General features: G+C 55.5%; 53 protein-coding genes (1 of these 53 cut by a window edge). 19 read left to right on the plus strand and 34 right to left on the minus strand.

Annotated features, from left to right (window positions below):
• The 9 genes from pheT to ACR0L3_RS15385 form a co-directional block, all read right to left on the minus strand.
• A protein-coding gene (gene pheT / locus ACR0L3_RS15345) for a phenylalanine--tRNA ligase subunit beta (RefSeq protein WP_480746634.1) crosses the window boundary here: on the minus strand, positions 1-1,077 show its start. 1,320 nt of this gene lie to the left of the window's left edge; the window shows 1,077 of its 2,397 coding nt (coding positions 1-1,077); the start codon lies at positions 1,075-1,077; its stop codon lies beyond the left edge, outside the window.
• A 78-nt stretch (positions 1,078-1,155) separates the two neighbouring features.
• Positions 1,156-1,962: a CE1 family esterase gene (locus ACR0L3_RS15350; RefSeq protein ID WP_480746635.1), complete on the minus strand. Its 807-nt coding sequence runs from the start codon at positions 1,960-1,962 to the stop codon at positions 1,156-1,158.
• Between the two features lie 231 nt (positions 1,963-2,193).
• Positions 2,194-2,511, minus strand: a complete 318-nt coding sequence (locus ACR0L3_RS15355; RefSeq protein ID WP_480746636.1) for a hypothetical protein — start codon at positions 2,509-2,511, stop codon at positions 2,194-2,196.
• Positions 2,512-3,585: a phenylalanine--tRNA ligase subunit alpha gene (pheS, locus tag ACR0L3_RS15360; protein WP_480746637.1), complete on the minus strand. Its 1,074-nt coding sequence runs from the start codon at positions 3,583-3,585 to the stop codon at positions 2,512-2,514.
• A 78-nt stretch (positions 3,586-3,663) separates the two neighbouring features.
• Complete coding sequence (locus ACR0L3_RS15365) at positions 3,664-4,731, minus strand: Hint domain-containing protein (protein ID WP_480746638.1); 1,068 nt, start codon at positions 4,729-4,731, stop codon at positions 3,664-3,666.
• A 105-nt stretch (positions 4,732-4,836) separates the two neighbouring features.
• A complete protein-coding gene (locus ACR0L3_RS15370) occupies positions 4,837-6,207 on the minus strand; it encodes a glutamate--cysteine ligase (protein ID WP_480746639.1) in 1,371 nt (456 codons plus the stop codon).
• Between the two features lie 65 nt (positions 6,208-6,272).
• Positions 6,273-6,800: a hypothetical protein gene (locus ACR0L3_RS15375; protein ID WP_480746640.1), complete on the minus strand. Its 528-nt coding sequence runs from the start codon at positions 6,798-6,800 to the stop codon at positions 6,273-6,275.
• Positions 6,797-7,606, minus strand: coding sequence for a hypothetical protein (locus ACR0L3_RS15380; RefSeq protein WP_480746641.1), 810 nt, complete (start codon positions 7,604-7,606; stop codon positions 6,797-6,799). Before ACR0L3_RS15380 ends, ACR0L3_RS15375 begins: the two co-directional genes overlap by 4 nt.
• Positions 7,603-8,328, minus strand: a complete 726-nt coding sequence (locus ACR0L3_RS15385; RefSeq protein ID WP_480746642.1) for a 16S rRNA (uracil(1498)-N(3))-methyltransferase — start codon at positions 8,326-8,328, stop codon at positions 7,603-7,605. Before ACR0L3_RS15385 ends, ACR0L3_RS15380 begins: the two co-directional genes overlap by 4 nt.
• Before the next feature lie 12 nt (positions 8,329-8,340).
• Here ACR0L3_RS15385 and ubiA point away from each other — a divergent pair, with 12 nt between their 5' ends.
• From ubiA to ACR0L3_RS15405, 4 genes are all read left to right on the plus strand, one after another.
• A complete protein-coding gene (gene ubiA / locus ACR0L3_RS15390; protein ID WP_480746643.1) occupies positions 8,341-9,303 on the plus strand; it encodes a 4-hydroxybenzoate octaprenyltransferase in 963 nt (320 codons plus the stop codon).
• Between the two features lie 64 nt (positions 9,304-9,367).
• Positions 9,368-11,284, plus strand: coding sequence for an OmpA family protein (locus tag ACR0L3_RS15395; RefSeq protein WP_480746644.1), 1,917 nt, complete (start codon positions 9,368-9,370; stop codon positions 11,282-11,284).
• A 1-nt stretch (position 11,285) separates the two neighbouring features.
• Complete coding sequence (locus ACR0L3_RS15400) at positions 11,286-11,606, plus strand: hypothetical protein (protein ID WP_475207887.1); 321 nt, start codon at positions 11,286-11,288, stop codon at positions 11,604-11,606.
• Between the two features lie 175 nt (positions 11,607-11,781).
• On the plus strand, positions 11,782-12,312 hold the full coding sequence (locus tag ACR0L3_RS15405; RefSeq protein ID WP_480746645.1) for a hypothetical protein: 531 nt from the start codon (positions 11,782-11,784) through the stop codon (positions 12,310-12,312).
• A 50-nt stretch (positions 12,313-12,362) separates the two neighbouring features.
• Here the strand turns inward: ACR0L3_RS15405 and ACR0L3_RS15410 are convergent, their stop codons facing one another.
• The 3 genes from ACR0L3_RS15410 to pgsA are packed head-to-tail and all read right to left on the minus strand — an operon-like array spanning position 12,363 to position 13,724.
• Complete coding sequence (locus ACR0L3_RS15410) at positions 12,363-12,806, minus strand: molybdenum cofactor biosynthesis protein MoaE (protein WP_480746647.1); 444 nt, start codon at positions 12,804-12,806, stop codon at positions 12,363-12,365.
• A complete protein-coding gene (gene moaD / locus ACR0L3_RS15415; protein WP_480746648.1) occupies positions 12,807-13,052 on the minus strand; it encodes a molybdopterin converting factor subunit 1 in 246 nt (81 codons plus the stop codon).
• A 3-nt stretch (positions 13,053-13,055) separates the two neighbouring features.
• Positions 13,056-13,724 carry a CDP-diacylglycerol--glycerol-3-phosphate 3-phosphatidyltransferase gene (pgsA, locus tag ACR0L3_RS15420; RefSeq protein WP_480746694.1) on the minus strand — a complete coding sequence of 223 codons (669 nt, stop codon included), beginning with the start codon at positions 13,722-13,724 and terminating at the stop codon, positions 13,056-13,058.
• Between the two features lie 183 nt (positions 13,725-13,907).
• Here pgsA and ACR0L3_RS15425 point away from each other — a divergent pair, with 183 nt between their 5' ends.
• Positions 13,908-14,792: a DMT family transporter gene (locus tag ACR0L3_RS15425; protein WP_480746649.1), complete on the plus strand. Its 885-nt coding sequence runs from the start codon at positions 13,908-13,910 to the stop codon at positions 14,790-14,792.
• On the opposite strand, the gene uvrC is transcribed toward ACR0L3_RS15425, so the two are convergent.
• The 7 genes from uvrC to ACR0L3_RS15460 form a co-directional block, all read right to left on the minus strand.
• A complete protein-coding gene (gene uvrC / locus ACR0L3_RS15430; protein WP_480746651.1) occupies positions 14,789-16,663 on the minus strand; it encodes an excinuclease ABC subunit UvrC in 1,875 nt (624 codons plus the stop codon). The two genes, ACR0L3_RS15425 and uvrC, sit on opposite strands and share 4 nt — an antisense overlap.
• A 290-nt stretch (positions 16,664-16,953) precedes the next feature.
• On the minus strand, positions 16,954-17,733 hold the full coding sequence (locus ACR0L3_RS15435; protein WP_480746652.1) for an SDR family oxidoreductase: 780 nt from the start codon (positions 17,731-17,733) through the stop codon (positions 16,954-16,956).
• A 21-nt stretch (positions 17,734-17,754) separates the two neighbouring features.
• The gene (locus ACR0L3_RS15440) at positions 17,755-18,717 is read right to left on the minus strand and encodes a calcium/sodium antiporter (protein ID WP_480746653.1); all 963 of its coding nucleotides are present in this window, start codon (positions 18,715-18,717) and stop codon (positions 17,755-17,757) included.
• On the minus strand, positions 18,714-18,884 hold the full coding sequence (locus tag ACR0L3_RS15445; protein ID WP_480746654.1) for a hypothetical protein: 171 nt from the start codon (positions 18,882-18,884) through the stop codon (positions 18,714-18,716). The genes ACR0L3_RS15440 and ACR0L3_RS15445 overlap by 4 nt, the downstream gene beginning before the upstream one ends.
• Before the next feature lies 1 nt (position 18,885).
• Positions 18,886-19,683 carry a S49 family peptidase gene (locus ACR0L3_RS15450; protein ID WP_480746655.1) on the minus strand — a complete coding sequence of 266 codons (798 nt, stop codon included), beginning with the start codon at positions 19,681-19,683 and terminating at the stop codon, positions 18,886-18,888.
• Positions 19,684-19,797: 114 nt separating this feature from the next.
• A complete protein-coding gene (locus ACR0L3_RS15455) occupies positions 19,798-20,559 on the minus strand; it encodes an ABC transporter permease (protein WP_480746656.1) in 762 nt (253 codons plus the stop codon).
• Positions 20,556-21,485, minus strand: a complete 930-nt coding sequence (locus tag ACR0L3_RS15460; protein WP_480746657.1) for an ABC transporter ATP-binding protein — start codon at positions 21,483-21,485, stop codon at positions 20,556-20,558. The genes ACR0L3_RS15455 and ACR0L3_RS15460 overlap by 4 nt, the downstream gene beginning before the upstream one ends.
• 153 nt (positions 21,486-21,638) lie before the next feature.
• Between ACR0L3_RS15460 and ACR0L3_RS15465 the strand changes: the two genes are divergently transcribed.
• Entirely contained in the window at positions 21,639-22,748 is a 1,110-nt protein-coding gene (locus ACR0L3_RS15465; protein WP_480746658.1) for a CaiB/BaiF CoA transferase family protein, read from the plus strand.
• Between the two features lie 58 nt (positions 22,749-22,806).
• Here the strand turns inward: ACR0L3_RS15465 and hemE are convergent, their stop codons facing one another.
• Positions 22,807-23,841, minus strand: a complete 1,035-nt coding sequence (hemE, locus tag ACR0L3_RS15470) for a uroporphyrinogen decarboxylase (protein WP_480746659.1) — start codon at positions 23,839-23,841, stop codon at positions 22,807-22,809.
• A gap of 106 nt (positions 23,842-23,947) precedes the next feature.
• On the opposite strand from hemE, the gene hemC reads away from it, so the two are divergent.
• On the plus strand, positions 23,948-24,907 hold the full coding sequence (gene hemC / locus ACR0L3_RS15475) for a hydroxymethylbilane synthase (RefSeq protein ID WP_480746660.1): 960 nt from the start codon (positions 23,948-23,950) through the stop codon (positions 24,905-24,907).
• Between the two features lie 224 nt (positions 24,908-25,131).
• Here the strand turns inward: hemC and ACR0L3_RS15480 are convergent, their stop codons facing one another.
• The 8 genes from ACR0L3_RS15480 to ACR0L3_RS15515 form a co-directional block, all read right to left on the minus strand.
• The gene (locus ACR0L3_RS15480) at positions 25,132-26,409 is read right to left on the minus strand and encodes an aspartate aminotransferase family protein (RefSeq protein WP_480746661.1); all 1,278 of its coding nucleotides are present in this window, start codon (positions 26,407-26,409) and stop codon (positions 25,132-25,134) included.
• A gap of 1 nt (position 26,410) precedes the next feature.
• A complete protein-coding gene (locus ACR0L3_RS15485; RefSeq protein WP_480746662.1) occupies positions 26,411-27,514 on the minus strand; it encodes a mandelate racemase/muconate lactonizing enzyme family protein in 1,104 nt (367 codons plus the stop codon).
• Between the two features lie 109 nt (positions 27,515-27,623).
• Complete coding sequence (locus tag ACR0L3_RS15490) at positions 27,624-28,739, minus strand: mandelate racemase/muconate lactonizing enzyme family protein (RefSeq protein ID WP_480746663.1); 1,116 nt, start codon at positions 28,737-28,739, stop codon at positions 27,624-27,626.
• Positions 28,736-29,020 (minus strand): cupin domain-containing protein, encoded by a 285-nt coding sequence (locus ACR0L3_RS15495; protein WP_480746664.1) that lies wholly within the window; start codon positions 29,018-29,020, stop codon positions 28,736-28,738. The genes ACR0L3_RS15490 and ACR0L3_RS15495 overlap by 4 nt, the downstream gene beginning before the upstream one ends.
• Positions 29,017-30,123, minus strand: coding sequence for a mandelate racemase/muconate lactonizing enzyme family protein (locus tag ACR0L3_RS15500; RefSeq protein WP_480746665.1), 1,107 nt, complete (start codon positions 30,121-30,123; stop codon positions 29,017-29,019). Before ACR0L3_RS15500 ends, ACR0L3_RS15495 begins: the two co-directional genes overlap by 4 nt.
• Positions 30,120-30,698 carry a dimethylsulfonioproprionate lyase family protein gene (locus ACR0L3_RS15505; protein WP_480746666.1) on the minus strand — a complete coding sequence of 193 codons (579 nt, stop codon included), beginning with the start codon at positions 30,696-30,698 and terminating at the stop codon, positions 30,120-30,122. Before ACR0L3_RS15505 ends, ACR0L3_RS15500 begins: the two co-directional genes overlap by 4 nt.
• Complete coding sequence (locus ACR0L3_RS15510) at positions 30,695-31,777, minus strand: alcohol dehydrogenase family protein (protein WP_480746667.1); 1,083 nt, start codon at positions 31,775-31,777, stop codon at positions 30,695-30,697. Before ACR0L3_RS15510 ends, ACR0L3_RS15505 begins: the two co-directional genes overlap by 4 nt.
• The gene (locus ACR0L3_RS15515; RefSeq protein ID WP_480746668.1) at positions 31,777-34,230 is read right to left on the minus strand and encodes an FAD-dependent oxidoreductase; all 2,454 of its coding nucleotides are present in this window, start codon (positions 34,228-34,230) and stop codon (positions 31,777-31,779) included. The genes ACR0L3_RS15510 and ACR0L3_RS15515 overlap by 1 nt, the downstream gene beginning before the upstream one ends.
• A gap of 68 nt (positions 34,231-34,298) precedes the next feature.
• On the opposite strand from ACR0L3_RS15515, the gene ACR0L3_RS15520 reads away from it, so the two are divergent.
• The 4 genes from ACR0L3_RS15520 to ACR0L3_RS15535 are packed head-to-tail and all read left to right on the plus strand — an operon-like array spanning position 34,299 to position 37,473.
• The gene (locus ACR0L3_RS15520) at positions 34,299-35,186 is read left to right on the plus strand and encodes a MurR/RpiR family transcriptional regulator (protein WP_480746670.1); all 888 of its coding nucleotides are present in this window, start codon (positions 34,299-34,301) and stop codon (positions 35,184-35,186) included.
• The gene (locus tag ACR0L3_RS15525) at positions 35,183-36,271 is read left to right on the plus strand and encodes an aromatic ring-hydroxylating oxygenase subunit alpha (RefSeq protein ID WP_480746671.1); all 1,089 of its coding nucleotides are present in this window, start codon (positions 35,183-35,185) and stop codon (positions 36,269-36,271) included. The genes ACR0L3_RS15520 and ACR0L3_RS15525 overlap by 4 nt, the downstream gene beginning before the upstream one ends.
• A gap of 60 nt (positions 36,272-36,331) precedes the next feature.
• Positions 36,332-37,072, plus strand: coding sequence for a sulfotransferase-like domain-containing protein (locus ACR0L3_RS15530; RefSeq protein WP_480746672.1), 741 nt, complete (start codon positions 36,332-36,334; stop codon positions 37,070-37,072).
• A gap of 17 nt (positions 37,073-37,089) precedes the next feature.
• The gene (locus tag ACR0L3_RS15535; RefSeq protein WP_480746673.1) at positions 37,090-37,473 is read left to right on the plus strand and encodes a carboxymuconolactone decarboxylase family protein; all 384 of its coding nucleotides are present in this window, start codon (positions 37,090-37,092) and stop codon (positions 37,471-37,473) included.
• Positions 37,474-37,482: 9 nt separating this feature from the next.
• Here the strand turns inward: ACR0L3_RS15535 and ACR0L3_RS15540 are convergent, their stop codons facing one another.
• The 4 genes from ACR0L3_RS15540 to ACR0L3_RS15555 all read right to left on the minus strand — a co-directional run bounded on the left by ACR0L3_RS15540 (position 37,483) and on the right by ACR0L3_RS15555 (position 41,119).
• On the minus strand, positions 37,483-38,493 hold the full coding sequence (locus ACR0L3_RS15540) for a DUF2955 domain-containing protein (protein ID WP_480746674.1): 1,011 nt from the start codon (positions 38,491-38,493) through the stop codon (positions 37,483-37,485).
• On the minus strand, positions 38,483-39,547 hold the full coding sequence (locus ACR0L3_RS15545) for an HlyD family secretion protein (RefSeq protein ID WP_480746675.1): 1,065 nt from the start codon (positions 39,545-39,547) through the stop codon (positions 38,483-38,485). Before ACR0L3_RS15545 ends, ACR0L3_RS15540 begins: the two co-directional genes overlap by 11 nt.
• Positions 39,544-40,623 (minus strand): AI-2E family transporter, encoded by a 1,080-nt coding sequence (locus ACR0L3_RS15550; protein WP_480746676.1) that lies wholly within the window; start codon positions 40,621-40,623, stop codon positions 39,544-39,546. The genes ACR0L3_RS15545 and ACR0L3_RS15550 overlap by 4 nt, the downstream gene beginning before the upstream one ends.
• A 169-nt stretch (positions 40,624-40,792) precedes the next feature.
• The gene (locus tag ACR0L3_RS15555; RefSeq protein WP_480746677.1) at positions 40,793-41,119 is read right to left on the minus strand and encodes a potassium channel family protein; all 327 of its coding nucleotides are present in this window, start codon (positions 41,117-41,119) and stop codon (positions 40,793-40,795) included.
• A 408-nt stretch (positions 41,120-41,527) separates the two neighbouring features.
• Here ACR0L3_RS15555 and ACR0L3_RS15560 point away from each other — a divergent pair, with 408 nt between their 5' ends.
• Positions 41,528-42,298, plus strand: coding sequence for a hypothetical protein (locus tag ACR0L3_RS15560; RefSeq protein WP_480746679.1), 771 nt, complete (start codon positions 41,528-41,530; stop codon positions 42,296-42,298).
• On the plus strand, positions 42,279-43,214 hold the full coding sequence (locus tag ACR0L3_RS15565; RefSeq protein ID WP_480746695.1) for a lysylphosphatidylglycerol synthase domain-containing protein: 936 nt from the start codon (positions 42,279-42,281) through the stop codon (positions 43,212-43,214). Before ACR0L3_RS15560 ends, ACR0L3_RS15565 begins: the two co-directional genes overlap by 20 nt.
• Here ACR0L3_RS15565 and ACR0L3_RS15570 read toward each other — a convergent pair.
• Together ACR0L3_RS15570 and ACR0L3_RS15575 are read right to left on the minus strand one after the other, a co-directional pair.
• Positions 43,129-44,223 carry a glycosyltransferase family 2 protein gene (locus ACR0L3_RS15570; RefSeq protein WP_480746680.1) on the minus strand — a complete coding sequence of 365 codons (1,095 nt, stop codon included), beginning with the start codon at positions 44,221-44,223 and terminating at the stop codon, positions 43,129-43,131. The two genes, ACR0L3_RS15565 and ACR0L3_RS15570, sit on opposite strands and share 86 nt — an antisense overlap.
• 5 nt (positions 44,224-44,228) lie before the next feature.
• Positions 44,229-45,746: a hypothetical protein gene (locus ACR0L3_RS15575; protein ID WP_480746681.1), complete on the minus strand. Its 1,518-nt coding sequence runs from the start codon at positions 45,744-45,746 to the stop codon at positions 44,229-44,231.
• A gap of 162 nt (positions 45,747-45,908) precedes the next feature.
• Between ACR0L3_RS15575 and ACR0L3_RS15580 the strand changes: the two genes are divergently transcribed.
• The 6 genes from ACR0L3_RS15580 to ACR0L3_RS15605 all read left to right on the plus strand — a co-directional run bounded on the left by ACR0L3_RS15580 (position 45,909) and on the right by ACR0L3_RS15605 (position 53,078).
• Positions 45,909-46,595: a class I SAM-dependent methyltransferase gene (locus ACR0L3_RS15580; protein WP_480746682.1), complete on the plus strand. Its 687-nt coding sequence runs from the start codon at positions 45,909-45,911 to the stop codon at positions 46,593-46,595.
• Positions 46,596-47,305: 710 nt separating this feature from the next.
• A complete protein-coding gene (locus ACR0L3_RS15585; RefSeq protein WP_480746683.1) occupies positions 47,306-48,646 on the plus strand; it encodes a mechanosensitive ion channel family protein in 1,341 nt (446 codons plus the stop codon).
• A gap of 341 nt (positions 48,647-48,987) precedes the next feature.
• The gene (locus ACR0L3_RS15590) at positions 48,988-49,470 is read left to right on the plus strand and encodes a hypothetical protein (protein ID WP_480746684.1); all 483 of its coding nucleotides are present in this window, start codon (positions 48,988-48,990) and stop codon (positions 49,468-49,470) included.
• A 366-nt stretch (positions 49,471-49,836) separates the two neighbouring features.
• Positions 49,837-51,561, plus strand: a complete 1,725-nt coding sequence (locus ACR0L3_RS15595; RefSeq protein ID WP_480746685.1) for an amidohydrolase — start codon at positions 49,837-49,839, stop codon at positions 51,559-51,561.
• A gap of 43 nt (positions 51,562-51,604) precedes the next feature.
• Positions 51,605-52,162, plus strand: coding sequence for a hypothetical protein (locus tag ACR0L3_RS15600; protein ID WP_480746686.1), 558 nt, complete (start codon positions 51,605-51,607; stop codon positions 52,160-52,162).
• Positions 52,163-52,379: 217 nt separating this feature from the next.
• A complete protein-coding gene (locus ACR0L3_RS15605) occupies positions 52,380-53,078 on the plus strand; it encodes a GAP family protein (RefSeq protein WP_480746687.1) in 699 nt (232 codons plus the stop codon).
• The last annotated feature ends 227 nt before the right edge of the window (positions 53,079-53,305 follow it).

Below are 53,305 nucleotides of genomic sequence, written 5' to 3' on the forward strand. Positions count from 1 at the left end.
CGAATTGATCTTCAGCGCACGCCCCGTCAGCGCGATCTGCACATGATCCCAGAACGCGCTTTCCAGGAAGACATTCACCGTTTCCTCGGTACAGCCGGTTTCCTCACCCCCCATGACACCGGCGATGGATTCCGGACCCTTGTCGTCCGAAATCACCATCATACCGGGTTGCAGGGTGTATTCTTTCTCATCCAGCGCCACCAGCTTTTCACCACCCTTCGCGCGGTGCACCCGCAGATTACCCTGCACCTTATCCGCATCGAACACGTGCAGCGGGCGGTTGTGGTCGAAGGTCATGTAGTTGGTGATATCTACCAGAGCCGAGATTGGACGCAGACCAATTGCCTTTAGCTGATCCTGAAGCCATTGCGGGCTAGAGCCGTTCCTGACACCCTTGATCAGACGCCCGGTGAAATGCGGGCAGCCGTCCAGCGTGTCCTCGTCAATGGTCACCTTGATCGGACTATCGAAGTCACCCGGCACAGGCACGTAGTCGCGCTGTTTCAGTGTCCCGAGTCCACGTGCCGCTAGATCGCGCGCGATGCCCTCAACGCCAAGCGCATCGGGACGGTTCGGAGTGATTGCGATTTCGATCATGGGATCGACCTTCGAAGGCTCATTCTCGGCCAGCCAGTCTACAAACTTGTCGCCGACCTCACCCGAAGGCAGCTCGATGATGCCGTCGTGTTCGTCCGACAGCTCCAGTTCGCGCTCGGATGCCATCATGCCAAAGCTTTCGACGCCACGAATCTTGCCGACGCTGATCGTAAGATCCAAACCGGGGATGTACATGCCCGGTTTGCAGACCACGACGGTAATACCTTCGCGCGCGTTGGGCGCACCACAGATGATCTGCAATTCACCCTCATCCGTGTCCACCTTGCAGACGCGCAGCTTGTCGGCGTCGGGGTGTTTCTCGGCATGTTTTACATGGCCCAGTGTAAAGTCCTTCAACCGGTCCGCCGGGTTCACGATCTCTTCGACCTCGAGCCCAAGGTCGGTCAGCGCTTCGGCGATTTCCTCAACCGAGGCATCGGTGTCGAGGTGGTCTTTCAGCCAGGACAGAGTGAATTTCATTGCACGGGGCCTTTTTTGGCAAACATCCAGTCGGCACAGGCAATGGCAAAGATTGCGCCGGGGTGCAAGCGCTGCGCGTCACGGATAGGTGGGGGTGCGGCCTAAAAGCTCGTCCAACTGCCGCCCGATCCAACCGTGGGGGATGAAATGCCCGCCCGGATGGGTGTCCAGAACCACTTGCCCCTGCGTGCAGTCGGTCCATTCCACGCGGGTAAGGGTCAGGAACGGTTCAACGCTCCAATCCCCGCGCTGGGTCGCACCGTTGCAATCGAATTTCTCACGCCACAGCGCCACCGGATAGGTCGTATCCCCGCCGGGCCCAAAGGGAAAATCCATCACCGTATCGTCCAGCCCGTGCACATGGCGCGCCTCACGAGGAGACTGCGGACAATCCTCGGTCTGCCGGATCGAACCCGCAACGGCCAGCAGCGCAGCTGTGCTGTTACCCGACTGGCAGACATAACGCCACGCCATCGCGCCGCCGTAGGAATAGCCCGAGACATAGATGCGTTCATCATCAATGGGATAGCGCTTGGCGACGTCTTCGAGAACCCGGTTGGCAAATGGCACGTCGCCCGTGTCCGAGCTCCAGAAATCCCATGTCTTCCTTAGCCCGTTTGGGGCCACTAGCAGAACGCCGCGCAGCTTGGTCGCACCTGCGATGCGCTGATGGTTCACCACCACAGTCCCTTGCCGCGCCCAGCCGTGGAAATGCAGCAACACCGGCAGAGGCGTTTCACCGTCCCACCCGTCCGGTTCCAACACATGGTATGAGCGGTCACCGACATGACAGGCAGTATCGCCGTGGCAGTCGGTATTCCACGGACCCATTGCAAAAGCGGGGGAGGCGGTTAGCAGGAAGAGGTAGAGCAGTCGGTAAATCATCCGTTGAACCCTAACGAGCCTGCGCCCGCTGTCACGTCACAACCCCGTGGGAGTTTGTGACAAGCCGCGCTATCGCCAGACCGCGGGATGGCGATCCTCGGGGAATGGTGGGCAATTTATGCTGGCAAAATTCACGTGTCGTTCAAACGGAGTGCCTGCAGAGACAAATCGCCAACCCGTGCGGGCGGTCTGGCGATGGCGCGGCGGCCTATCGGCCTTTGCTCCGCGCCACTATTTCGACTGCTTTTTCGCGAATTCATCAATGACCTTCTTGGCCATCGCTTCTTGGTCTTCCACCTCTTTCCGCGGATTCACTTTCTTTAGAAACCCGTTACGTGTCGCCAATAACGCCGCCCACACTCCCGGAGTGACAGCGATAACCGCGATCAGCAAAACCCAAGCAAATGACGATCCAAACAAACGCTCTACCAGAATCTGAAGAACGCCTATCGAAACAACTAGCCCGACCAGCCACAGAAATGGAACCTTGGCTACTCTACAATTCCACCAATTAAAAGAGCGCGCCAGAAATACACCCAGCGGGTACATCTACCTACTCAAACCACCGTGCAGGTTCGGCATATCCAGCGCTGCAAACCCGTAATGGCGCAGCCAGCGCAGGTCGGAATCGAAGAACGCCCGCAGGTCAGGAATGCCGTATTTCAGCATCGCCAGACGGTCGATGCCGATCCCAAAGGCAAAGCCCTGATAGACCTCGGGGTCAATCCCACCGGCGGCGATCACCTTGGGGTGAACCATGCCCGAGCCCAGAATCTCCAGCCAGTCGTCGCCCTCGCCGATCTTCAGCTGGCCGTTATCCCAGGAACAGCGGATATCGACCTCGGCCGAAGGTTCGGTGAAGGGGAAGTGCGAGGCGCGGAAGCGCAGTTCGACGTCGTCGACCTCGAAAAACGCCTTCACGAACTCTTCCAGAACCCATTTCAGGTTCGCCATCGAGATGCCCTTGTCGATGGCCAGACCTTCGACCTGATGGAACATCGGCGTGTGGGTCTGGTCATAGTCGGCGCGATACACACCGCCCGGACAGATCACGCGGATCGGTGCGCCCTGTTTCTCCATAGAACGGATCTGCACCGGAGACGTGTGCGTGCGCAGTACGTGCGGCGGGCGATTGTCGCCTTCGGCGCGGTGCATGTAGAACGTGTCCATCTCGGCCCGCGCCGGGTGGTGGCCGGGGATGTTCAGGGCGTCAAAGTTGTACCAATCGTCCTCGATCCGCGGCCCTTCGGCCACAGAAAATCCCAGTTCGGCAAAGATCGCGGTCAGTTCCTCGGTAGCTTGACTGATCGGGTGGATCGAGCCCTGACGGCGCGCGCGAGTCGGCAGGGTGACGTCCAACCATTCGGTGCGCAGACGCTCATCCAGTGCGGCATCGGCCAAAGCCGCCTTTTTCGCCGAAAGCGCCGAGTTGATCTCATCCTTCAGAGCGTTCAGCGCGGGGCCGGCAACCTGACGTTCCTCGGGCGTCATTTTGCCCAACTCACGCATCTTCAGCGCGACCTCGCCCTTTTTTCCCACGGCAGCGACGCGGATCGCCTCAAGCACGTTTTCGTCGCCCGCTTCGGCGATCTGACCGAGATATTTTGCCTTAAGATCGTCCATGACGCTTCCTGACCGTGGTCCCTGAATTCTATTCAGGCTCTGCTATCACAGCAGTCCGCGAAAGCAAGAGGGCCCGCGTCAGGCGGAGCGCAACAGTGTCGCGGTTTTACCCTGACGAACGGGGCGGACAGCAGAGCCGTAGGTGTCGGGGGCACTGCGTAATTCGGGGAAAAGCGCGAACAGTTCCTCAGCCGTGTCGGACGAAAGCCCGGCTAGGCCTTCCAGACCCGGAAAAAAGCTTTCCGAGATCAATCCAGCGGTGGTGACCAATTGGTGCTGATCAAACATCAGATGGACATAAGTGACTATCTCGCATGGCGCTTCGGTCACGGTCGTTCCGTTGACCAGTGATTTGGCGGGCACCAGAACCTCATCTTCACCGAACATCAATTCCGCCTGCCAACCAGAAATCAGCACGCGATGCTGAGGAGAAACCACAACATCGGCCTTGGCCCCCAGAGCACCGGCGCAGATCCGGATTGGGGCAAAGCGCCCCTGTCCGGGTACCGAACACCGCCCGATCCAGCGCACTGGCTGCGCACCATGGTCGAGTGTGATTACCATATCACCCGGTTGCAGCGTTTCGATCAGCCGAGGCCCATCTTGGGTGTCCACCAGCGTTCCGGCCGTAAAACAGGCCGCCCCAGAGTCGCCTGGATCAACCGAGTCGTAGACCAGCGTATCAGGGTCGGGCTGGTTGAACTGTAAGGATGTTGTGGTCTGGTTGGGTACCACAAGAACCGGCAGGTTGACCGAAGTTGCCCCCGCTGCCAGACCATTTTGCGCCTCGATATTCTGAGTGCCGCCACCGATATCGTAGAAATCAATGACCTCACCCGTGTCGGTATTGGTCAGCGCATAGGCTTCGTAATTGGTCGAGCCCGCACCATCTGGATCAGTCAGTTGGATCGGAAAGTTGTCCGCGGAAATCACATAGACTTTTTCGTTATTATCCGGGTCAATTGTGACTTGAACGCCCGGGTCATCCAACGAAATCTCAATCCCGACCTGACCGTTGGATTGATAGAACGATACCGTAAAATTCTCGGGCAGTTCATCTGAGCGCAAAGCGACTTCCAGAAACTCGGCTTCACCCGAGCTTGCCGCGTAGGCATTGGAATAGTGCAATTCGCTGATACGTGCCATAGATCAGTCCACCAGGAATGTGCCCACTGGTATCCTGTTGCCAGAGAAGCTTTCAACCCAAGACGCAGGGTTTGGCAAATTCTATCTTAATGTGTTGAAGGAATGTCAGTAACTGTATTCCGGGAACACGCGCGTCAGATCACCATTCCAGTCGCCATTGTAGTGATCCAGCAACTCATCCGCCGGGACCTTGCCGGTCTCGATGCTGTCTTTGAGGGCGTTCAAGAAATGCGTCTCATCGGGCACCAGACCACCGGCACCGGGGAAGGCGCGGGATTTCAGACCAGCCTCAGAGATCGCGACCACTTCGCGCGCAAGCTCATGCATGTTTATCTTGCCGACTTGTGCTTGCAGCCCATCCTTTGCGGCCTCGACCCGAAGCGCTTCGCGCGTTTCGGCGTCCCAGCCCTTGACCAGATCCCAAGCCGCATCCAACGCGCCTTGATCGTAGGTCAGCCCAACCCAAAAGGCGGGCAGCGCGCACAGGCGCCGCCACGGGCCGCCGTCGGCACCACGCATCTCCATGAATTTCTTGATCCGCGCTTCGGGGAAGGCGGTAGTCAGGTGATCGGCCCAATCGGACAAAGTGGGCGTTTCGCCCGGAAGCGCAGGCAGCTTGCCTTGCAAGAAGTCGCGGAACGACATGCCCAGCGCGTTGATGTATTCACCGTCGCGATAGACGAAATACATGGGCACATCGAGCGCGTATTGCACGTAGCGCTCGAACCCAAAGCCCTCTTCGAACACGAACGGCAGCATCCCGGTGCGCGCGTCGTCCAGATGCCGCCAGATATAGCTGCGCCAGCTTTTCTGGCCGTTCACCTTGCCCTCGAAGAACGGAGAATTGGCGAACAGTGCCGTCGCCACAGGCTGCAGCGCCAGTGCCACACGCAGTTTCTGCACCATGTCGGCCTCAGACCCGAAGTCGATATTGACCTGAACCGTACAGGTGCGCCGCATCATGGCGCGACCCATGGTGCCGACCTCTTCCATATAGTCGTTCATCAGCCGATAACGGCCCTTGGGCATCAGCGGCATCTCATCATGTGTCCAGATCGGGGCCGCGCCCAGACCGATGAAGCCCACACCGATCTCATCAGCGATGTCCTTCACCTCGCGCAGGTGAGTATTCACCTCATCGCAGGTTTCGTGAATCGTCTCGAGCGGGGCACCCGACAGTTCCAGCGCGCCACCGGGCTCAAGGCTGACATTGGCGCCGTCCTTTTCCAAACCTATGAGTTTGTCGCCTTCACGCACTTCGGCCCAGCCGTGCCGGTCGCGCAATCCTTCGAGGACGGCCACAATCGAGCGTTCGCCTTCAAACGGCAACGGCTTCAGGGTGTCTTTGCAATAACCGAATTTCTCGTGCTCGGTCCCAATGCGCCAATCCTGCTTGGGCTTACAGCCCGATTCCAAATATTCGGCCAGCTGCTCATGGCGTTCGATCGGTCCGCCGCCGGACTGAGGGATGGACATGAATCGCGCTCCGATCCTGATGTGTCTGTCTAGTTGGCCAGTCGTGAGGGCAAACCGCGCCAGTGTCAATGCAGCCTGAGATGCGCAGGGCGCGAGGACGTGCGTTCCCAGATCACCACCGGATGGGTCGCGCTGCCGTTTAATTCTGCGAGCATTTGTTCAGTTTTCAACCCTGGCAAAGCTGAAAAAACATCAAATAAAGCCTCGGCCCCTTCTGCATTCACAGGAATGTGAAGCACCGGCTGGCCCGGTTGCTCAAGCACCCAATGCGCAGGCGATGACGTCGGGTCCAGCGCCAGTCGCTCAATCTCACGGGTTGCAACCATGCCACCATCCAGCGGGCCCAGATAAGTGATTTGTCCTTCATCGATTGAAACAACGCCGGGGCCACCTGCACCTGTGCGGAACCGGGCACGTTGAACGCCGATGACGGCGAGGGCCGCTGAGACAAGTACCAACACCCACCCCAGCCAGCCCAGCAATCCGCCTGGACCGCCGACCCAACTGAGGCCCACCAGCAGGACAAGGCCGGCCGCCAGCACCTCGCGCCAGCGCCACAGGATCAGTTTGGCTTCTGGTCGAATGAAACTCATAACGGCTCTCCTGTGGAAACACCTGGGTATGGTGCTTTGATGGTCTCGAACTGCATGGACGAGAAGTCGTGTATCAACCGACGGTTTTCAAGCCCGCCAGTATCACCGAAACCTGCCTGCCAAAGCGCGCCGCTTTCGGCCCATTGCAACTCATCCCCCCAACGATCAGCCCACTCCCATGCCTCGCATTCCATCACCTTTTGACCGCCCGAAGAAAGGATCGCATAGCGGCTAGAGATCAGAGCGCGGTTCTTCCGCGCCAACACGAAGGTCTGACTCAGACTGAATTCAGGCGACAGATCGAGCCTCAGGTCCACCTGATGACTTTCACCGCCGACCAGGTACCAACCGCGCGCCTTGAGACTCGAGACAACCAGATCGCCCATGTGAAAACCGTCAGTAGAATGCGGGAAAGCCCCCACATCGGCGGCTTTTAATCCGTCCGGCAGGTTTTCAGGCGCAGACGCCCCATTCAGCCAGAGCTTTCCGTCGGCTGTAAAAGCGCCTCCGCCCATCCAGCTGTCGGATTGTGGCCAGTATGCGATCGCCGTAAACCACGGCGCCTTGGACAAAGCAGTCCAGCAGCGTCCACCCCGACAGGCGAAATACACCAGATGATCCCCTGATGGTGACAAGTCGCAACGATATTCATGGATACGCGCGTTAAGCCACTGACCCATCTTGATCGTTTCGCGCCCGCGGTCCCACAATAACGCCGCAACCTGATGCGTAGGCCCCCTGCGCAACACAACCGCGCGATCCGAGACAGGGCTTGTCAACACATGCAAGCGGGGAGGCGGTGTCACGCCCAATCCCCCAGCGCCTGCTGCCACATGGTTAGCGCAGCCACAGCGGCCGTGTCGGCGCGCAGGATACGCGGGCCTAAACTGACCACATGGGCATAAGGCAACGCGGTCAGACGCGCGCGCTCACGATCCGAAAAGCCTCCCTCTGGGCCAATAAGAACAGCCCAGGGCTGGCCTTTTTCATTGGCCGCCAGACGTAAGGCCGAGCCGACTTCGGCCTCATTGCAAAACATCAATTGACGATCCTTAGGCCAACCGTCCAACACCCGGTCGAGCCGCTGAAGGTCGGCAACTTCGGGCACGAATGTTCCACCACATTGTTCAGCAGCCTCAACGGCATGAGCCTGTAACCGGTCCTGACGGATGCGTTCGGAGTTGGTGAATTCGGTCTGCACCGGCACGATCCGTGCCGCTCCCATTTCCGCCGCCTTTTCAACGATAAAATCCGTGCGTGCCTTTTTGATCGGTGCGAACAAAAACCACAGATCGGGCGGCAATTGCAGTGGTTTGGTCTGCTCGACACAGGTCAGAACGCCGCCGCGTTTGCCCGCTTCGGCCACCTCGGCCAGCCATTCTCCGTCCCGCCCATTAAACAGGGCGACGCGGCCACCAACAGCCAGACGCATAACGCCGAACAGGTAATGCGCCTGCTCGCGCGTCAAATCTATCGATTGCCCCGGACCCAGAGGGTGCTCTACATACAGTCTGATCTTTGCACTCATGAGACGTTACATATGCAAGGCAACGCCCCAACACCAGACGGTCAGGTCGCCGATGCGGTCAGTGGCAACTGGGTCGACACACATGCACCTGCTTTCGCCCGGCCCTATCTAAGGCTCAGTCGTGCGGATCGGCCGATCGGCACTTGGCTTTTGCTGATTCCCTGCTGGTGGGGTCTGGTGCTGGCGATTCTCAGTGACGGCAATCCAAGATGGGAGGATTTGTGGATCGCCATCGGCTGCGCCATTGGCGCCTTCTTGATGCGCGGCGCGGGCTGCACGTGGAACGACATCACGGATCGAGAGTTCGACGGACAAGTAGAGCGTACACGTTCACGCCCGATTCCGTCTGGTCAAGTCAGTGTAAAGCAGGCCGTTGTCTGGATGGGGATTCAGTGTCTGCTGGCGCTGGGAATTCTACTGACCTTCAACCAGGCCGCCATCGCGATGGGTGTGTTGTCTTTGTTGCCGGTGACAATCTACCCTTACGCCAAACGCTTTACGTGGTGGCCGCAGGTGTTTCTGGGGTTGGCTTTCAACTGGGGTATACTGCTGACATGGGCAGCACATACCGGAACGGTCGGTGTTCCCGCGATCATACTGTATTTGGCTGGCATCGCGTGGACCCTGTTCTATGACACGATCTATGCCCATCAAGATGCTGAAGACGATGAGTTGATCGGAATCAAGTCCACAGCACGGCTGTTTGGCACCGATACCGCACGTTGGTTGAAGTATTTTCTCGTGGCCACGGTCTTCCTGATGGGACTTGCCATAATCGACGCAATGACAACGCAGGCATCAATATTGGCATTGGTTGTCGCGCTGTCCGGACCATGGGCAATGGGCTGGCACATGACATGGCAACTGCGTGGACTGGACACCGAAGACAACGCAAAGCTACTGCAATTGTTCCGAGCAAACCGGGACACTGGCCTGATTCCGCTGATCTTCCTCTGCGTCGCTCTGCTGCTCTGATTGCACCTTGGCGCGGGGCTCTGTAAGAGTCCGAACCATCGCTTGAGGAGTCGATAAACCGCACATGCGTTTGCCCTATTTCTTTGCCGTTGCCCTTGTCTTTCTCGTGTCTGCGGGCTTGTGCCTGTTGACCGCCAGTTTTGCGGTAAAAAAGGTTGAAGAGACATCCGAATTTGCCGTGCGTCGCGCGCTGGACCTGAAAGGGCATGACTGGGCCGAGGTACATTCGGACGGTTTGCGCGTCGTCCTCACCGGCACCGCAACAGACGAGGCAACCCGTTTCAACGCTCTGACCGCCGCCGGCACTGAAGTAGATACCTCACGGGTGATCGACGAGATGCAGGTGGCGCCGACAACCGAACTGGCCGCGCCCCGTTTTTCTGCTGAGATTCTGAGGAACGACAGCGGCATCTCGGTGATAGGGCTGATTCCGGCTGGCGAAGACCGCGAAGAGCTGATTGATCGCTTGAGTAATCTGGGCAGCGGCGGCCGCGTCTCGGATTTGCTGGAAACCGCTGACTACCCCAAACCCAAGGGTTGGGATGACGCGGTTAGTTACGCCCTAGAAGCCCTTAACCGTCTGCCACGCGCCAAAATTTCCGCAAGTCCCGGGTTGGTCAAGATTACGGCTATCGCCGATAGTCAGCAGGAAAAGGAGCGGCTGGAACAGGACCTCGCCCGCGCCGCGCCGCCCAGCTTGCGGATTGGCCTGTCGATTTCCGCCCCGCGTCCGGTGATCACCCCGTTTACCCTACGTTTTCTGATTGACGAAAACGGCGGTCAATTCGACGCCTGTTCGGCGCAGGATGAACAGGCCCGCGCAGCAATTGTTGCCGCCGCGCAGGAGGCCGGCCTGACGGGCCCCTACAGTTGCACTATTGGATTGGGCGTACCTTCCCCCCGCTGGACCGAGGCTGCGACGCAAAGCATTCGTGCATTGGCGGAACTTGGTGGCGGGTCAGTTACAATGTCGGACGCGGATATCACAATAGTCGCGGCACAAGGTATCGACGCCGGATCATTTGACCGGGTCGTGGGCGAGCTTGAAAACGCATTGCCCTCGGTCTTTGCGCTGCACGCCATCCTTCCGCCTCCGGAATCCGAAGCCGAGGCCGGCCCGCCCGAATTCACCGCAACACGCAGCCCCGAAGGGTTGGTGCAGGTTCGCGGGCGATTGGGGGACGACACGCAGCGTGACATGGTCGACAGCTACGCCCGCGCGGCATTCGGGTCAGAACAGGTTTACACAGCAACACGCATCGCACCCGACGGGCTGCCGATGGACTGGCCTGTGCGTGTTCTAACAGGGCTTGAGGCACTGGCGCAGCTGCATAACGGAGCCCTGACTGTCACACCCGGTGATTTGATCCTGAACGGTGTCAGCCACGACCCCAACACCAAAGCTGAAATCGCGGGGCTACTGTCCGAAAAGTTGGGTGACGCCCAGGAATTCACCCTGTCCATCACTTACCAGGAACCACCAGAACCCGCCGATCAACTTCCCGATCCTGAAATCTGCGAAGAACGCATTGCCGAGGTTCAGGCTGGTACAAAGATTGCCTTTGAACCGGGCTCGGCCACGGTCGCCAGCGACTCGCGTGATACGGTGAACCAGATCGCCGACATCTTGCGTGAGTGCGGCCCAATCCGACTTGAGATTCAGGGCCACACAGACAGCCAAGGCCGCGAAGAGATGAACCAGCAGCTCAGCCAAGCACGAGCGCAGTCAATCCTGAACGAGCTGCGTGGACGCCGCGTGCCAACTGCCAGTTATACCGCCGTGGGTTATGGTGAGACACAGCCCATCGCCGACAATGACACCGAAGAAGGCCGCGAAGAGAATCGCCGCATCGAATTCCGCCTGATCCGGCCCGAGACAATCGAGAACCCGGAGACCGGGTTGGACGCGATCGAAGCCGAGACGATCAAGGCCGATTCGACGGACAATACCGCCTCAGACGCGGATGCAGAGGACCAGTAAGTTGAACCGAATCGAATTCATCATCGCCACCGCCGTCATCTTATTTGCGGCTTTCTGCATGGGCTGGTTCGCCAATTGGCTGGCTCACCGCTTGTCCCGTGTTCGCCAAAGCGACGTGGCCGATCTGGACCGCATGAGCCAAGAACTTCACGAAGCCGAAGAGACCCGCGATCAGGCAATCACCTACTTGCAACAGCGCGAGGCGGAACTGACCAATCAGCTGACCCAGGCCGAAGCCGAACTGGCCGCTGCCATGGACGGCCTACGCGCAGCCCGGCAAGAGGCCGAAGAACTGCGCGGACGCATCAACAACGCGGATTGATTCCGTAAAACCAATTTCCGTACCCAACTTGTTTGGCTAGGAGTCAGGTTGGATCGGCAAGATTTAGCCGGTAGGAATCTAAATTCTTCAATTCTCAAACAAATTCAATATTCTGAATTGGTGTATTTTTGCCTGTACACAGCAATGTCCACTATCCAGAAAATTGGAGTGTACTATGAATTTCCTAACAACTTTGAAGACCGCTGCAATCCTTGGCCTGTTTAGTATGACCGCCGCAGTCGCCTCAAGCGATGTGATCCCGTCAGAGAATGACACCTTTACAAAATGGGGTGAAGAATCCGGCTGGACCATCTATGTGGATGATACACGTGGTTCCTGCCTGATCGAACGTGTCGACGCAAACAACAACGTCGTTCAAATGGGCCTGACCAAAGATCACGAAATGGGCTATCTCGGTGTCTTCACCCAAAACGACATCGGCCTAAAAGGCAAAAAGGAAGAGATCATCTTGTCACTGGATGGCAACGTTTACTCAGCCGAGGCGCGGAAGAAAACTAAGCACCTCGCGGACGGGTACACTGGTGGCTATATTTTGGCGAATAACCCACAATTCGTCGAAGACGTCATGAAGAAGTATGAGATGACCGTATTCCCGGAAAAAGAAACCGGCTTTACGGTAAATCTTGATGGCACCCTTAAAGCTATCGAAGCCGCGCGAACCTGCAACTCAGAACAGAGCAGCTGAAGCGACTTGCCCAAGCCCGGTACCCGACAAACGGGTGCCGGAGCCTGTTATTACCAACGGTTCAGCGCGTCTTCATCTTCGTCTTTGGCAGCGACCCATTCGGAACCGCCCGAGGTTATCTCTTTCTTCCAGAATGGCGCGCGGGATTTCAGGTAGTCCATCAGATACTCTGCCGCCTCGAAGGCATCCTTGCGGTGTCGCGCAGCGGTAGCGACCATCATAATCCGATCCCCCGGAGCCAGACGCCCGTGGCGGTGTATGACCAACACGTCGCCCAAAGACCAACGCTGCAGCGCTTCTTCCGCAATCTTGGTCAAGGCGCGTTCGGTCATGCCGGGATAGTGCTCGATCTCCATCACGTCCAGATCGCCCGAGGCCAGATCGCGTACGACGCCGGTAAAGGTCACAATGGCGCCATTAGCGTCGTTTCCAGCAGCAAATGCATTGGCTTCGGCGCCCAGATCGAACTCTTCTTCCTGAACCGAGATACGCATTTAGCCACCGGTCATCGGTGGAAAGAACGCCACCTCCCGAACTCCGGCCAATGAGGCGTCGAAGTCCGATAACTCCTGATCCAACGCGACCCTCAGCGCAGAAATATCCTCAAAAGCCGCAGCGTAACGGGCCTCGCGAGCACAGAGTTCAGCGACAAGATCGGACACCGTAGCAGCGTCGGTTTCGATCTTCTCTTTCGGTAGGCCGATCCGTTCACGCACCCAGGCAAAATACAGGACATCCATCCCTTAGCTCTCCTTCAGATGGGGCATGGCTTTACGTAGGTAGTCATAGCCGGTGATCAATGTCAGCGTCGCGGCGATCCACAACAGCCACAACCCGAGACGACCGGACCAGAACATCCCTTCCAGATGCCAGCGCAGATGGGCCAGATCCTCGATCTGACCACTCAACACTTGATCAATCGTTTCAGGGTCCATCCCGTAGGAGCCCATGACGAAATAATGCTCGAAGATACCCTGCGAAAACAACACAGCGATGGCCACCATTTGCGCAGTGGTTTTCCACTTGGCCAGTTTCGTTACTTTCAGCGTCCCGGCCACATCGCCCAAATACTCTCGCAGACCCGAAACGAACACCTCGCGGAACAGGATCACTGTCGCGGGCAACACCAGCCACGGGGTCCAGTTTTCGTTTGAGTACCCCACAAGGATCATCAGCGCAATCACTACCATTGCTTTGTCCGCAATCGGGTCCATCATCGCGCCGATCTTGGTTTCCTGTTGCCAAGCCCGCGCAAGATAGCCGTCAAACCAGTCAGTGATGGCAGCCGTCAAGAACAAGATTAAAGCGAACCAATCCGCATAGGGTCGGGTGAAATACAAAAACATTACGGCCAAACCGGGGGCTGCAAGAAGTCGTAGCACGGTCAGGATATTGGGCAGGTTCCACTTCATGGTTTGGACATTACATCGGCAGTTGCTGACATAAAAGGCGGCCATCGAAAAAACTGTCCCGATCACAGGCAGTTGCACTGCCGTTGGCCAAAGGGCCGCCAGCCAGAATTCCAAGCCAGATTACCCCTTGGCGTAGGGGCGCTTTGCGTTCAGATTGGCGCCCGACTCCATAGCAGCAGAACAATGACACAGCACATTCAAACTGACCCCCGATCGAACTTGATCGGTAGCGCGTGGATGATCGCCGCAATGGCCCTTTTCGCGCTAGAGGATGCACTGCTGAAAGGCGCGTCCGCGACCCTGCCGATCTGGCAGACCCTACTGCTGTTAGGCTTGGGAGGATCGCTGATTTTAGCGGTTGTCGCTTTGGTTCGAGGAACGCGGTTGTTTCAGCCTGACGTGCTGTCGCGCCCCATGAAGGTGCGTGCGCTGTTCGAAATCCTCGGGCGACTTTTCTATGTGTTGGCAATCACGCTAACACCCTTATCCGCTGCCACGGTGATCCTGCAAGCAACCCCACTGGTCGTGGTCGCGGGTGCAGCTTTGTTCTTTGGCGAAACCGTCGGTTGGCGCCGTTGGAGCGCCATTCTGGTTGGTCTGATCGGTGTGATGGTCATTATTCAACCCACCGGCAGCAGCTTCTCGGCCTTATCGATCTTGGCCGTGCTGGGCATGCTGGGGTTCGCCGGGCGCGATCTGGCCAGCCGAGCCGCGCCAGCAACACTGGGGACTGAAGTGTTGGGGTTTTACGGTTTTCTCAGCATCGTGGTCGCTGGTCTTGCCTATCGGTTTTGGGAAGGCGTGCCGATGGCCCCGCTGGACCTGAACACCAGCTTGTATGTGGGCGGGGCCGTCCTGATGGGCACCGCCGCTTACGCATCTTTGATGAAAGCGATGCGGACAGGGGAGGTTTCAGCCGTAACACCCTTCCGTTACTCACGCCTGCTCTTCGGTGTTGGCCTGGGCGTGGTAATGTTTGGCGAGCGGCTTGACCAAACAATGTGGATAGGCAGCGCGTTGATTGTGGCCTCGGGGCTGTATATTTTATGGCGCGGGCGCCACGCTTAACCCTTGTCGTGGAAGAAGTCGTAGACCTTCTGCGCCAACCCAGCTGACACGCCATCGACCGCCTTAAGGTCGGCCAGATTGGCACGGCTCACAGCCTTGGCACTACCGAAATGTGCCAATAACGCTCGTTTGCGTGCAGCCCCAACGCCGGGGATTTCGTCCAGCGGCGTCGCACCCACTGCTTTCGCTCGTTTTGCACGATGAGTGCCGATGGCGAACCGGTGCGCCTCATCCCGCAGGCGCTGAATGAAATACAAAACCGGGTCGTTGCGTTTTAGGGCAAACGGGCGTTGGCCGATGCGGTGGAACTCTTCCTTGCCGTGGTCTCGGTCAACACCCTTGGCGACGCCCACCATCGGGATGTCCTCGACACCATGCTCGACCATGATCTCTTGCACAGCGCTAACCTGGCCGGCCCCACCGTCGATTAGCAGAAGGTCGGGCCACATCCCTTTTTCGCGATCTGGGTCTTCCTTTTGCAGACGTGTGAAACGACGGGTCAGAACCTCTTTCATCATTCCAAAGTCATCACCCGGAGTCAGGTCATCGCCCCGAATGTTGAACTTGCGATAGGCGTTTTTCATAAAACCTTCGGGACCGGCCACGATCATGCCGCCCACGGCGTTGGTCCCTTGAATGTGCGAGTTGTCGTAAACTTCGATCCGACCTGGCGGCGCATCGAGGTCAAATGCCTCAGCGACGCCCCGCAACAGCTTGGCCTGCGTTGCGCTTTCCGACATGCGTCGGGCCAGTGACTCGCGCGCATTACGCAGAGCGCCCGCCACCAGTTCCTGTTTCTCACCGCGCTGTGGCACAAGGATTTCGACCTTGCGACCCGCCTTTTCGGTCAATGCGTCTTGCATCAGGTCAGCGTTTTCAATCCCGTCTGACAGGATCAATTGCCGGGGCGGTTCTTTATTGTCGTAAAACTGGCCCAGGAAGGCCTCCATCACCTCGGCGGGTGACACGTCGGCCCCGACCCGAGGGTAGAAATCCTTGTTCCCCCAATTCTGGTTGGCACGGATAAAGAACACCTGAACACAGGCCTGCCCGCTGTCCATATAGAGGCCAATCACATCCGCCTCGGTCACGCCGCGCGGGTTGATGCCCTGTGATGTCTGCACCTGCGTCAGCGCCCGGATACGATCACGCAACCCGGCGGCACGTTCGAACTCCATCGCCTCGGAAGCGGCCATCATCTGCTCGGCCAACTCCTCTTGCACCTTGGTTGAACGACCAGACAGAAAGCGTTCAGCATCCTTGACGCTCTCGCGGTAATCCTCTTCCGAGATCAATCCGACACAAGGACCCGAACAGCGTTTGATCTGATACAGCAGACAAGGCCGCGTCCGGCTGTCGAACATGGAATCCGAGCAGTTGCGCAACAGGAATGCTTTTTGCAGTTGGTTCAGAGTTCGGTTCACCGCACCCGCGCTGGCGAACGGGCCGAAATACGCACCTTTTTCCTTTTTGGCCCCGCGGTGTTTCTTGATCTGCGGGAACGCATGATCCTTGGCGACCAGAATGTTCGGAAAGCTCTTATCGTCTCGCAGCAGTACATTGTATTTGGGTTTGAGCTGCTTGATCAGGTTCTGCTCGAGCAGTAGCGCCTCGGTTTCGGTCCGCGTGGTCAGGAACATCATCGAGGCAGTTGAGGCGATCATCCTTTCGATCCGCCCCGAATGGCCGGGACGCGTATAGTTCGACACACGCGCCTTTAGGTTCCGCGCCTTACCGACGTAGAGAACACGACTATCCGCATCCAGCATTCGATACACGCCGGGCGAACTATCCAGCGTCTTCACATAGCTCTGTATGCAGGCATAGCCAGTAGTCGGAGTATCCGGAATTTGGTCGTCTTGGAAGGTCATGGGCCTGAGATATGATTCTCTGACTATGGCTGCAATCTTGAAGCCCATAGATCAAGAGAAAACAAATCCACGGAATCTGTGGATAAGTATGCAGATAAGTTTCCGCGTATGGCTAAATTCCCTTGTTTCATTAAGGATTCCTTGATTTGCATAAAAAATAGGCACTTACTTAAGATATTGATTTAAAACAAAATAAAATCGTACACATGGCAAGTGTATGAAAAAAAAGACATTTTTGTAACGCGCAGGTAACGGAAATGGGACCGGTGCAAAACTTGCACCAAATTTACCTATTCTACGCCCAGAACGTCCGGCGTTTGCCAGCCAAGATGCTGTCCTCCGTCCACGCACAGAAGCTGTCCCGTTACCGCATGGGCATCCAAAAAGTATCCAAGTGCTGCGGTGATATCCGAGGGGTTCGCCCCACGTTCCAGAACCGTGTTGGCACGCTGCTTTTTGAAGTGCTCTTCGCTTTGGCGGTGGCCCTGCATCGTTGGTCCCGGTCCGATAGCATTGACGCGGATCGCTGGTGTAAGCGCCTGAGCCGCAGTGCGCGTCAATGCCCACAGACCCATTTTTGCAATAGTGTAGGACATAAACTCGGGCGTCAGTTTGCGTACGCGCATGTCTACCATGTTGACGATCAGTCCGGTGGCGATAGGTTCACCGGCTTCGTCCGTGTCTGGCGCAAGCCCTTGTTCAGCCATTGACTGCGTCAACACGAAGGGAGCGCGCAAGTTGCTGTCCATATGCCGATCCCAGCTTTGCCGCGTGGCCGTGTGGACATTATCGTATTCAAATATTGAAGCGTTATTTACCAAACAGGTGACAGGCCCACCCAGCGCCTCAACCGCGCGGGGCAACAGCGCACTCACCTGAGCCTCGTCTAGCAGGTCAGCCTGCAAGGCAACGGCCTTGCGTCCCAGGGCCTGAATCTCGGCCACGGTCTCTAAAGCGGGTTGTTCCGAGCTGGCGTAATGCACCGCTACATCATACCCGCGCCGAGCCAGATACAACGCCATAGCCTGACCGAGGCGAATTCCAGCACCGGTCACTAAGGCTCGGGTCATGGTTAAGTCCTCTCAGTCAATTTACGCCAGCAATACGACGACATAGACCGCATACAGAACTGTCAACACAATACCCCAGACGCGGGTGATATCTTGCTTGAAAAACACGAAGGGGATCAGCAGCAGTGATGCGCCCAGCATGACCCAAAGATCGAACTGCAAGAACTCGGGGTCTACGGGAATGGGGCCAACCAACGTTGCGATTCCCACGATGGCGAGCAGGTTAAACATGTTCGAGCCAATTACGTTGCCCAACGCCACATCGGCTTGCCTGCGCAGGGCTGCCATCACTGTCGTCGCCAGCTCCGGTAAAGACGTTCCGACAGCGACCAATGTCAGGCCGATAACCGTTTCGCTTACTCCATAAGTCAGGGCAATCACGGTCGCATATTCAACGAGCAGATGCGCACCCATCGGTAGGCCGATCAAACCCAGCACCAGATAGATCGAAATCTTCCAGTAGGGCATATTCGGGTCAGCTTCTTCCAAGCCGTCAAGTTCGTCATCATCTGCGCAAGCCGCACCGCAAGCCTTACGGTGGGCATGTGCTTCGCGGAAGGCATTCCACAGCACCAGCGCCAGCGCCGTCAGCAGGATTGCACCGCTAAGCAAGTTGAACACGCCGCAAAAGGCCAACCCGATGAACAGAACCGAAGCCAACAGCATGAAAACATAGTTTCTGCGGCTGTCACATTCGCTGGTGTGCAATGTCGCCAGCAAAGCCGGAAGACCCAGTACAAGCAGAATATTTGCGGTATTCGAGCCGACAACGTTACCCAACGCGATACCCGGCGCATTTTCCTTAATCGCACTGATCGCGATCAAAAGCTCAGGGGCTGACGTGCCAAATGCCACAATTGTCAGGCTGACAATCAAGGCCGGGACACCCATGCGCAAGCTCAGGTTCACCGCGCCTCGTACTAGCGCATCACCCGCCAGCAGTAGGATCAGCAATCCAAGGCCGGATAACAGCCATGCCGTCATGAACGGCCTCCTTTTTCGCAGGCGCAGGGGCCTTTACCGATCTTGAACCGTCCGCATCGCTTACAGCGAGCGGATTGCAACCGCTTCTGCCCCGGAAAGCGCAGCTTGCCGAACATCGCCAATACGCCCATGGCAATCAGGAACAGGGTGACAATCTTGATGATCACGTCACAAACCGAAACGCGCGTAGGCTGCGCGCTCCTCAAGCCCAGTGATGGCGTCCTGCGCCAGCGACGCGCCGAACCGCGACCACAAAGGCTTGCGCAGCCCATAGCGGCGGAACTTGACCTTGTCGCCGAACCGTTCCTGCATTTTGGGTTTTAGATGTGCGATGCCGTCGATCAGACCCAACTCTTGCGCGCGCCGAGCCAGCCAGATTTCTCCGGTGAACAGGTCCTGACTTTCGTCCAATTTCCCGGAACGGCGAGATTTGACGTGCTCGATAAAATTCTGGTGGATATCGGCCAGCAAGCCTTCCAGCCGTGCGACATCCTCTTTCTTTTCTGGCGAAAACGGATCGAGCATGGACTTCGATTCACCGGCAGTATGTATACGCCGTTCGATGCCCTGCCGCTTCAGTAAAACATGCGCACCAAAGCCCGCAGAAATCACCCCGATCGACCCTAGAACGGAACTGTCGTCAGCATATATTTCATCAGCTGCCGCTGCCAGCCAGTAGCCACCCGAGGCGGCTACATCCTCGACAAAGGCAATAACGGGGACCTCAAGCTCTTCGGACAATCGCCGTATACGCGCCCCGATCAGCGAGCTTTGTACGGGCGATCCGCCGGGCGAGTTGAGCTCAAGCGCGACGGCGGCGGGTTTACCCTTGCGAAAGGCTTTCTCCAGAACGGGGGCCAGTGCAGTGTCTGACATCGACCCACGACCGGCCATTCCGATGGCTCCGGACAGGCGCACAACGGCCACGCAAGGTTGTTTTTTGAGAAACGGCAGGCTGAGTTTCATGGGTGCCGATGTAGAGTGCACCCAAGCGGTAAACAAGGGACCGCTTTGTCGATAGATGCAATAGGAACACATTTCCTAAGGGCAGTGGGCAAAAATGCAACGCCCACCTGCGGCTTAGCTACGAATACGCCAGCCTGTTTTGAAGATCCACCAGATGATGCCCAGACATAGGCCCGTAAAGGCCAAAATGGCCAGCAAGCTGAACCCGATTGGCACATCTGCAAGCCCATAAAATGACCAGCGGAAACCCGAAATCAAATAGACTACTGGGTTAAAGAGTGTGATCGTCTGCCAAAGTGGCGGCAGCATCGAAATGGAATAGAATGTTCCACCCAAAAAGATCAGCGGCGTTACAACAAGCTGTGGCACCAGCGACATCTGTTCAAAATTGCTGGCCCAGATGCCAATTATGAAGCCCAGCAAGGAAAAGCTGAGACAGGTCAGGATCAAAAACGCCGCCATGGCAAGGGGATGCTCAATGCGCAACTCTACAAAGAAGGTCGCCGTTACAAGGATAACCAACCCCACAAACAACGACTTTGTCGCAGCAGCGCCCACGTAACCGATAACGATTTCGATGAAATTCACTGGCGCCGAGAGTAGTTCGTAGATCGTGCCAAGGAATTTGGGGAAGTATATGCCAAACGAGGCGTTTGAAATCGCCAGCGTGACCACCGACAACATAATCAAACCCGGCACGATGAATGCGCCATAGGAGACGCCCTCAACCTCTTGAATTCGGCTGCCGATGGCGGTGCCAAAAACCACGAAATACAATGAGGTCGACAGGACAGGCGATAGAAAACTCTGCGCCAGAGTGCGGAAGAACCGTGCCATTTCAAAGCGATAGATTGCGGCAATGGCGGACCAGTTCATGCAGGCTCTCCGGACACAAGGTTGACAAAAATTTCCTCAAGGCTGGATTGCCGCGTCTGCACATCGCGCAACACCAAACCGGCTTGCGCCACATCGTTCAGCAAAGTGGTGATCCCGGTGCGGTCGGCATGCGTGTCATAGGTATAAACCAACGCATCGCCATTTCCGTTCAATGCCAGGTTATGCACGGCCAGGCTTGCCGGAATAGCTTGAATTGGTTCGGTCAGCATCACCTCAAGCTGCTTCTTTCCCATCTGCGCCATCAAAGTTTCTTTGTCCTGCACCAGCAGCAACTCGCCCTTGTCGATGACACCAACACGGTCGGCAATGGCCTCGGCCTCTTCGATATAGTGGGTGGTAAGGATGATGGTGACGTCTGCCTGTTTCAGCTCGGCCACTATCTCCCACATATCCTTGCGCAGTTCGACATCCACACCGGCCGTGGGTTCATCCAGAAACAGCACCTGCGGCTCATGCGCCAAGGCTTTGGCGATCAGCACCCGGCGTTTCATGCCGCCGGACAATTCCCTGATCGCGTTCTTGCGTTTATCCCACAATGACAGTTTGCGCAGGATTTCTTCAATTCGCGCATCGTTACGGCCCAAACCAAACAACCCACGCGACAAACGTACTGTGTTCCAGACCTTTTCAAACGGCTCCAGCGCAATCTCTTGCGGCACCAGCCCTATCATTCTGCGAGCAGCGCGAAAGTCGCTCTGAATGTCGTGGCCGCCCACAGACACTGAACCCGAGGTCGGCGTGGTGATACCACAAATAGTCGAGATCAGCGTCGTCTTGCCCGCGCCGTTCGGACCAAGCAGCGCCAAAATCTCGCCTTGCTCGATATCCAGAGATACGCCCTTGAGCGCCTCAAACCCATCAGCATAAGATTTGCGCAGTTCCTTGATCGAAAGAATGGTCGTCATGCAAGTTCCTCGTTCTGGCGGCGACCCTACCCCGCTCAACCGACGCAGAACAGGCCAATTTCGCACAGGGTTCTGCGCTTTTTTGCGGGCTACGTGTTCAGCCTTGCAATTTATCGTCTGTCCTTGAACCTTGCGCGCAAAAAGGGGGACGAAATGCTGAACGGTATCCGAGTCATCGAATTCGAAGGGTTAGGCCCTGCCCCCTTTTCTGCGATGATGCTGGCGGATATGGGCGCCGATGTGATTACCATCCACCGCAAGGATCAAAGTGCGACGCCCGGCATGCCGGAACGCTCTATTCTTGACCGTGGGAAACGGTCCATTGATCTAGACCTGAAGGACTGCGCGGATTTGGAGATCGCGAAACGCTTGATTGCCTCGGCCGATGTGCTGATCGAAGGGTTTCGACCGGGCGTAATGGAGAAAATCGACCTTGGTCCCAGTTCTTGCCATGACCTGAACCCAAAGCTGGTCTATGGGCGAATGACAGGATGGGGTCAAGACAGCCCCCTTTCCCACACGGCCGGGCACGATCTGAACTACATCGCTCTATCCGGTGCGCTCTGGTACGGCTCAGCACCGGGGCAACCGCCGCTGACCCCGGCGACGCTGGTGGGTGACATTGGCGGAGGGGCCATGTACCTCGTCGCGGGCCTTTTGGCCGGCCTTTTAAATGCGCAGAGAACGGGTCAGGGAACTGTTGTAGACGCCGCTATCTATGATGGCTCGGCACATATGATGAATCTGTTGATGAGCCTCGGTCAAACCGGAAATTTGTCCGAGACACGCGGCCAAAGCCTGCTGGACGGCCCCCATTGGAGCCGCACCTACGCCTGCGCCGATGGCGGGTTTGTGTCGGTGCAATGCCTGGAACCTAAATTCTATGCGCAGTTTCTGGAAATAATGGGCCTGGCAGACGACCCTGACTTCCAAAAGCAATACGATCAGGCGCAGTGGCCCGAGCTGACCCAACGCCTGACTGAAATCTTCTCGGACAAACCTAGGGACTTTTGGGCGGACCTCTTCACCGGCACAGACGCTTGCGTCGCACCGGTGTTAAACCCAACCGAAGCGGAAGCTCATCCCATGAATATTGCGCGTCAAACATGGCTTAGGACAGGTGATACACTGCAAGCCGCTGCCGCACCCAGATTCTCAACGGCCGAATGGTGGCCCAAACCCAGCCCTGGCCGCGGAGAAAACCGTGAGGATATCCTAAACGAGCTCGATGCTGTAAACCCGCCTGCCTCTTCACTTGGCTAAAAATATCCCGGGGGATGAATTGGCCGAAGGCCAAGAAGGGGGCTGGCCCCCTTTTCCTTTATCGCCCACGCACAGTGTCAATCATCAACTGCACGTTCTCTGGATCCGCATCCGGCGTGATCCCGTGGCCAAGGTTGAAGATGTGCGGCCCATTCGACAACGCATCGACAATCCGGCGGGTATCATCCACCAAAGCCTGCCCACCCGTCACCATATGGGATGAGGCAAGGTTCCCCTGAACACACCCGTTCACCTGCACGTGTTCAGCCGCCCACTCAGGCGATACTGAATTGTCCAGTGCGACACAGTCCACGCCGGTCGCCTCGGCAAAACCGATATAGCCATCCCCAGCCTCGCGTGGGAAACCGATCACTGGAATACCGGGATGACGTTCCTTGAGGGTATGCGTGATAACCCGGCAGGGCTCAACCGCGTATTTTCGGAAGGCGTCACCCTTCAACGACCCGGCCCAACTGTCAAAGATTTTGACCACTTCCGCACCGGCTTCGATTTGGGCCGAGAGGTACTCGATTGTCGCCAGCGTGATACGCTCCAATAGCGCCTCAAACAGCGCGGTGTTTTCCTCGCGCAGCGCGTGGGCAGGTCCCTGATCCGGTGTCCCGCGCCCTGCAATCATGTAGGTCGCTACGGTCCATGGCGCACCAGCGAATCCGATCAGGGCCGTTTCGGACGGCAATTCACCAGACAGGATGCGAACTGTTTCGTAGACCGGCGACAGGGTTTCATGAATCTCTTCGACCGGTTTCAACGCGTCGAAGTCTGAGGCTTGCATGATGGTCGACAGGCGCGGTCCCTCACCAGTGACAAACCACAAATCCGCGCCCAGCGCCTGCGGCACCAGAAGAATATCGGCAAACAGGATCGCCGCGTCAAAACCATAGCGGCGGATCGGCTGCAGCGTGACCTCAGCCGCCAGTTCGGGATTGTAGCAAAGCGACAGGAAATCCCCGGCTTTCGCCCGGGTTGCGCGGTATTCAGGCAGATACCGCCCGGCCTGGCGCATCATCCAGATCGGCGGCACATCCTGTACTTCACCCGCCAGCGCCCGCAGCAGTTTCTTTGTCTCGGCCATCTTCGTCCCCAATCAACAGGTTTGCGCCACGGGTCGGCCCTCAGTGGCAATTTGTCAAGCGCTGCACCCATTGTCAGGGCAATGTGACGCGACTAAAGCTGGGCGCATGACACTGACCTTGCCCTCTCCCGCCTCACCACTGAAAATCGGCACCCGTGGCTCGCCTTTGGCGCTGGTGCAAGCCTACGAAACTCGGCAACGGCTGGGCGCGGCGTTTGACCTGCCCGACGAGGCGTTTGAGATCGTTGTGATCAAGACCACCGGCGACAACCGCGCCATGATCGATGCAGATCGACCGCTGAAAGAGATCGGCAACAAAGGTCTGTTCACCAAGGAAATCGAAGAAGCGATGCTGCGCGGCGATATCGACATCGCTGTGCATTCCACCAAGGATATGCCAGTGGAACAGCCCGAGGGCCTAGTATTGGACACGTTCCTGCCGCGCGAGGACGTGCGCGACGCGTTTATCTCGCCGACCTTGTCCTCGATCGACGACCTGCCGCAGGGCGCTGTGGTTGGCACCTCATCCCTACGCCGCCGGGCACAATTGTTGAACCGTCGGCCTGATCTGAAAGTGGTTGAGTTTCGCGGCAACGTGCAAACTCGCCTGAAGAAACTCAGCGATGGGGTGGCGGATTGTACTTTTCTGGCCATGGCGGGCATCCACCGGCTGAACATGAACGATGTGCCTGCAACTGCAATAGCCCCCGAGAACATGCTGCCAGCCATTGCGCAAGGCGCGATAGGCATCGAACGCCGCAACGATGATTCCCGCGCAGCGGGTATGCTTGAAGCGATCCATCATACTGAAACCGCACAGCGTTTGGCGGCTGAACGTGCGCTGCTGAAGGCGCTGGACGGCTCGTGTGAAACACCCATCGCCGGATTGGCCGAAGTACAAGGCGACCAACTACGCCTGCGTGGAGAAGTGCTACGCCCCGACGGCTCCGAGGCGATCACCGAAGACGTCACCGGTGCGATTGCCGACGGTGCCAAAATGGGCCATGCAATGGCGCATTCGCTGTTGAAGAAGGCGGGCCAGGGTTTCTTCGACTGGCGAATTTAGTAGAATTTTATTTAATGTGAACTGCTTCACTGTAGGAAATGCCGCGATCTGGCATCAAGTTTGCATACCGATCGAGACGATAGGTTGATCTCGATAAAGTCGAAATTTTTTTCAGTAAGTTCTCTTAAGTGGTATTCGAGGGGGCGAGAAAATACCTAAATAGCTGGTCGGTTAGGGCCGCTGTCATATTTCGACAGCGGCCCAGTTCTTTTCAGATCAATGTGTCAGACAGCGCTAATCGCCTGAACCGCCTTCTCAACAGCAGCCCGCGTAAGTTCCAGATCAGCGTCAGTCACTGCCAGCGACGGATACAGCTTGCCGGGAGATTTGAATATCCCATGCGCGCGCAACGTATCGTTGTAGACAACATTCCGGTGCGGGTCGTCATGTTTGGCGCTGCGGTAGTCGCGACATGCCGCATCTGTAAAGTAGATATCGAACAGCGTTTCATCACCAACGACCTGATGCGGAATGCCCGCCTTTGTTAATGCATCCACCTGCATCTGTTGTAATGCAGATCCAGTCGCGCGCAGTTGATCATAAGTGCACTCGCGCCGCAAAATCTCCATCGTTTTCAAACCCGCGACCGACGCAACGGGATTGCCGGACAAAGTGCCCAGCTGCATCAGCCAGCCCTCATCACCTACCTCGGTCTTGTCAAAATGCCTCATGATTTCGGCGCTCGCGCCCAGCGCAGCCAAAGGGAATCCACCGCCGGTGATCTTACCCAAGGTACAGATATCAGGTGTGACACCGTACTTCTCTTGTGCACCGCCATAAGCCAGACGGAACCCTGTTACGATTTCATCAAAGATCAGCAGGACATTGTGTTTGTCGCACAAATCACGCAGCCCCTGAAGGTAACCGGGCGTGGGCGGGATGATGCGCTGAAGCGGTTCGACCATGATCGCGGCAACGTCGTCATGTTCGCCCAGCAGGGCAGCGACCGCCTCAAGATCGTTGAATGGCGCAATCAACATCTGTTCGGCCACGCCTGCAGGGATACCGGCACTGTCCGGTACAGCTTGCGGAAAATTGACCCGCTTCGACGGTGCCAGGCTCATCTGAGCCTCGGCGCTCATACCGTGATAGCCACCTTCGAATTTCAGAATTTTATCGCGCCCGGTATAGGCCCGAGCCAGACGAATTGCGTACATATCCGCCTCACCGCCCGAAGCGACAAAGCGTATCTGTTCGCAGCAGGGCACCGCATCAATGATCGCTTCTGCCAGCTCAATGCCTTTGGCGTTGTTGGCAAAGAAGGTCATACCTTTGGGCAGTTGCTCTAGAACGGCTTCCATCACCTCCGGGTGGCCATGGCCCAACAGCATCGGGCCAGACCCGATGAGATAGTCGATATATTCGTTGCCATCCTCGTCCCAGACGTGGCTGCCCTCGCCTCGGGAAATAATGATGCCAGGGTCGAAATTGCCAAAACCTCCTGCGGGTAGAACCGCATTGGCGCGAGCGATCCATTCGGATTGAGTGTTGATTTTCAGCATCTCACACGATCTCCATAATCGGGGAACCAAGGATATCCGGATCAGGCGCAACACCTAACCCCGGCCCCTCGGGCGGGGCAATCCTGCCGTTTTCACGATTCGGTGCATCCGGGCATAGACGCGGTGCCACATAAGATGACAGATCACAGGTGTTCAGAAGCGATCCGTGCGGCGTCGAAGCCGCAAAATGCAGCGAGGCTGCTGTCACGATGTCCGAGCCCCAAGTGCATTCAGCGCAAATCTCTGCGCCGAATTGCACAGTCAGATCGCGCGCCCGACGCATTGCAGACAACCCGCCGAACTTGGACAGTTTCAGGGCCACAGCATCCATGCAACCCAGTTCATGCGCCCGCATCAGCGAAACAAGGTCATAGGCGTTTTCGTCGATCTTCATCGGCAAACCCGTCGCTTGCCGAACGGCGGCACAGTCTTCCAGCGTTTTGCACGGCTGTTCTAGCATCACGTCCAGATGCGCCACCGCACGGCCCGTCCGCGTGGCCTGCAACCGGGATGCGCCGCAGTTCCAATCGCCGTAGACTAAGGGTCCCGATCCCACCGCCTCACGCACTTTGATCAGACGTTCGGCATCGGCCTGCCAGTCGCCTTCAACCCCCAGCTTGACCTGAAACTGGCGAATACCTGTCTGATAGGCGGTCTGGGCAATCCGTGCCATTTCGTCCGGGGCGATGCAGGTGATCGAATGATACAGCGGCATGTCCTTGCGTGTTCGCCCACCCAACAGGGCATAGAGCGGGTGCCCCGTGGCCTGCCCGAACAAGTCCCATAGTGCTATGTCCACAAGAGATTTCGCATAAAGATGCCCTTGCAAAAGAGCATCCAGTTTACGCATCGGGGCATCAACACCGATTGGCGAAGTACCCAAGATTTCCGGCCCCATTTCCGCCACTGCACCGGGCACGCCATCGGCATATGCAGGCAGGTAATGCGGGATCGGACAGACCTCTCCCCAGCCCTGCAAGCCGGTATCAGTCTCAAGGCACAGGATGTGCGTTTTAACGGTGGCGCAGGTCTTACCCTCGGCCATGTGATAGGTTTCATGGCTGGTCAGATCGACAGACCAGAGCGTTATTTTCTTGATCTTCATGCAACCCATCCATGGCGTACGTGGGTAATACGTTCAGAGGGGCCAGCCCCTCTCTTGGCCTGCGGCCAATTCACTCCCCGGGATATTTCTGGCCAGATGAAGAGGCGGATCATTGCGAAACCTCATAGGTAGCGATCGGTTTGCCCAGCGCGTCCTCGTCCGGGTGCACACCAAGACCCGGGGTTTCCGGCAGATGTAGATGACCGTCGATGTTGCGCGGCCCGCGACCGCCAGCAATATCCACAGTAATCATGTCCTGACAGGCCCAGACAGCGTGACAATTGTCATCCGGTATGGTGGCGGCCAGATGCAGCGCCTCGGTGTCGGCCAGAACCGAGCCGCCCGTGGCCATTACGAACATATCGATCCCATGGGCCAGCGCGATATCACGCATCCGCGCGGCTTTGGTCAGTCCGCCGACACGATTCAGCTTGATCCCAAATACCTCGGCGATGCCATCACGGGCGATGCGGGCCGCGTCCTGCAAAGTCACAAGACTTTCATCCACAGACACGGGCGATGCGTGACGCCGTGAAATTGCTGCAATATCGTCCAGCGACTCGCCGGGTTGTTCGAACATGACGTTGAGGTCTTCGCAGGCGCTCATCACGCGTAAAGCCTGTTGCCGAGTCCAACCCCGGTTGACGTCGTATAGGACAACCTCCCCTGACCGACGGATGCTTTCGACATCGCGGACGCGGGCAATGTCGCGCTCCACATTGCCGCCGATCTTTACCGAATGCGCTATGTAGCCCCGGCTGCGATAACGCTCCATAACCTCGCGGGTTTCCTCGATGGTTTTGGCCCCAACCGACGAGGCAATCGGACGCGGCGTGCGTGACCCGCCCCCCATCAGATCGGCAATCGGCAAACCCGCAGCCTGACCCGCGATATCCCAACACGCCATGTCTATCGGGCTTTTGGCATAGAGATGTCCGGGCAAGGCAAGATCCATCGCCCGCTCGACATCCAGAACCTTGCGCGGATCAAGGCCCAGAATGAACGGAGCCATCGTCTGTATACCAGCACGAATGCCCGGTCCATGCGCGGGTACATAGGTATGGCCCCACGGAGTTCCTTCGCCCCAACCGATCAGCCCCGCATCGGTTTCGACCTTCACAATCGTCGCGTCGAGCGTTTCGAACTTCAGCCGTCCACCGGACAACCAATACGGATGCTCCAGCGGTAAATCCACATGGTAGACGGAGATACGGGTGATTTTCATTTCAGTTCCACTTCAACAAAGGACATGGGTTCGTCCCCTGCATTGATCACGTTGTGTTCGACCCCCTCATCGCGGCGGTATGAGGTTCCGGCGGTGACCGTCACCTCGTTTTCCGTCCCGTCCGGTAACTCCAGACGCATCAAGCAATCTGTTACAGCGGTGATGACGTAGTCCATCTGGTGACGGTGCCATCCCGTTTCCGCACCGGGAACAAAATCAAATCGGGTTACCCGCACGCGGGCATCGTCAATCAATTGAGTTGCAACAGCTTGTGGTCTCATAATGCGTACTCCGCCATCGGTGCGCCGAGGCTTTCGAAATCAGGGGTAACTCCCAGTCCTGGAGAGTCAGTGGTATAAAGCTTGCCCCCCCGCGACATCGGCCCGCCGATTCCAGTCGATCGGGTGTTGTAGTTCATCAAATCGGTGGTGTTCTGCAGATATTCGGGCGGGGTCGACGCCGCGAAATGGGCGACGACCGAGGTTGTGATCTCACCGCCCCAGGTATCCTCGCTGACCACCGGAATTCGGTTGTCGACCAGAAAATCCCGCACCCGACGCGCTTTGCTAAGCCCGCCGAGATTCGAGATTTTCAGGCAACAGATCTCGGCCCCTCGATCTGCAACGATGCGTTGGGCCATGTGTATTCCAGTAACACATTCGTCCAGCTTCATCGGCTGCTCGGCCACACGGCGTACCTGTTGGCATTCCTCGTAGGTGCGGCAAGGCTGTTCCAGAATGAAGTCCAGATCGCGTGTCGCACGGGCCACCCGGATCGCGTTATCGACACGCCAGCCCTGATTTGCATCCGCCATTGCCTTTTCACCCGGCTGCAACAAAGGCACCGTGGTTCGAATGCGGTCAATATCGGTGACCCAATCGCCCCCCACCTTGACCTGAAACTGCCGATATCCCTGTTTCCGATAAGCATTCATTTCGGCCACGGTCTCTTCCACCGCCTTCTGCGGCGCGACCCGGTACATCGGCGCACCGTCGGTGAGTTTACCACCCAGCAGCATCCAAACAGGCTGATCACAGGCCTGCCCCAGAATATCCCAACACGCTGCGTCAAACGGCGCTTTGGCGTATCCGTGCCCCTGCACCAGATGATCCATCAACTGCTCAATTCGCCCAACCTGCCGCGGGTCCTCCCCCAACAGTTTAGGAGCGACCAGACGCGCCAGTGCCGCAACGCCTTCAGAATGGGCGACCATGTAATTCTCACCGCAGGGTGTGAACTCACCACAGCCCTGTAAGCCGGCGTCAGTGTCGATCACCACGACGGAAGCTGTTGCGGTTTCGATCGCGTTGCCCGCGCCCCAAACATAGGCCCCACCGACATAAGGCAAGCCGGTTTGATAGACGCGGATACGGTTGATTTTCATGCAGCATCCATTCTGGGCAAATCGCCCATGCCTTCGCCGCGCCACAACACAAAGGTCAGGATTGGCTGATCCGTCGTGATCATGGCGTGGCTTTGCCAACTGGAATGCAGCCGCGTCTCATTGGGTCCGACAAACGCCTCGTCGCCGTCGACCCTGAACAACGCGCCACCTGCAAGTGTCAGATAAATCTCTTCGGCTTGATGGCTATGCCAGTCATAACTCAAACCAGCCCCCCAATAACCGACATAGCCGCGCAGTTGGGACGAATGGAAATGGCCTGTAGGCCCGAACAACTCATAATACCCATACCGGTTTAGGAAATCCGTGCCGACCTCTTCCTCGGTATACGTGTGTTTCCAATTGGCCAAATGTGCTGTTGCCTTGATTGCCGTGGTCAAGTCGTCTGTCGCGGCAACACCATCGGCGCTAAGTTCACGGACCAGATCAGTGGCTGGAATGGCGCATGGTTGCAGGCCAACCGGTTCCAAATCATTCGGCCATGGTGCAAAATCCGTCATATCAGGATGTGCCTGATACAGTCGTCGCGCGACCTCAAGTACGTCATCCAGTGTCATGGGATCACCACTATATTTCCAGTATGTTTTTTGGCGATGAAGGCAGCCTGTGCCTCGCGCAACTCCTCCAGCGGGTAGGTCGCAGCGAGCGCGGGTTTGATCTCACCGGCCTCGATATACTTCACAAGATTCTGCATCACCTGAGGGTCGATCACTGTGGACCCCGTGAACGTCAGGTCGCGCAGGTAGAAAGTGCGCAAGTCGAACTCGACCATCGGCCCAGCGATGGCGCCCGAACATGTGTAGCGCCCTCCGCGTTCCAGTATGTCGATCAGTTTTGGCCAATACGGGCCACCCACCACATCGGCCACGACGGTGATCTTTTCCGTGCCAAGCGACGCGCGCAGGTTTTCGGGGGCGCGAGGCAAGATCATATCAGGGCCCAGCTCGGCCACGTTTGCATGTTTTGCTTCGGACGCCAACGCGATCACCCGCGCGCCGCGACGTATGGCCAACTGCACCAAAGCACCACCGACGCCGCCAGAGGCTCCGGGGACCAGAACCGTGTCTTTGGCAGTCACGTTTGCACGCGTTAGCATTCCTTCTGCGGTAGAGTAGGAACAGGAAAACGTCGCCAATTCAGCATCTGAAAGGTCCGATTTGATCGGCACAGCGTTCACAGCCAGCGTCGTAGCATATTCCGCAAAGCCACCATCGCGTTCCGAACCATAGTAGCCCGTCTTATCCATGTTGCCCGGGTCCGCCGGGTCGCGCAGCCATCCATCGGTGATGACGCGTTCGCCGATCATCCTGGGATCGACACCTTCACCTACTGCCACGATGTGGCCGCAGATGTCAGCGCCCTGAATACGAGGGAAGGTGATCGGGTTGCCGCCCCAAGTGGGATCTTCTTCGCCGACCTCTTCGAATGCTCCGCCAGTGGTCGCGTCAGTGACCGTTTTTGAGTACCAACCCGATCTTGTGTTCACATCTGTGTTGTTCAGACCGCAGGCCGCAACTTTGATCAGAACCTCTCCGGCGGAGGGTATTGGGCATGGCCAGTCTTCGTGCAGTACCATCTGCTCCAGACCGCCATGGCCCATCGTGACCATTGCTTTCATTGTGTCGGGCAAGCTCATCAAGCAGTCTCCAATACGGCGTCTGTACGCGGCAGCAGGCTTTCGGGGTCATAGGCTGGCTCACCCAGAACACGGGCCGCGCGGGGTTTACCGTGGATCACGACCTGCAGCTCGGTCCCGGCAGTTGCCGTCTCGGGTTTGATGTAGGCAAAGGCGAGGATCTTGCCGACGGTATGGCCATAGGCCACCGAGGCGGTCGAGCCCACAACCTTGCCGTTCAACATGACAGCTTCGCCGCCGTGCCCGTCAATCTCGCCATCCGGCTCAATCTCGAGGTATGCGCAGACCCAAGGCAGGTCCGAGTTCAGCGTCTTGTCCTTGCCCAGATATTCCTTGTCAGTGCGGGCAAAGCGCAGCACGTCGGCTTCGGCCAATGTAACCTCGTTGGTCAACTCGCCTGCGCCTTTGAAGCCCTTCTCCATCCGCATCACGTTCATGGCAAAGCTGCCATAGTCGGCTATGCCATGCGCCTCGCCCGCCGCCCAAAGCGCGTTGTAGACATCAAGGCAGGCAGCGTTGGGCATATGCAGTTCCCAACCCAATTCACCGGCATAAGACATGCGGAAAGCCCAAACCTTGTGACCAGCAATGGTGATCTCTTGCGCGGACAGCCAGCGGAACCCGGCATTGGTCAGATCTGCATCGGTGCAGCGCGCCAACACCTCGCGCGACCGTGGACCGTTCAGCGACAGGGCTGACCAGTCGGCGGACAGAGCCGTTATCTGCACATCCTCATCCGTGCGCTGCTGCGCCAGATGATCCAGCAATCGCTGTTCGAAGAAGGCAGCGCAGACCAGATAAAAGCGATCTTCGGCCATTCGGACAATCGTGGTCTCCAACTCGATCCGGCCACGGCGGTTCAGCATGTGCGTCAGCGTGATCGAGCCGACCTTTTGCGGCATCCGGTTGGCGGTCAGCCGGTCCAGAAGGGCATAGGCGTCCGGACCCGAAACCTCGACCTTAGTGAAGGCGGTAACATCCATGATGCCGACGCGTTCGCGCACCGCCTTAACCTCAGCCGCGACCATGTCGTCAGCAGGGGTGCGGCGGAAAGAATAATGATCGCGCTGTTCAATGCCATCGCGGGCGAACCAGCGGGGGCGTTCAAAGCCGTAGACTTCCTCATGCACCGCGCCCTTTGATTTCAGCAACTCATAGAGTGGCGACGGCTTGATCGGGCGTCCTTCCAGACGGTTGAAATGCGGGAAGGGAATTTCGTGGCGCAGGCAGTAGTCTTCCTCGGCCTTGATCACCTGCCAGTCCTTGGTGGCATAGCTGCCGAAGCGACGCGGATCATACTCGCGCATCGAAATATCGGCGGCCCCATACACCATCCAGCGTGCCAATTCGCGGGTCAGACCCGGCCCCCAACCGATACCGATCTGTGTGCCACAACAGCACCAGTAGTTCTGCACACCCGGTGCAGGTCCGATCAGCGGGTTGCCGTCCGGCGGGTGAGAGATCGCCCCGTGAACGTCGCGCTGAATGCCCAACTCGGCAAAGATCGGCATGCGGTTCAGGCTTTCCTCAAGCCATGGCATCACCCGGTCGTAATCTGCATCGAACAGCCAGTTCTCATATTCCCATGGGCAATGGTCATGCCAGACCGAATTCGGATTTTCCTTCTCGTAAATCCCGATCAGCCCGCGCTGTTGCTCCATCCGGATATAGCCCGAAACCTTACGGTCATCGCGGATCACCGGCAGTTCCTTGTCCAGATTCTGGAACTCGGGCACCGGTTCGGTCACGAAATAATGGTGCGTCATCGAGGTCATGGGCAGTTGCAGCCCCGACCATTCGCCCATCTGGCGGGCATAGGTGCCGCCTGCGTTCACCACATGCTCGCAGGTGATCGTGCCCATTTCGGTCTCAACCACCCACTCGCCGTTGTCAGCCTGCGTGATGTTGGTGGCGCGGCAATTGCGGAAGATTTGCACGCCCTTCTGACGCGCGCCCGTCGCCATCGCCATGGTCACGTTCGTCGGATCGACATGGCCGTCATCCGGGGTATAAAGCGCGCCCAGTACACCTTCGAGGTTGTAGAATGGGTGCAGCTCGGCCACTTTCTCGGGTCCAACCAGTTCAATGTTGAAGCCCAGCGACCGACCCACTGAAAGGGTGTGGCGCAGCCAGTCCATCTCATCCTCGGTATAGGCCAGACGGAACGAGCCACAGCCATGCCACGTCACAGGTTGGCCGGTCTCGGCCTCCAACTGACCGGAATACAGACCGATGTTGTAATCGACGCATTTGCCCAGCCCAAAGCTTGAGGTCGAATGCGTGATCTGGCCCGCCGCGTGCCAGGTACTACCACTGGTCAGTTCAGCCTTTTCCAGCAGGACGGTATCGTCGCCCCACCCTTCATGCGCCAGATGATAGGCCAGACCGACCCCCATAACACCTCCGCCCACGATCACTACGCGGGCATGTGACGGCAGATTCTTCTCGGACATGATTTTTCCTCTTCCCGAGTCGCATTTCTGCTCGACAGGCTAATTCCACAAATGTACCATCGTCAATCATGAATGACACAAATGTATCATCAATCGTTCTCGACCGCCTCACCGAGGAATGGGATGCCCTGACGCCTGAGGCGCAGAAAGCCGCGCGTTACGTGCTGGAAAACCCAACAGATGTTGGCGTTTCTACAGTGCGTGAGATCGCCGAGGCGGCCAAGGTCAAACCCAACACCTTCGTGCGCATGGCGCGGCAGGTTGGGTTCGAAGGCTACGAGGATTTCCGCGCCCCGTTCCGCGACGCGATTCGGCAGGGCACCGTGTCGTTTCCCGACCGCGCCCGCTGGTTGCAGACCATCGGTAAGTCGGGTGAGCTGGGCGGGCTCTATGCCGACATGATCGGTGCCGCGATCCGCAATATCGAAGACACCTTTGCCGGAATTGACGCCGAGCAACTGAAAGCCGCCGCCGTGGATATCTGGAATTGCCGCCAAATTTTTACTCTGGGCGTCGGCGTAAACAACTCGAACGCGCGCAATTTCACCTATCTAGCGTCCACGGGGATGAAGCAGTTCCATGCAATTCCTCGCCCCGGTTCGACCCCAGTGGATGATCTGGCCTGGGCAGACGAACAGGACGTGCTGATCGCCATCACCTGCCACCCCTACCGAACCGAGGTGATCGACGCGATCAAGCTTGCCCGGCAACAGGGCCTAACCGTCATCGGCATCTCGGACAGCCCGGCCAGCCCGGTTATCCTGAATGCGCAGCACGGCTTTGTCGTCGCCGCCGACACACCACAATTCTTTCCGTCATCCGTCTCGACCATCGCCCTGCTGGAAACGCTGCTGTCCTTTGTGATCGCGGTTTCCAGCGATGAGATCGTCGAGCGGGTGGAACGGTTTCACCAACGCAGACACCAACTTGGCCTCTACGCGGAGGAGCCCGAATGAACGCACCCCTGACCCACTCATTGGACGCGCGCTATTACACCGACCCTGCGATTTTCGAGCAGGAGATGCAGGGCCTGCTGGCCCGAACGTGGCAATTTGCGGGCCACGTGGCACAGGTGAGGGAACCGGGAGACTATTTCGCCTTTGAAATCGCAGGGCAGAACCTGTTCTGTATCCGGGGTCGTGATGGTGAAATCCGCACTTTCTACAACGTTTGCCAGCACCGCGCACATGAAATGGTGACCGGTGCGGGCAACACGCGCGTCGTGGTCTGCCCCTATCACGCCTGGACCTATGAGCTGTCGGGCCAGCTACGTGCAGGGCCGAACATCAAGTCGGTTCCCGGCTTTGACCGCAGCGCGATCTGCCTGACTTCGGTCCGCACAGAAGTTTTCAATGGGTTCATCTTCGTCAATCTCGACGACGACGCCGCGCCGATGGACGAGTGGTATCCCGGCGTGCGTGATGAAATCCGCGCTTTTGTTCCGCATATCGACGATCTGGAACCGCTGGAATGGGTCGAGATTCCAGAAAACTGCAACTGGAAGGTCAGTATCGAGAACTACTCGGAATGCTATCACTGCCCAACCAACCACCCGACCTTCGCCGAGGGCGTAGTCAAGCCCGAGACCTATGACATTCAGCCGGACGCAGGTGGCGGCTATGTGCTGCGTCATACGACGGAATGCCAAAGCCTCGACAAGATGACCTATCCTATTGACCTGACGGTGCCGCATGCAGGCGATTACCAGTCATGGTTCCTGTGGCCGATGTTCTCCTTCCAATGCTATCCGGGCAACGTTCTGAATACCTATCACTGGCGCGCGAAGGATGCCGACCACTGCACCGTCTGGCGTGGGTGGTACACTGAAGGCGGGTCCGAGAGCGCCGTGATCCGGCAACTGGCCGTTCAGGATCGCGAAACCACAGTCGAGGAAGACATTCAGCTGGTCGAATCCGTCCACCGAGGGCTAAAGTCCCGCGGCTATCGCCCCGGCCCGCTAGTGCTGGACCCCGGATGTGGGGTGATGTCAGAGCATTCGATCGCACGGCTTCAACAATGGATGCGCGAGGCCGTCGAATAAGGAACTGACCCCGAGCCAACGGACACATCTACTGACCACATTTCACAGGACTCAGTAACAATGCACAAAATCCTTGCGCTGTGGGCAGTACCCCGATCCACATCGACCGCGTTTGAATGGATGATGCGACAGCGCGGGGACCTGGATTGCTTGCACGAACCTTTCGGTGAAGCCTGGTACCAAGGCGAAAACCCTTTGTGGCATCGGTTTAAACCGGGCGACGTAACCACCCCCGGCCTGACACTGGACACCGTTTGGGCTGACATTCAGGCCCGAGCACAAAACGGGCGGGTCTTCATCAAGGACTTCCCGCACTACATCAACCATATGTGGGACGCTGAATTCCTGTCGTGTTTCAGTCATGCATTTCTGATCCGCGACCCCGCGAAAACCATCACTTCAATGTACAAGCGGTGGCCTGATTTCGCGGAGGGAGAGGTTGGCTTTCCCGAACAGCGCGCTCTGTTTGATTTGCTGACAGCCCTGAATGGAACCCCGCCACCAGTAATAGACAGTGACGATTTGTTGGAAGACCCGCATGGTATGACACAGAAATTCTGCGACGCTGTGGGTATCCCCTTCATCGAGGACGCTCTGACATGGGAGGCCGGTGGCGACCCCTCTGCTCATAGCTGGTGGGATGGCGGATCCTTTCACGCCAACCTTGCAAACTCGACCGGGTTGGCGCCGCAACCGCGCAAGTACATTGACATCGACGATGCCCCAGAGCGGGTTAAACAGGTGCATCGCCGCATGAAACCGCACTATGATCACCTTTACAAGCATCGCCTCACGCGCTGAAGAACCGGAGACCTCACATGGCAGACATTTTCGACGAAGACCTTTTCTTAAGGGGTTTGGAGCAACGCAAAGGCACGCTCGGCGCGGATTATGTGGAAAAAAATCTGGCCGCAGCAGACGATTTCACCCGGCCCTTTCAAGAAGCTATGACCGCATGGTGCTGGGGCTTTGGTTGGGGAGACAACGTAATTGACGCAAAGACCCGTTCGATGATGAACCTAGCGATGATCGGCGCGCTTGGGAAAATGCACGAATGGGAAATCCACTGCAAAGGTGCAATCAACAACGGTGTCTCCAAAGAGGAAATCCGCGCCATCATTCACGTCGTCGGGATTTATTGCGGTGTACCTCAGGCGTTGGAGTGCTTCCGCGTAGCCCGCAAAGTGCTGGAAGCCTCTTAAAACTTGTTTTTAAACTGAGTTCTGGCGCTCTCTCTCGGGCCAGAACTCATCCACCACGATGTACGCGACGATCACAAAGGTTGCCGCACTGGCGACTTGCAAAACGCGCGTGATGCTCTTGACGTCGGCCTCATCTGAGAAGGGTGCAATCGAACCTCCGTAAACAATCAGAGCAGTGGTGATCGCCGACCCCGCTGCAGCAGCCAGAGGTATTTCGGATTTTCCAAGCGCTCCAAGTGTTATGCAGAAGAAAAAACACAACAGAACCGGAGTCAGAAACAGCGGTGCAATGACATTGACCTCATAACTCAGCATCGACACTGCTGCACCAAGCAGGTTGGCTGTCAGCATGGCTTTGGCAACGGTTTTCCCCGCAGACGGCATTGCCGCAAGTTGTTGGCTTAACAGCGCAACGAAAAACAAGACCAGCAACGCCGATGCACCAGATACAAAGAACGCCAACGCGAACGGGACGGTGACCAGAGACATTCTGAAAATCCGGCGACTCGGATCGAAGTCTTGCGCTGACGCAGCTTTTTTCTGTGCATCGGTAGGGGGTTCCGCAGGAATGATTACGAACATTAGCGTGGACACAAAGCCCGCGAAGAAAAGGTTCAGAGGAATCCAGAACACCAGTACCAGCGCCAGGTCCTGCGATTGAAGCACAAGGTTCGGTATCATGAGTGCCCCCATAAGGGCGATAACTCCGGGCAAGACCCCAGCCCCCGACACAGACCACATAAATGACAGGATGATCCCTATGGCCACAAGGATCAGAAAAACGACAGGGTATGGAGAAAAGACCGAAGACAGCAGGAAGGAAATAAACATCAGCCCGATCGAAAACACGAACAGCTTGCCAAAGGCGGCCAGAGGCAATGCGGCTGGTGCTTGCAGAAACAATGCCGTGAAAACCGCTCCCACTACTGCCAACGGCCAGCCCAGAAACAGCCCCAGGGAAAATACGCCGGTCACACCCACTGCCAGCCGCAGGACAGAGTTTCGGTCCTCAGTACGCATAGGACAGGATTGAAACCACGCGGATATACGTGCGACCCACCATGTTCAGCAGCGAATTGTCACTGAGATACATGATCACATCAGCTTGTCCGTTCAGTTGAAACCGCAGATCATCCTCGGCGCTGCCGGCCTCATAACCCGGTAAAACGATCCGCACCGGAAACCGCTCAGGTTCGCGCAGGAACCCCTTCGTGCTGGGCGCACTAGCCAGTTGGCCGGGTTCATCCCCGCCGCTCAGAGATACGGCAGCGCTGAAGCTTTCGACTACACCCGGTACGATTTGACCAGGGTGCATATCCAAAACCACATCGACAGGTGAGCCCACTGCGGCGCGACCAATGTTGTTTTCAGTGAAATACGCCTCGATCCAGACATCCGTTGCATCTAGAAACGTCAACAAGTCCTGCCCGGATCGCGCGTAAGTTCCGGGCGCAATCAGCAAATTGGAAATCACTCCGGTTGCCGGAGCCCGTAATTCGGTCCACTCAAGGTTTAACTCTGCATCCGCAAGGGCAGCTAAAGCGCGTTGAATTTTGGGGTTCTCGATACCCTCGTCGCCCAGCCTCTGCTTCGCCTTCTCCAGATCAGCCATTGCATTTTCGAGGTTGGCCTCGGACTCGGCCAGTTGCCCCCGAGCATCGTCGGCCTTTGAAACTGCAATCAAGCCTTTCTTTTCCAGCGCAAACACGCGTTCGGTTTGCAGGCGCATGGTGTCCAAGTCGCTTTGAGCGCGCGCCAGCTTGGCCTGCGCCGCACTCACTTCGGCTGAGGACGCACCCACCTCTTGGGTTGCTGCCTCCAAGTCCGCTTGAGCTTTGTCCCGTTCAATTTCGTAAGGGCGGCGGTCAATACGTACCAGAACATCACCCGCCGAGACGACTTGACCGTTCTCCACCAAAACTTCGGTGACAGTTCCGGTTACCTGCGGAACGATCTGAGTGGCCACAGCCTTGACCCGCGCATTTCCAGTAAACGGCGTTTTCCGATCCGCGACCAGATACCAGACAAGGAAAATCAATATAATTGCCAGCGTCGTCCAGATCGTTTTCCTCATTCCGGCGCTCCTTCGGCAGGTTCTGCGACATCGGGGGAGGCGTCAATCCAAACCTTGAACAGCTCATAGAATACGGCAAACAGAACAGGACCCATGAAAATCCCGATCAGGCCGTAGGCCATCATCCCGCCAAGCACTCCGATCAGGATCACCAGCATCGGAGTCTCAAGACCCTTTGAGATGAAAACAGGCCGCAGGAAACTGTCCATGATGGCGACCGGGACCGCTAGAATGGTAAACACAAGAGCCGCGCCACCGGACATGGAACTCCACGCGTAGATTGCCACCGGCAACAGAACGAGGCCGGGGCCAATCTGGATGATCGAAAGGATCAGGCATATAAAAGCCAGCGTAGCTGCGGATCCTATGCCGAACACCGCCAGCAATATCCATACGACGACGGCCTGTATCGCCGCCACCCCGATCACGCCTTTGGTAACGTTACGGATCGTGGCACCGGCCAGAGTAACAAACTCACCACCACGCGGTGCAAACACGCGATTGGCAAACCTTTGCAGTCCCTGCACCAAATTCGGTCCGGGGCTGAACAATGCGCCCATTATAATTACTGACAGTGCAAGACCCAAAAGCCCGATACCAATGCCTAGGACTCTGCCGAACAGCGATTTGGTAATTTCCAGGATTTGCGCTCCGTATTTTGCCAGCGCGCCATCGAGATTCCGTTCGAACATCGTCCAAACGTCCGCGATCTTGCTTCCAATCAGCGGAAGCTCCTTGATGCCCTCGGGTGCAGGTGGGATCTTCAGTTCGCCGCGGTCAGCCTGCTCGGCAAAGTCCGACCCAAGTTCCGCCGCACCAGAGACCGCAGTCGCAACCGGGCCAAGCGTAAGGACGAGACCCAGCAGGACCAATATTGTTGCAGCCAAAGATTTACGCCCGCCCAACTTGTCTTGAAGCCAGTCAAACACTGGGTAAAGCGCAACGCATAAAATAGTCGCCCAGATGACCACACTTGCCAGTGGAGCGACCATGACCAGCGCACTATAGAGGAATAATCCTAGGAAAAGTAAGCGTATTGCAAGATCGACAATTTTTGCATCCTGGGTCTTTTCCATTCCGTCCCTCCACATTTTGTTTTTGAATTTTAGACTCAAAAAACAAAATATGTATATATTTTTAACTTTTAGGCTCGGTATGGTTTTGAAATCCCAATGGGATTGGCGTAATTGCGCCAATCCGATCTGCCGCTAACGAGACGGAATTAGCGCTCAGAACCCCTACAATTTATGCGTCTGTATCTTCGTCATCCTGAGAGAGGATAGTATCCGCGACGGTTGTTGCAGCTGTCACAAAAATGCCTAGTCCGACAATGATGTACACCATCGTAAAAATTTTGCCTGCAGCTGTTTCCGGAGAGAAATCACCGAATCCAACCGTCGAAATCGTGACGACGGAAAAGTAGATTGAATCCAGCCAACTCCACCCTTCGACAAAATGGTAGAAAACAGACGCCCACAAAATCATCCCAACGGTAAAAGCAAGAATGCCCTTAACCCGGCCGTCTTTGAAAGCAACTCCCATTCCTTTTGTAATTCTTTTCAGCGAATTCATGATACCCCTTTCCACTGTTGCAAAGAGGTATAACAGAATTATAGGCGTCCTAGCTTGAGCAAATTCTTAAACGCCGGCACACACACCGAAAAGCTTTGCGTTTAGCAGATTCAAAATTTTGATAGGTGTCACCAAATACTGATTGAGGGAGCCAGTAGCCAATGCCTTCAAACACAGCCCAAAAATTTGGTTGAGTAAAATTACGGTAAAAACTTCACCACCAAAGCTATTGATGCAGCTCATATCTTGCAAAGGATATGGGCAGTTCCTCGGTCCGCGGGAACATGAACTCTGAGAGCATAACCTATCTCGCCTGGCACCACGGGTTCTGTCGACATTATCTCCTTGCTATCGAACTGGGTATGCCTCACAGTCTGACAAACCGCGACGACAAGTTCCGAAAATTTCATGAGCAACCCGCGAAACAGTGAAGTCAGTTGCTATATTTTATCGGCGGGGCGGACCGGAACAGTTTTCCTTTCCTGCTTGATCCACGAACTCGATCCCTCAATACGCGTGCAACATGAACCTTCGCCCTCGCGTTATCTTATGATGTTGGGAAATCTGCGCAATGATTGGGGCGTATGCCGCTCAGCAACACGCAGGTGGTCCGAAGTTTTGCAACGAAAGCTGCATCAAGGCGACGGGCGCTATATCGAGATTAATCCATTTCTTTGCTCCGTGGCAGATACTCTGCCAATTGCTGGGCGCAAGTTGAATGTCCTGCATGTTGTGCGCCACCCTGCGGATTGGGCCCGATCCATAACCACCTTCAAAGCCTCAGCTAAACTGCGCGGTGCGATTGACTATGTTCCATTTGCCAAGCCCTATCCTTCGCCCAGACCTGCAGGATGGGGACAATTGAGTGATTATGAAAGGGCGCTTTGGCGGTGGACCTGGTGCAATTCGCAGATTGATGGTCTTCAGAAAAAGGCCAGCCGTTACAGTCGAATACGCTATGAAGATTTGTTTTCGGACAATCCTGAAACACGCTTGACCGCGCTGGCTACATTGCGCTGGATGTTCGATCTTGAAAAAGTACTGGACGCAAATCATCCAATCTTTTCGTCACGCCTTAATCCTTCGCCGACGCAGTCCAAGACGGCGAACTTCGCAGCCGAAAAGGAAATCTGCGGCCTTCTTGCGGCATCGTATGGCTATGAAATTGGCGAGAATTAGCAGGTTCAGCAGCGCCGCGGCGGGGGTGTTGCTGTTTGCAGCACTGGTCTGGTTTGCAGGTGGCCAAAACATTGATTTGTCAAAGGTTAATTTGAACTATGCGATTGCGTGTCTTGGGATATACGCAGCGATGCTTTGCCTGCGGGCGCTGAATTTCAAGCTGATAAGCGGGGTTCGACATAAACAGGGCTCTTTGTGGCAATGGTGCAGGCTGGCCGCATGCCACCAATTGATATTCTTGATCGCCCCGTCCGGGTCAGGAGACCTGACGTTCCCAGCGATGGCCCGTAAATTTGTAGGAGTCGATTTAACCAACGGGGCGGGCATTATCGTTCTATCAAGGATACGCGATGCCTTGGCAATTATTGGCCTCGGCGCGACGGGATTGGCTATCACTGGAATTCAAATCCCATTTTTTGCGGCATTGGCTGTGCTCGCATTTACTACTCTGATTTGGACGGAAACAACGATCCGCTTAGTTATAAGATTTATTTCTATGGCTTGGCAAAAGACGTCGCGCTTTCAGACCTTGTTACAGAATCTCAGCGATGCCGCCCATATTAGCAATGAGCATCAGGTGCAGCGAAACGCATTAACGCTGGCCATCTGGCTTTGCGCAGGGGCAGGTGTATGGTTCGGCTTTTCGGCCGCAGGTTATCGGCTGACCTTGTGGGAGTGCTGGGTCATTGTGCTGTTTTTGAACGTTGCGGGAGCACTTGCGGTTTCAATCGCAGGGATCGGCTTTGCCGAGGCAGGTGCAGCTGGTGCATTGATGCTGTTAGGCACATCCGGTTCAGAAGCCGCTGAGCTCGCGGTTGTTGCGCGCCCGATTATGGTGATCTCTTTGATTGTGGCGGCGTTTCTGCTGGAACGGGCGGCCTATTTTGCAGGACGATCTCACCCTCCCGTGCCTTAGCGGAATGGGCGTTTGCTTCCAGCAGGCGCACGCGTCCGATATGCGGAAACAGTGCCGGACGGCGTGAGTTTGAAACGTCGTGGCTGATGAAATTGAGCAGTAATTGGATTCCGACTAGGATTGGCAATGCACTTAGCATAACGGTACCGGCTGTTGCCGGTAAACCAGTCCGCGCACTAGCGATCCAGGCAGAGATGCCAAAAATTATGCCAAACAACACTAGTACAAAGCCTGAGACAAAGTTCAGCGACGCAATGCTGAAATCGCGTAGAAAGTAATTGTACGAAATCCGTTTGAAAAAATTTCTAAGATGCAGAAATGGGAACCTGATCAGTGCATCAAACTCGCGCAGGTTGCTGATCTCATCGCCATAAACGGCCTCCATCGGGACGTCCGTTACCGCCGCCCGTAACGTACCTAATCGGAACAGCATATCTGATTCGAAAAAGTACCTTTTGTGTAGTTTGTCCAACGGCAAAACCCGAGCCACCTCGGCGTGGATGGCAGTAAAGCCATTTGTCGGGTCGAACAAATGCCAATAACCACTCGAGATTTTGTTGATGAAGGATAACCCGGCATTCCCCACTAACCGTCCTCGTGGCATTGCCCTTACACTTTCCAGATTGAAGAAACGGTTGCCTTTCACATAATCAGCTTCGCCTTCGACGATTGGGGCAATCAAAGCTGGTATGAGGGTCGGATCCATCTGACCATCACTGTCCAACTTTGCAATGATATCCGCCCCCTCCGCGATAGCTGCTTTGTAACCCGTGACCATCGCACCGCCGACGCCTGCATTCACTGTGTGCGTCAGCACTCTAATTCGCGAATCTTTTTCCGCCACCTCGACGAGCACGTTGGCCAAATCGTCATCGCTAGCGTCATTAACGCAAAATATCAGGTCAACCGACATCGGAACGCGCTCGATCACAGACGCCACGTTTTTTGCCGATCGATAACAGGGGACAACTACCGCGACGGTATGGGGTTTTTGATCAGCGTTAAGCATAGAAATCAACCGTCCTTTGAACGCTTGCGTTTAAAAGCTTTGAACTCATCCAGTTCCACGTCAATTTCTTCGTAGTTCTGCCAAAGCCGCCGGAATTCAGAATCTTCTAAGTAGAAAGACAGGAAGTCGAATTTGGAATATCCAATCGCATGTCTACGCGGCGTCGCGGCTACCAGTACCAAATCGGGGTTGGTGCCAAGATCTTTCAGCATCGCCCGACGCTCTCGCTTTTCAACCCGAGCGAGCAGTTCAGACGTGGCCCCATCGAAGCCATTTTCGCGCATCCTCACAATGGCCGGTAAGCCTATGCGGCTGTTGGTCAAGGCTAGCCAATCTCGTGACGCGTAATTGGACACTGGAAACCCAGGGAAAGGGTGTGTTGAAATTGCTAAGAAACTTCCGCCGGGCGGCACCCGGTCCTGCACTACTTCAATGACAGCTTGAATTCTGCTACCAACTGCGCCGGCTGCCCGCAGGCCTTGAATCTCGTGCCAGCCTGATTGACCTTGAAAATACAACGAAACAACAAGAACACCAGCGGACACAGCCCTTAGGGTAACGTTTGATGCCGTTAATGCACAGGCAAGGCTCAGGCAGGCGAAAACTACAGCTGGGTAAAGGTGATAGCTGTAGCCCTTCTTCTGTATCAGAGCAGCTGCCAAAAAGGCCAAAGCGGCAAGGCTGAAAACTTTGCTAAGCGCCGAGAATCTGAGAAGGCCGGAGATTCCCACTGCCGTTAGTACGAGCATCACGACGTTCATATTCCAACGTGCCACTTGTATTGCCGACCAACCGAACCCCCAATAAACCTCCGAAATGTTCGGGATCACCTCGACCAAGTAGGGGCGCGCGAATACCCAAACCGCCAGCACGTAGACTGCGACCGTACCGACAGAGATCAAAATATCCGGGCGGATCATCAGCCTAACGCGCTGCAAACGCAAGGCAACGAACAGTTCCACTAGGACGGGCATAAGAAGGAAGTAAGGCTTGAATGCGACACCTATACCTGCCCCGATGCTAGCCAACCAGTTTGCGCGGCGCGATACCACACCAGTCTGGACCAGCAATGCGGCCCGCGTCAGATAGGGAATACAAAGCAATAGGGCCAGATGTTCGCGCTGCCCAAAATCTCGGCCTGCGCCAAACCCCACCAAAACTGAAAACACTATGAGGAGTGAAGCCTTCCCAAGCGGCGGAAGCTGGTCCGCGATCATTCTGTTGAGGTCGACCAGAACGGCCAGCGACAGGCCCAATACCGCGATCCTGTACACAGTCACTGCATCAAACGGGGTAATGGATGCGACACCATTAGGAATCGCGGAAATCCACCAAATCAACGGTGGGTTGGCGGCTATAATGTCTCGGCCAAAGACACCTCCCTCAAAAAACCGCCCCGAGGAATACAACACCCAGCCGACATCATGGTTAACAAACGACAAAGACTGAACAAGGTTGCCTAGCAGCAAAAGGCCTATAGCCACCCAAAAGGTGTATCTCTGTATCGTGTCCTGATTGTCCAAAGTACGACCCGACTGGATTGTTGCTGCTTTTTTCTGTGAGCAACGCTATAGCGAGATAGTCGAGGTTGTCACAGACGAACACGGACGCACGTCGGAAAGCTCACCAATGTTGCATTTAGGATATAGGCGCAAATGAGCAGTGGGGCACAGAGGGACACGGGCATGAAACACTACGTTCCAAAGCCGGATTGGGGTACCTACGAAGGTGCTTGGCTGGAAAACTATGACGCGGCAAATTATTCGAATTCCCTCAGCAGCAAGGTCTTGCACCGGACCCACGCGCTGATCGAACAAGACCGCCAGTTGAAAGACCGTTATGCAACCGTTCTGGAAATAGGCGTTGGAACGATGGCACATTTTCCTTTCGTCCAACACAATTTCGACACCTACGTCGCCTCTGACCACGACCCCAAGGTGATTGAATGGCTGCAATCTAAGACATGGGACGAACGAGTTAAAATTCAGCAATTGTCAGCCACAGAGTTTCCTTTTGAGGAAAACAGCATTGACCGTTTAATCGCCACTCATGTTTTGGAGCATATCCCCAACCCTACCGAAACCCTGGAACACTGGGCACGGGTCGTTCGTCCGGGTGGGGTCATCTCATTACTGCTGCCGTGTGATCCAGGACATTTATGGCAATTGGGACGCAACTTGGGCCCACGGAAAATGGCCGAAAAATCGGGGTTACCGTACGATTATTATATGGCAGTCGAACACATCAACCCGATCCAGAACCTTCGCCGAATTATCGAATTCCATTTCCCGAACCGCAACGAAACTTGGTGGCCGCTTCGCCTGCCTTCAGCGAATTTTAACTTAATTTACGCGGTCAACTGCTATTTGTGACGAGAGCGGCCTGTCGTGTTTTCTAACCCGATTGTGGTTAATTGATTGCGGGTGAGGCTATGCGTTTGCGACTGTTCGCTAAAGCTGGTTGCTTAAGCAGGATTTGCACCTCTGTTCTTCGAGTTACGAAGCTGACGTGGTTTGATCGTGAAGCAAACAGACCGGTGGACTGTTTGTAGATTGAACGGGCTGTTGGGATTTGGTTGCGGGAGTAGGATTTGAACCTGCGACCGTCAGGCTATGAGCCTAATGAGGTGAAGACGTTAAGCAATTGATCCGCTGGATCAATTGCCGTCTGAACGGGCTGCTTTGGATTTTCTGACGCTGGTTGTGGGAGCAGGAATGGACCTTTGCCGAACGTCAAAAAAGCCTAACTTTTGAGCGGAGTTCTCGACGACACTATGAATAGACTGCTTTCGACGAATGAGCACTTTAGCCATGGAAATTTTTGATAAAAAACTGAATCCGATAGCCACTCTTCGGCGCAGCTCTAACAACTTCAAATTTGTCAAAGTCCAAACGAGAGGGAAACGGGGCATGAAATTAGATGTTCCTATAACTCAAGCGCTAAGGGCGTTGGGATATTTTAAGGAGGTGGCTTTGAGGCCTGATTTTGATGTTACAATATAGAGACCGGACAATCACGGCACAGGTTGCGATAGCAACAGCATTATGTGTCTTAATAGTCTGAAATTTGAGTGAGTGAATGTATGATTCAGTACAATTTCAGAAATGTATCCAGAATTTGGATTTCATCCAGAATTTTGGTGTGGCCTTCTGTGTTGCTTTTTGCTCTTTTTTTTGGGGTTGCCAATGCGCAGCAACTCGCTCACTCGGATCCGTATCAAAACTCGATTGCTATCGCGAGCGAGGCAAATGTTGACGAAAACGTCCTCTCTAGGCACGTAGTCGCTCTGAGCGCAGATGACCTTACAGAGATTGCAAACATCTGGCAGCGCCGAGTCCAAACCAACCTCGCGCAAATAGCCCAAGGATTAACGCAGCTAGAAACTGTCGCGGATGAGCAAGTTCCCGTGCTTGTCGATGAAATAAAGGCCATAAACCAAAAGAATATTGGTGACCTGCAGAACTACACCATCGTGGTTAACGCATTGGGGCGTAAAGGCGGGTCAGAAGAGGAGCTGAATAAGCATCAGGATTATATCAAAGGATTTATCGGCGAGCTTTTGCTTTCATATCAATGGCGGGCGATAGCTCATCTATCGTGGGAATGGGTGAAATCCGGCAGGGGTGGGCTAAGGGCGTTAGGCGGGCTTTTCCAAGCAATCATGATAATGGTCGCAGCTTTCCTTGTGGGAGGGATCCTGAAGAGAATTTCAGTTCGATGGATTCGTCGGCGCAATGAAGAAAATGAAATCGCTGCGGTGGTCTTGCCAAACATCATTCGCTGGAGCGTTCTGGTTGCCGGTTTGTTTTTCGCGTTGTGGGGGCTTGGCGTAAATATTGGCGTCACAACTGCGATTATTGGTGGTCTCGGCTTTCTTATCGCGTTTATGCTGCAGAACTTATTTCAAAGTGTGATTGGTGGCTTTTTACTTCAAGCGACAAACCCTTATTCAAAGGGCGATATCATATCTATCAATCAAACTATTGGAACGGTCGTAGACGTAAACGTAATCTCAACAAAGCTTAGAACTTTTGACAATCGTTTGGTGCAGATTCCAAATCAGTCAATCTGGCAAGGTTCGATGGAGAACCTGACTAAGTACCGAGTGCGGCGCGTCGATCTTGTTTTCGGAATAGGATATAAAGACGATATCGAACGCGCGAAAGCGACCCTTGCAGAGATGGTAAAAGCAGACAATCGCTGCCTGAGAAGCCCGGAAACTCGGATATTTGTCGGTGAGTTGGGACCTTCATCGGTGAACATTTATTGCAGACCATGGGTGCGAACCGATGATTATTGGGATGTGCTCTGGGATCTGACTGAGATCGGTAAAACACGTTTGCAGAACGAAGGCATCTACATCGCGTTTCCGCAGATGGACGTGCATGTACACACAAATGACGTTGCTTCGCCTGACAATTGAAGTGTGTCGAGTTTATGTTTCCACAAAACCACTGAGGGAAAGAGCTTCGAACTCTTAAAGTGGGAAATGGGCCTAGAGTTTTCGAAGGACGCTATTGATCGCAGGTGCGCGTTGGGTGATCGAGAACTGAGAAACGTGTGTGCACATTCATAATGTGCGCTTTACGAATTCACGTTTTGAAACTCGTTCTAAAACAATTATTTCTGTTGCCTTGACCGGCAATTGGTTAGTCAGCGTATGATGCAAGATCAAAGCAGCCGGCGGCAGCGAATTTAGTATCAGAGTTATCGCTTTTGGGGCGTGTCAAAAACTCTCGATCGGTTTCAGTTTGGGATGGTTTAATGTCCACCACTGTGTCAAATGGGAAAACTCCGAGGTTGGCGTCGACAGTCTTGATGGCTTTGATCGGTTCAAGCTTGTTCCTTTTGTTCTTGTCGCGCGATCTTGCTGACGGTTTGCACGATGATTGGGCAAGCGAGAACGTAGGGCTTGTTGCTCGGTACGTTGTCGCAATGATGCTTGGCGGCGCGATAATGGGTTATCTTATGGCTTTCATGTTTGGTCGTGATGGCTTGGGCGGATGGGTCGTGGCGTTCTTAGGCGGGCTAATTTCAACTTTGGTTGCTGGGGCGTGTGGAAGCCTTATTGGGTTGCTACCCGATCTACTTGCGGATGGATGGCAGGCCAAAGACGCAGTGTCCATTCTTTTTGGATTTCTGGTTTTACCAATTGCTGCGGTTGAAAAACTTGGCTCATCCTTGATTTGGCTAGCGGCTATCGCAGCAACCCATATCTTATCCAAGTATGAACGTGCGAGATACTAAACTGCGTGGTCGCAACTGGGTGAATGCCATCAGAGAGATAGGAACCTCTTTGAGGCTGAGCTTCTTGCCATAGGCAAATAACGCAGATCGATAGTTTGGTTTTAAGCAAAGCTGGCCGCATCACCGTAAAAGCATGTAGTTTGCCGTTTCCAGCAACTCGCCGAACTAGAAACCCAGTTCCTAAGGTTACTGAATCTAAATGCTCGTATTAAGAATAGGGCAACAGAACAGGCTCATTGTTTTTGGCCTTTAAAGCCCTTTTCAACGGAACCGGTTGAGAGACGACACGCGAAGAGATTTTATTTGACATGCAAACATTATGTTTCATGCTTAACTAGTGTTTTTATGGGGTTGGGAGTGCGCACGATGAAGTGGACTATAATGACAATCGGTTTGTTAACCGCTGTTGCCACCCAGTCAACCGCTCAGACCGGTCGAGAAAACCCTTCAGTCGACTTTGCACTGATTAACGGCTCAATCCACACGATGGACGGCGAAGGTACAGTCGCGGAGGCCATCGGCATTGAAGACGGTGAAATCGTTTATGTTGGATCCGCCCAAGGCCTGCCAAATGTTATCGGGTTGGGGACAGAAGTCATTGACCTTGGTGGCGCGATGGTGCTGCCCGGGTTCGTAGACGGCCACATCCACGCAGTTGTAGGTGGCCTCATCATGCTCGGCGTAGACTTGCAAACAGATGATAAGGAAGAATTGTTCGCGCTGATCCGCGAAGAAGTCGAATCGAACGAAGATGACCTTATTCTTGGGTATGGTGTGCGCTTCAACCCATGGACAGACGGCAACCCTACCGCAGCTATGCTGGACGAAATCGAGTCTGAGCGGCCGATCTACTTTTGGGCGATTGATGGTCATGCGGCTTGGGTAAATTCCAAAGCGATGGAGCTTGCCGGGATTACCAAGGATACTCCTGATACAGTTCCAGGCTTTTCATTTTTTGAGCGTGACGACGAAGGCAACCCAACCGGTTGGATCGTGGAAGTTCCTGCTCAGCTGCAAGTTCTTTCGGCGCTAATGGAAATTTCTCCAGAGTTCATGAGGGAAGGTGTTCAAGTCTGGCTTGACCGTTTTGCGGCCGCAGGGATTACGGCTGTCCACGACCATGGCATTCAAGGCATGGGGCAGGACGAGGGCTTTCAAATGCTCACTGCCTTTGAGGATGCAGGTACACTGCCTCTTAGGGTTGTCGGATCGTATTACTGGAACGACGGAAATATTGATCCGCTGCCCGGCACCTTAGAATTGCGCGAAACCTTCAATACTGACCTTGTTAAGGCGCGATACCTCAAGGTCAACATGGACGGTGGCGATGATAAATGGACCGCGCTCATGGTTGAACCTTACTCTGACCAACCAGAGAACGTTCCACAGCCGATTATTCCTTACGATGTGATGGAAGATGCCGTGATACGCGCAGACGCTGCCGGGATTGACGTCACCTGCCATTGCTTCGGTGATCTGGCCGTACGCAAACTGCTAGATGCAGTGGGAGCAGCAATAGCGGTCAATCCACCAAGAGATCGCCGTCATAAGATAACACACGGCGTTTACATCCATCCGGACGACTACGCACGCTTTGATCAGCTGGGCGTCACATACGACTCATCGGGCGTTTGGATGAGTTTGGATCCATTGATGCAAACGATAGCGACAAGCCGAGTTGGACCGGAGCGTGTCAACATAGCTTTCCCGACGACAAGAGTACTTTCGGAAGGTGGTAAATTCTCTTTTGGCTCCGATTGGCCGGTTTCAGGATATGTTTCGGAATATCGCCCTCTCGCCGCTATTGAAGCAGGTATCACGCGCACCCTTGACGGTCGTAAAGACGTCGCTCCCCTTGGCGGAGAAGAAGCGAAGATGTCACTAGACCAGGCACTGCGGGCACATACCATCGATGCAGCCTTTGGAATTGGATTGGACAATGACATCGGCAGCCTCGAAGTCGGGAAGAAAGCCGATTTGGTTGTGTTGTCTAAGAACCTTTACGACATCGACCCAAATGACATTTCAGAGGTCGAGGTGCTTTATACCATAATGGATGGCAACTTAACTTGGGATCACACGAAGCAGTAGGGGACCTCTGACGTAAATTATCAACTCCGAAAGGAGAACTGTTGTGACTTTCAATCTGAAACTCCTTGCCACCTTGAGTGTGATGGTGTTCGCGGCTGGACAGTCGCACGCGTGTGGTAATCCGATGCTATGGGCTATGCTTTTTGAGCGCCACCCCGAGGCAAAAGTGGCCTTTACGGCTGATCTGAAGGGACGTACGTCTGGCCTTGTTCAATCCAGACCGTATCTGCAAAGACCTGGTGTTTCTTACCATTCGTGGTCCACCAAATCCCTGAACAGGCTCGCGCAAGAAATGGCACCGTCAGTTGCTGCCAATCTGCGGGACGGAGGAACGTTTACCGTACTTCTTGCGATCGAAGTTGCGGCCATCCGTTTCCACAGTGATGATCGCACTCCCGAGATATTGGCAGCCGCCGAACTCGACACGATTTCTGAATTTGACGCTACAACGACTGTAAATGTCCTGTATTCAGGCTGGCAGCACGCCCTCAATTTCGATCAAATGGTCGAAAATGATCTTGTGGTTGTTTCACAGAAACAAGCCGGTGAGACTCTATCCGGGGTATTTGGCGGAGTGTCGAAGGCCTCGTTCGAGCCCTAATACTTTGTCAAAATGGCTTAATCGCGAATGGCGTGTCGAGAAACTCTCACGGAAGCCATAAGATCACTTAAAGATTTGAGAGCTGTCTTTATGAGTTGAATGTTACGTATCACCTAAATGGCCGACAGTGCCCGGCGCTATTGGCTCATCTGGGTGTGTTCTAGAAAGCAAGGCAGCGGAAGTTTGAGAAAAAACAAGTTATCGCGCGGGGCAGGGGATGAGTGACATTTGGGTGGTAGGAATACCCATTTTATTGGTTGACGTCGTCAGTCCAGTTCTTCTGGCTGCGACGGCATTTGCCCTGACCGGGAGCAGACCAATTGCAAATAGCTGCGCGCTTATCTTAGGTCACACAATCGCGTACTTTGTGATGGGTATTCTGATCGTCTACGGCGTTGCTGAGTTTCTGGCACCGGTGGTGGATTTTGTGGTTACAGGCTTCGTGAACCCGACGCGTATCAATTTCATCATCGGACTTGTACTGGGCATAGTATTGCTTGGCCTCGCGGTGAGAATTAGCACAAGCGCCGCTATGGAAAAGCAGTCTTCCAGATCTGAAGCGAGCCAGCAGAAAGAAGGTCTACTGCCGTCCTTCATGATGGGATTAACGATATGTGTCGTGGGTATGCCGTTTGCCGTGCCGTATTTCGGCTTCATCAACGAGATGTTCCGCTTCAGCGTGCAGTCTAAACCTTTGGGATTGCTGATCTACAATCTTCTATATGCGCTTCCTTTTGCACTTATTCCGCTTGCATATTTGGTCGTTGGAAAGTCGATTGTGGATCGATTAAAGGCGCTAAATCAATTTATTGGCACAACAGCGTCGTGGCTTGTCCCGCTCTTGTTTGGTGTCTTGGGGTTGGCTTTCATCGTTGATGCAATCAAGTATTTTCTCACCGGCTCTGGTTTGGTTTGATGTCAAACTTTCTGCTCAGGTGATATCTACTACTTCTCGACACCTCATTTCCTAATAGGATTTCACTTACGAACGGAGGCAACGTTACCCGTGCACGTTATCGACGCTGTCGAACTGCGCAACGATCGGAACACCGTGCCGTCTGAACGTTCTGTGTTTGGATTTTCTGACGCTGGTTGCGGGAGTAGGATTTGAACCTACGACCTTCAGGTTATGAGCCTGACGAG

The sequence above is a fragment of the Ruegeria sp. CK1 genome (assembly GCF_056536545.1).

Bases quoted from the DNA above. Each gene is read 5' to 3' on its own strand.
- ACR0L3_RS15555 (WP_480746677.1), bottom strand. From the start codon at position 41,119: ATGAATTCGCTGAAAAGAATTACAAAAGGAATGGGAGTTGCTTTCAAA.
- ACR0L3_RS15405 (WP_480746645.1), top strand. From the start codon at position 11,782: ATGAATTTCCTAACAACTTTGAAGACCGCTGCAATCCTTGGCCTGTTT.
- ACR0L3_RS15490 (WP_480746663.1), bottom strand. From the start codon at position 28,739: ATGAAAATCACCCGTATCTCCGTCTACCATGTGGATTTACCGCTGGAG.
- ACR0L3_RS15460 (WP_480746657.1), bottom strand. From the start codon at position 21,485: ATGACGACCATTCTTTCGATCAAGGAACTGCGCAAATCTTATGCTGAT.
- hemC (WP_480746660.1), top strand. From the start codon at position 23,948: ATGACACTGACCTTGCCCTCTCCCGCCTCACCACTGAAAATCGGCACC.
- ACR0L3_RS15485 (WP_480746662.1), bottom strand. From the start codon at position 27,514: ATGAAGATCAAGAAAATAACGCTCTGGTCTGTCGATCTGACCAGCCAT.
- ACR0L3_RS15520 (WP_480746670.1), top strand. From the start codon at position 34,299: ATGAATGACACAAATGTATCATCAATCGTTCTCGACCGCCTCACCGAG.
- ACR0L3_RS15355 (WP_480746636.1), bottom strand. From the start codon at position 2,511: ATGTACCCGCTGGGTGTATTTCTGGCGCGCTCTTTTAATTGGTGGAAT.
- hemE (WP_480746659.1), bottom strand. From the start codon at position 23,841: ATGGCCGAGACAAAGAAACTGCTGCGGGCGCTGGCGGGTGAAGTACAG.
- ACR0L3_RS15585 (WP_480746683.1), top strand. From the start codon at position 47,306: ATGATTCAGTACAATTTCAGAAATGTATCCAGAATTTGGATTTCATCC.
- ACR0L3_RS15580 (WP_480746682.1), top strand. From the start codon at position 45,909: ATGAAACACTACGTTCCAAAGCCGGATTGGGGTACCTACGAAGGTGCT.
- ACR0L3_RS15510 (WP_480746667.1), bottom strand. From the start codon at position 31,777: ATGAGCTTGCCCGACACAATGAAAGCAATGGTCACGATGGGCCATGGC.
- ACR0L3_RS15605 (WP_480746687.1), top strand. From the start codon at position 52,380: ATGAGTGACATTTGGGTGGTAGGAATACCCATTTTATTGGTTGACGTC.
- moaD (WP_480746648.1), bottom strand. From the start codon at position 13,052: ATGGATGTCCTGTATTTTGCCTGGGTGCGTGAACGGATCGGCCTACCG.
- ACR0L3_RS15545 (WP_480746675.1), bottom strand. From the start codon at position 39,547: ATGAGGAAAACGATCTGGACGACGCTGGCAATTATATTGATTTTCCTT.
- ACR0L3_RS15350 (WP_480746635.1), bottom strand. From the start codon at position 1,962: ATGATTTACCGACTGCTCTACCTCTTCCTGCTAACCGCCTCCCCCGCT.
- ACR0L3_RS15565 (WP_480746695.1), top strand. From the start codon at position 42,279: ATGAAATTGGCGAGAATTAGCAGGTTCAGCAGCGCCGCGGCGGGGGTG.
- ACR0L3_RS15590 (WP_480746684.1), top strand. From the start codon at position 48,988: ATGTCCACCACTGTGTCAAATGGGAAAACTCCGAGGTTGGCGTCGACA.
- ACR0L3_RS15365 (WP_480746638.1), bottom strand. From the start codon at position 4,731: ATGGCACGTATCAGCGAATTGCACTATTCCAATGCCTACGCGGCAAGC.
- ACR0L3_RS15525 (WP_480746671.1), top strand. From the start codon at position 35,183: ATGAACGCACCCCTGACCCACTCATTGGACGCGCGCTATTACACCGAC.
- ACR0L3_RS15595 (WP_480746685.1), top strand. From the start codon at position 49,837: ATGAAGTGGACTATAATGACAATCGGTTTGTTAACCGCTGTTGCCACC.
- ACR0L3_RS15450 (WP_480746655.1), bottom strand. From the start codon at position 19,683: ATGAAACTCAGCCTGCCGTTTCTCAAAAAACAACCTTGCGTGGCCGTT.
- pgsA (WP_480746694.1), bottom strand. From the start codon at position 13,724: ATGAAGTGGAACCTGCCCAATATCCTGACCGTGCTACGACTTCTTGCA.
- ACR0L3_RS15515 (WP_480746668.1), bottom strand. From the start codon at position 34,230: ATGTCCGAGAAGAATCTGCCGTCACATGCCCGCGTAGTGATCGTGGGC.
- ACR0L3_RS15540 (WP_480746674.1), bottom strand. From the start codon at position 38,493: ATGCGTACTGAGGACCGAAACTCTGTCCTGCGGCTGGCAGTGGGTGTG.
- ACR0L3_RS15465 (WP_480746658.1), top strand. From the start codon at position 21,639: ATGCTGAACGGTATCCGAGTCATCGAATTCGAAGGGTTAGGCCCTGCC.
- ACR0L3_RS15560 (WP_480746679.1), top strand. From the start codon at position 41,528: ATGAGCAACCCGCGAAACAGTGAAGTCAGTTGCTATATTTTATCGGCG.
- uvrC (WP_480746651.1), bottom strand. From the start codon at position 16,663: ATGACCTTCCAAGACGACCAAATTCCGGATACTCCGACTACTGGCTAT.
- ACR0L3_RS15505 (WP_480746666.1), bottom strand. From the start codon at position 30,698: ATGACACTGGATGACGTACTTGAGGTCGCGCGACGACTGTATCAGGCA.
- ACR0L3_RS15570 (WP_480746680.1), bottom strand. From the start codon at position 44,223: ATGCTTAACGCTGATCAAAAACCCCATACCGTCGCGGTAGTTGTCCCC.
- ACR0L3_RS15385 (WP_480746642.1), bottom strand. From the start codon at position 8,328: ATGAGTGCAAAGATCAGACTGTATGTAGAGCACCCTCTGGGTCCGGGG.
- ACR0L3_RS15495 (WP_480746664.1), bottom strand. From the start codon at position 29,020: ATGAGACCACAAGCTGTTGCAACTCAATTGATTGACGATGCCCGCGTG.
- ACR0L3_RS15530 (WP_480746672.1), top strand. From the start codon at position 36,332: ATGCACAAAATCCTTGCGCTGTGGGCAGTACCCCGATCCACATCGACC.
- pheS (WP_480746637.1), bottom strand. From the start codon at position 3,585: ATGGACGATCTTAAGGCAAAATATCTCGGTCAGATCGCCGAAGCGGGC.
- ACR0L3_RS15535 (WP_480746673.1), top strand. From the start codon at position 37,090: ATGGCAGACATTTTCGACGAAGACCTTTTCTTAAGGGGTTTGGAGCAA.
- ACR0L3_RS15480 (WP_480746661.1), bottom strand. From the start codon at position 26,409: ATGCTGAAAATCAACACTCAATCCGAATGGATCGCTCGCGCCAATGCG.
- ACR0L3_RS15375 (WP_480746640.1), bottom strand. From the start codon at position 6,800: ATGAGTTTCATTCGACCAGAAGCCAAACTGATCCTGTGGCGCTGGCGC.
- ACR0L3_RS15425 (WP_480746649.1), top strand. From the start codon at position 13,908: ATGACACAGCACATTCAAACTGACCCCCGATCGAACTTGATCGGTAGC.
- ACR0L3_RS15500 (WP_480746665.1), bottom strand. From the start codon at position 30,123: ATGAAAATCAACCGTATCCGCGTCTATCAAACCGGCTTGCCTTATGTC.
- ACR0L3_RS15455 (WP_480746656.1), bottom strand. From the start codon at position 20,559: ATGAACTGGTCCGCCATTGCCGCAATCTATCGCTTTGAAATGGCACGG.
- ACR0L3_RS15440 (WP_480746653.1), bottom strand. From the start codon at position 18,717: ATGACGGCATGGCTGTTATCCGGCCTTGGATTGCTGATCCTACTGCTG.
- ubiA (WP_480746643.1), top strand. From the start codon at position 8,341: ATGCAAGGCAACGCCCCAACACCAGACGGTCAGGTCGCCGATGCGGTC.
- ACR0L3_RS15395 (WP_480746644.1), top strand. From the start codon at position 9,368: ATGCGTTTGCCCTATTTCTTTGCCGTTGCCCTTGTCTTTCTCGTGTCT.
- ACR0L3_RS15410 (WP_480746647.1), bottom strand. From the start codon at position 12,806: ATGCGTATCTCGGTTCAGGAAGAAGAGTTCGATCTGGGCGCCGAAGCC.
- ACR0L3_RS15550 (WP_480746676.1), bottom strand. From the start codon at position 40,623: ATGGAAAAGACCCAGGATGCAAAAATTGTCGATCTTGCAATACGCTTA.
- ACR0L3_RS15370 (WP_480746639.1), bottom strand. From the start codon at position 6,207: ATGTCCATCCCTCAGTCCGGCGGCGGACCGATCGAACGCCATGAGCAG.
- ACR0L3_RS15435 (WP_480746652.1), bottom strand. From the start codon at position 17,733: ATGACCCGAGCCTTAGTGACCGGTGCTGGAATTCGCCTCGGTCAGGCT.